The organism is Aeribacillus composti (assembly GCF_007827555.1).
Lineage (GTDB): Bacteria > Bacillota > Bacilli > Bacillales > Aeribacillaceae > Aeribacillus > Aeribacillus composti.
The window spans coordinates 1-57,671 of record NZ_VISS01000006.1; the positions used below are offsets into that span (position 1 = coordinate 1).

Below are 57,671 nucleotides of genomic sequence, written 5' to 3' on the forward strand. Positions count from 1 at the left end.
TTCCATTGTAAAGGATTTTTTTGTTTTGAAATCAATAAAAAATTGAACATTCTTAGTATTTTGAATCATCAGATTTAATTACTGCAATGCTAGTGTCATTGAATATCTTTCGAATTTGATAAGAAGGGTCATTTTATAACGATGAATGAAAATTTAAGGAAGAAAGGGTGATGATATGAATAATGAATGGTTGATGAAAACTGGAAGCACTCTGAAAGACAGCGGAAAATTAACGCATTCTTCGAAAATAAAAGTGAAACCGTTGACGAAGCAGGCAATTGCCATCCGGCTGACATTGACAGCATTATTCGTTATTACTGTTTATGGCTTTACAATGTTTGATTATGGCGATACAAATTTCATGTCTGGATTAAAAGAAACATTTGCGAATTTTAAAACAATGTTTTTCGAAGCAAGCTTTTCGCGTTTAACTATAACAGAATCAATCTATCAAGTGTTGATAACCTTGGGGCTTGCTTTTTTGACGACAGTGTTCGGAGCTGTTATTGCACTTTTTCTAGGGCTGTTGGCAGCGCAAAATTTATCAAATAAAGTTGTTTCCAATACCATTAAAGCCTTTGTTGCATTTATTCGCGCCGTTCCTACTGTTTTGTGGGTGCTGATTTTTTCCGTCGCTGCTGGTCTAGGAAGTGTTGCAGCTGTTATTGGCATGACGTTTCACTCCATTGGCTATTTGATTAAAGCATATTCTGAATCGTTCGAAGAGTTGGATGAAGGTGTGATCGAAGCATTAAAGGGCTGCGGGGCCAATTGGTGGCAAATTGTGTTTCAGACGGTAATCCCCTCATCAATGACGTATTTAATTTCTTGGACGTTTATGAGATTTGAGATTAACTTTTCCGTTGCTGTTGCGATGGGGGCTGCCGCAGGAGCAGGCGGGATCGGATTTGATTTGTTTATGGCGAGCGGATTTTATTTTGATTTAAGGGAAATCGGAATGATTACTTACTTCATTCTTGTTTTAGCGATCATTTTCGAATTTGTTTCGACAAGAATGAAGGTAAATTTGCGTGAAACTCATTAATTATTTTATAAAAACAGTGAAAGCAGGTGTTGACCGTAATGATTGATTTACATTGTCATTCAAATATATCAGATGGCTCAATGAGTCTATTTGAAGTAATTTCTCTTGCGAAAGAAAAAGGAATCACCCATTTGGCAATTACGGACCATGATACGACAAAAGGATTAAAGGAAGCGAAATATATAGGAGAGCAGCTTGGAGTAACCATTATTCCAGGGATCGAGATTTCGGCTTATGACTATAAAAGACAACGGAGAGCCCATATTTTAGGCTTTTTTGTGGAACCGCATCACGAAGCGATTGAAAACCTGTGCAGCCCGCTGTTAAAGATGAGACACCTGGCATCGTATGAAATGACGAAAAGAATTATGAAAGCAGGTTTTAACATTTCATGGGAAGAAGTAGAACAATTCGCCAAAGACGGCACAGGGGTATACAAACAGCATATTATGCATGCTTTAATAAACAAAGGATACGCTGACAAAATCTATGGCGATCTATATGATAAGCTTTTTTCAAAAGGCGGGGAAGGAAAGCCGCAAGGATTAGCGCACATACCTATACAGTATGTCGATGTGGAAGATGCGATTATTGCCATCCGCGAGGCGGGCGGTCTGCCGGTACTTGCCCATCCAAAACAATTTAACAATTTTGATGCAATCCCCGAGTGGGTTGAGATTGGCTTAGAAGGCGTCGAAGCAGTTCACCCTTTGCATGGACCTAAGGACGAAGAACTTGTCAAATATTATGCGGACCAATTCGAGCTGATCGAAACAGGAGGATCTGATTTTCACGGCTTTTATGGAAATTTTGAACTAGGCAGCAAAGATGCCGGAATGGTTCGATATGAAAAACTTCTCGAACGCTATCAAAAGCTATGTGAAAGCAAGAAAACATTATCGTAAATGTAAGAAGCTCTCAACTTTTATTTTTTTGGAGCCAAGTTAGGAATATAATTCGGGCAAGAAACGCTTCTCTTTTCAATAGTTGTAGTGTGTAAAAAATATGTTCCGTCATTAACAGTGGGAAACAGATGAATATTAAATTGATTCTTTACTTCGGCGATTATTTTAACAACAATTTACAGCCTTTTGTCTTCCGATTATTATCGTTTTGAACGAATAAAGGACTTACATATAAAAAAGTCCTTTATTCAATTTCTTTTCTCCCTTTTCATTTTTCCTGCCAAATTGCAGCGTGCAAGAGATCCCTCAGCAATGAGAACAATAACTGCGGCTTTTTTGACAATTTTTACTCTTTTCCCTATCATTAGGCTTTCGGCTTTTCGGTTTGGAAGATAGAATACAGAAACTGACAACTTATTAAAAATTCCGTTTTGCGCTCATCCTTCAATTATGATTTTCTGTAAGGGCTTCAACAAAATTGCTGGTAAAAGAATCTCATGTTAAAGAAAAGCTCTGTCAATCTATTCCCTCTCATCTTTCAGCACTTGAAGCTACTTCAACGGCAAAAGGCAACCTGCTCAAGTTCACTTTTTGTAACTCTCTCATGTAATCGTCAAATCATCTCTGTAAAATGGACGCTTATTAAAAAAGCGCAAGCATTTCCCTTAAAATAAAATTTATCAGAATATGGAATTTTTTCTATTATTTATGATATATTCAATCTAGATAAAGAATGGGCTCGAAATGGTAAATTAAAAAAATCGAGTGATGGCGAAATAATTTTTGCCATCGCCCTAGATTGTAAACTCAGGAGGCAGTATGTTAAAGTCTAATCTATTTTATTCGAATTTCAAGTTAAATTTTAGACGCTATGTCAATAGATTTCTTTTTTTCTTTCCGTTTGGGGAAAATTTATTGAATCAAAAAATATTACTAGTTTTATTTGTTTTCATTTTTGGAGTATACAATTTTATCCTATATCATTTAGTAGAACTAATCATTCCTTATTTTTCTCAAGCAGCTGTTTTGTTAGTCAATTTGCTAGTATTATGGAATTTAATCAGCAATCTTCGTTCTTCTCATGATATTTTGCAAAGGTTTGTCTATCCGGAAGATTTTCTCTTACTATACTCCGTGAAAACAGATCCAAAAGATATATTATTGGTAAGATTTTTTACGCAAATCATTTTCAAGTCACTGTTTTCGACTCTTTTCTTTTTATATCCAATCCTGTTCTACGTTTTAAATTTTGTAGAAGAATCAATAACTTCTAGGCTATTGTTATTTGTATCTTTTCCATTTTATGTTCTTTTTTTAATTGGGGTCGTCAGTTTTTATTCTTCAGGATTATACATAATATATTCAAAGGTTTTGCATGTTGTTTTTCAGTCAGCTGTGAAGAGTGTACTTTCTTTTGTTTTTGTTATGCTGCTATCATTTCTGTCTACGACTGTATTTGGCTGGTTAGGCTTTAGCTACTTTTATGAGGAAAACTTTATAGAATCAATCGTTCATTCTATTTCTAGATTCAATCTTGATGTGATTTTGACTGGTTATGTGCTGCCTACTAATTGGTTATTTAATACACTAATGGAAGTAGAATACTTTCTCTATTATCAACCGTTGTTGTTAATTATTGGAATCATTCTAATTTATATTTCGTTTCTTATTGTAAATAAATATTTAGACGTAAAAGATATGTCGCAGCTTTCCAATGAAAAAACAAATGTCAAAATAATAAAAAACAGATCTTTTCATAACTTTATTGATAGAAAACTAAAAAAGCTTTTATCAAGGAAAGTTTTGGCGATTATGAAAAAGGATTTCATCGCTTTCACTCGAGCGAACTTTTTAATAAAAAAGAGGTTTTATTTATCTATCTATATGCTGGCTTCCGAAATCGGTTTATTGCTCGGATTAGGAATGATGCAAAATTGGTTTGAATTCCCGGCTTTTTTCGTAATATATCCGATCATCTTTGCAGTTTCATTAAATGTCTCGTTTTTAGGAGACGGATTATTAGGGATTACATCAGCTGATGCTGAAAGGGAGAACTTGTTTTTATATAAAGGGTCAGGCTCTTCTTTGAACCAGTTAATCGTAAGCAAGGCGATTTTACATGTTATTCCTATTTTGATCGTCATGAACGTTTTATTTATATGTGTTGTCTCGTTTTTTCATCTGAAACTAAGTACTGTCATTATGATATTTGTCCTTGTAAATACTACCGCTATTATCATCAGCAGTGCTCAAATTATCGGAACGTTTTTGTATCCACGCCTCGATTGGGAACATATTGAAGATATTGGCTCTTCCGTTAAAGCTTCTGTTTTTGAACACACGATTCTTGGAATTGTTTTAATATTAAATTTAGAAATATATGGGCTGTTGGGGGTTCTTTACTGGAAAAACTACATTAGCAGCATTCTTTTTAATATGTTGGCAATCTTAGGTTCTTCCTTGCTATTCATAAGCTTTTTTATATTCTTTTACTTTTGGATAAAACGAGTCGGTACTTCTCATTGGGAGATGAGCAGATGATTATTAAAAATGTTTCAAAAAGGTATAAGGAGTATGATGTATTAAAATCAATTAATATTACATTAAAAAGAGGAGAAATATATGGATTATTAGGGCCAAACGGTGCTGGGAAGTCCACTTTGCTTAAATGTATAATCGGATTGGTCACTCCAGACTCTGGAAAAATATTTATTGACGGTAAGACAATTGATGATGATCGATCCGAATTTTTACAATATATAGGTTATGTGCCGGACACACCTTTTATTTACAATTATCTTACTCCAAAGGAATATTTAGATTTTATAGCTGATCTGCAGCAAGTACCCGATTCGCAAAAAACTGACCGTATTCAAATGTTGTTAAAAAATTTTTCACTAAAAGATAAGGAAAATGAAATGATTTCAACTCTTTCCTTTGGTATGAAGCATAAGCTGTCTGTTGCCGGTGCTATCATTCATGAACCGGATGTGCTTTTACTAGATGAGCCACTAAGCTCATTTGATCCTCCGACAACAATGTTTATGAAAAAGTTTTTAAGGGAATACGCAGATAGTGGAAAAATTATTTTCATGTCTACTCATTTAGTGCATGTTGCTCAAAATCTATGCGATCGTGTAGGAGTTTTAATCAATGGGGAAATATTAAAGGAATACACGAACATGAAAAACATAATAAATTTCGAAAATATGATTATTAACGATATGGAAGAGATTGGTTAAATGAAAAACGTTCTACTGCGAAATAAACGGGTTTTATCAGTAGCGTTTATAATATACGTGATTGAATTATCATGGGTACTTTTTTTAGCAATATCTTACCTTTAGAAAGACAGGAACCAAATGTTGGGCGTACTATATTTGATTATTTTATACATAACGTACTTGCGGATGTTTTCATAAGCTTTACTATATTTACGTTTGGAATTTTTACTGCTGCTTTATTACTAGTCAATGGTTTTTTAGTTGGTGTATCTATCATGCACAGTCTTCAACATGGGAACGATCTAATTTATATTGTAACAGCGCTAGTTCTACATGGTATATTTGAGATTCCTGCTATGATTATTGCGGGTTCTATTGGGTTTAAACTGATTGATGCAGTCATTGCCAAAATTAGGGGAGAATCAAATTCCGTTTTTTTAAAGGACATCTTTACATTCTTTTTTCTAATGATCATTTTGACATTTATCGCTGCAGTTGTAGAGGCTAAGATCACTCCATATTTAATGGCCCAACTTTCATGAGGAGGTGTAAAGCATATGCTATGGGAAAAACTAAACTTAGAAAAATTACTGAATGATTCGAATAATGGGACAGATGATGAAGAAAATGAAAAAAGCACATGGTTTATACCCGTTTTTTACGTTTCCATATTATTAGCTTTATGTATAGCATTTATTGAGATAAAACTCATTTTAATCACTTTGTTTGCTCCTGCCATTATCGTCATAATGTGGAAGCCGCCGTTTAAAAATAAAAAAAGGCTCTTCCGAATTATATCATTCATATATCTTTTATTTCTAACTATTGTTACGATATGGTGGTTCCAAGGTTGAATTTCTAACGAAAGTTGTAAAGACTGTATCTTTTGACGCTCACGAATTTTCATTTCATCTAATATATTGAAGTCTAATTCGTGTTTTTGATAGAAATATTCATTTTTGACAGATTTCGCCGCAGCCATAATGTAAAAGACAATAAAGGCTGCTCGAAGCACAAACAGGGGCTGTCCAGCAAGTCAAAATCCACTGAAAACGAAACATCATAAGCATTGATATATCAACGTTTCTAAAACATTAAAGGGGCGTCTATAAGCCGGAAAATCGATTTATTAGATACCCCCTTAAAAATTTGTTTCAGTTTGCTGGATAGGCAAAAAGATTGGTCCGGAAAATCTCCGATATTCAATGATTGATATTGATAAATGCAGTACAATAAAGGATTCTTAAAGAAAGCGCTATCGAATATATTTCTAACAAACTCTTAAGCTATGGCTTCCGCCGCTGAAGTGTATGTTAGAAAGAAAATACTTTAGATGATCATCCATCCGCACTTTGTGACATGATACGGAGTAAGCGGGGGAGTCATCTGTATAGTCTCCATTCCCTGGATCAAGTAGTAATCTGACCGAACCGTTTCAGCGTACTATAGACTGCTGACTCGAATTCGAGGAAGCCCAAGTATGAACCCACATCTTGGAACGGAAATATTTGCGTAGCCCAATATCCGCCAATCCCGTTTTTGCGATCAATCCAGTAAAACAGGTTAGCCAATCCCGACCACATCAATTGGCCTGCTGGACGACCTGTAGGGGTAGGTTCATCGTTTACCTGGAATGTATAAGACCACGACTTTTGTACGCCGGGGTAGAACTCGCCGTCATTAGCCAGCGTTGGATCGGACGAAATCCATCCGCCGCTCTTCAATTCCCCAAGTCCGTTTTGAGACATTTGCGCGACTGTTTCTGGTTTGAGTACACCCGCACCGTCATTCAAAATCATTCGGATAAACTTCGTGTATTCGCCAATGCTCGCATACAAACCATGTCCTCCCATATCCATTTCTGGAGATTGCGGGAGAATAAGCTCAGGTTTTGGTGTGAGTTGACCATCCTGACTGCGGCTGTGGATGGTTGCGCGGCGTTCCATCATCGACGGTGATAACGTGAAACCGATGTCGGACATGTCGAGTGGGGCAAAAATACGCTCTGCCATCACTTCGCCCAGTCGTTTACTGGATACGGCTTCAACAACTTTACCAACCCAGTCGATGTTGACGCCATAGTTCCAGCGTTCACCTGGCTCGAATAGAAGCACGCTCTTTACAGAGTCAAATGTACTAGTGAGAATGGAAGGTACTCCCTTTGCTTCACGGTATTTTCGATCTTCATGACTGAAGAACTCGTAGCCGAAGCCGGCAGTGTGAAGCATCAACATGTTGATCGTAACGTCGGTTTTTGCTTCCCTTAGTTTTGGCTGCCCGTCTTTGTCAAACCCTTCGAGAACTGGAATCTCGGCAATCTCAGGTACATACTTCTTGACCGGATCGTCGAGACTGACTTTTCCTTCCTCGACCAATTTCATCAATGCCGTACCGGTGATGGCCTTCGTGGTCGAAAAAAGAGCGAACACTGTATCGGTGGTCATCGGTGTTTTCTTTCCGAGATCGCGTACACCGGCTGCACCCTCATAGATGTTTCCGTCCCGGTCAGTTACCATTGCAACTACACCAGGGGCTCCTCCAGCCCTGCCTACAGCGGTATCCAACACCTTGTCAAGAGTTTCCTTGAGAGCGTCCTTTACTGCTTGTCTTGTCATATCTTTACCCCCTTTAAGCGCTTACAATTTTAATTATTTAAATAATTTTCTGTATTTTCAAAACAAACTATATCACGCTCAAACAGAGCCTGTCAAATTTTATTGTGTTGAGCGCTTTTTCATTGTCTTTTTTGAAGCTGTATCAGCAGTGAATTCAGCATTGAAGGCTAAGTTCAAGTAATACAACCGAAGAGGCAGAGAATTTTTAGATTCCACTGTCGGCAAGGATTTTCGCATTGAACGAAATGTCCTTTAGCGTCCTCAAAAGGGGGCATATAAAATATTTTGCGATTATTTCCGGGATCAATCTCATTTGGAAAAACAAACTGAATTTTTTCATCTGTGTGGGAAACTGCTAGTAAACTCGGAAAATATCACGTCCGCAATGATTTTTATAATATGACAACACATGTGATATCTAAACAAAAAAGAGTGTATTTAGCAAAGAATATGAATAAATCGTAAAAAATTTACAAACAATTTACATTCTAAGTTGGGAATGATGCATAATTGCGATTTGAAGCCGCTTTTTCATTTCTTATTTTTATTTTTTCATTTACAGAATGTTTACAAAAGTTCAAACCGCCTTTAAGTGTTCCTTAACAAATCTTTTCTAAACTTAAGATAGATGAAAAGGAAGTGGACATACATATTCCAATTGCTTGTCAGAATCAATTGTTGATTCAGGAGGAAGTGATTTTCATGGACTTAACTCACGAAATCTTTCTCTAATCGGCAATGTAAAAATGAATCTCTCCATTTCATTAAAAAATAAGAAAGGAGGAAATCAGTTCGATGAATATACGCTTTGCTTCTACACTTGCATGGGCATTTCCGGTTGAGGAAGTGATTAGGCTGGCAAAAGAGTTAAAATTTGTCGGTGTTGAGGTTTGGGCAGAGCATGTGTGGAAATATGAAAGCATGCCTAAACGAATCCGGCAGGTCAAAGAAGAAACAAACATGCAACTGACGATGCACGCAGCAAGCTGGGATTTAAACTTAAGCTCTCTAAATAATGGCATTCGCAAGCAGTCCGTTCATGAAATTATTCGATCTATTGAGCTGGCTTCACAAATTGGGGCTGATAATATTACATTTCATCCAGGAAAGCTGACTCTTGCGGATTCAGACGTTTCTATCCATGAAGAGCTTTTGTTCGAATCAATGGAAGAACTTGATCGAAAAGCTAGACAAGAAGGACTCACGTTATCGTTAGAAATGATGGAATGGAAGGCGAAAGAGTTTATTATTAAACCAGCCGCCGTAAAAAAAGTGATTGTACCTTTTTTCCCGCAAATTCAAACGACATTTGATGTCGCCCACATTCCATTACACGCAGACATTTTTTCTATCTGGAATGAAATGCCGGAGGTAAACAAAATTCATATTAGTGATGCAACAAAAGAAATTCTTCATTTACCGTTAGGTGACGGTGATATCGGAGAAGAAATATTAAACAAATTTTTAACTATCGAGAATATTCCAGTAATTATTGAAGGGTTTGATGCTTCAAAAGATTTGATGGTGTTAAAGAAAAATGTACTGTATATAAAACGGAACGGAAATCGATTGAAGGAGGTCGTCCGTTGAGAATTTTAGTTACAAACGATGACGGAATTTTTGCGCCAGGAGTCGAAGCACTTGTAGAAGTTCTTCAGCATTTTGGTGAAGTTTATGTCGTTTGTCCTGACCAAGAACGAAGCGCAGTCGGCCATTCCATTACTCTCAGAACACCATTAAAAGTGAAACCTGTGGAAATATTCTCTGGAACGAAAGGGGCATGGGCCGTAAACGGTACTCCGGCCGATTGCGTCAAACTTGGGATGGAAGTACTGTTAAAGACTCCGCCTGATATTTTGTTTTCAGGTATTAATCTTGGTCCGAATTTAGGAAGGGATTTATATTACTCTGGTACATTGGCAGGTGCGGTTGAGGCTTCTCTTTACAACGTTCCAGCCGTATCAGTATCGTTGAACGAATTTGATGAAGCGAAGGTAAATTATTTAAAAACAAAACAGCTTTTGTATAAAGCGGTTGAAATTATTTTACAAAACCGAATTCCTAAAGGAGTTTTCTTAAACATTAATTTACCGAATATTCCGATTTATCTTTGTAAAGGTGTTGAGGTAGTTCCTTTAGATTTGACAGTTTCCCGTTATCGATACGTAGGGCTAAACGATCCGCACGGTCAAGTATATTTTTGGTTAAAGGATGAATTAAACCAATTAGTAAACCTTAACGAAAACAGTGATTATTTAAAGCTAAAGGAAGGTTATATCACCGTTTCACCTGTGGAGTTTCCCGTTCATCACAAACGGAAAATGGAACAGATTGAACGCTGGTTTCGAAAATGCTCTTTAAATTTCTTAAAAGAGGGTAAGGAGGAACATTCCAATGCGTAAATGGTTGTCCGCTTTCACTATATTCACATTACTTTTTGTATTAGCTGCCTGTGGCAGCAGCAATAATGCCTCATCAAGCCATGATGTAGAAACGCAGTCAGAACAAAAGAAGGAAGTCTCAGGGGAACTTAATTTCTATACTTCACAGCCTGATGAAGATGCTCAAAGATTAGTGACAGCTTTTAATGAAAAATATCCTGATGTAAAAGTCAATACTTTCCGGTCAGGAACGGAAGAAGTGATTGCAAAATTACAAGCTGAAAAAGAAGCTGGAAACATTCAAGCAGATGTTTTGCTTGTTGCAGACGCTGTAACGTTTGAAAGTTTAAAAAATGACGATCTTTTACTTTCTTACAAATCAAAAGAAGCAGAACAAATTCCGGGTCAGTTTATTGACAGCGACGACATGTACACAGGCACAAAAGTGATGGCAACTGTTCTTGCAGTGAACACAAATAGTGTGCAAAACATACCTGATAGCTGGAATGTATTGACGGAAAGCGACGCAAAAGGAAAAGCAATTATGCCAAGCCCGTTTTATTCAGGAGCAGCTGCATACAATCTTGGAGTGTTTACAAGACAAAACGATTTAGGATGGGATTTCTTCAAGCGTTTAAAAGAAAACGGAATGGCTGTTACGAAAGGGAATGGCGGTGTGTTAAAATCGGTTGCTTCAGGGGAAAAGCCATACGGAATCGTTGTTGATTATCTCGCTGCGCGCGCCAAAAAAGAAGGTTCCCCTGTAGAATTCATCTATCCGAAAGAAGGCGTTCCTGTCATTACTGAACCGATCGGTATTATGAAGGATACAAAAAATGAAGAAGCAGCTAAAGCTTTCGTAGATTTCGTTTTATCAGAAGAAGGACAAAAATTAGCAGCTGAACTTGGATATACACCGATTCGCCAAGACGTTAATGCTCCAGAGGGATTAAAAACGATTGATGAGTTGAACGTACTGAATGCAGACATATCTGAGCTTTATCAATCTCGTGAAGAAGATAAAGCAAAATTTGGTGAAATATTTGGTCAACAATAATTAAAGGAGAGAGGACGATGTTTCCTGGTAAAGAGCAAACAAAAGGGATGACGAGGAGCATGTCCTCGTTTTCTCGTTTCTTCCCATTGAAAAACTTGTGGATGGGTTTCGGGTTTTTACTGATTATTTTATTTTTTATAGTTCCCGTTTTTCGCCTTATCTTATTAAGTTTAACAGAAGAGGGTGCCGTCTCACTTTCGAATTACTCAGAAGTGCTGAAAGAAGAACAAACATGGATCACTGTGAAAAATACGCTTTATATCGTCATCGGTTCTACTTTGGTTTCACTTATTTTAGGGATTGCGATGGCATGGGTTATCGCCTATTTAAACATTAGCGGGAAAAAATGGATGCAGCTGTTTATCTTTCTTCCGTTTATTATTCCTTCATACATTACAACACTTGCATGGGTTCAGTTTTTTAGCGGCAATGGACCAATTGCAGCTGTTCTTCATATGCTTCCAGGAGATTGGAAGCTGCCAAACTTGTATAGCATAGGTGGAATCATTTTTATTTTAGGTTTGTCTCATTATCCGCTTGTATATTTACTAACGGTGGAAGTGTTTAGAAAAATTCCTCTGGAGCTTGAGCAAGCGGCACAAACATGCGGTGCTAAAAGAGGAACTATTATTCGTAAGGTCATCCTTCCGCTAGCATTGCCCGGGATTTGCAGCGGCGGAATGCTCGCTTTTTTATCAAATCTTGATAACTTTGGGATCCCTGCTTTTTTAGGTATCCCGGCAAACATTCGTGTGCTAAGTACGTATATTTACGAAGAAGTCGTCGGATTTGGACCGGCTGCCTTTGCAAGAGCGGCCGTTCTATCGATTTTGTTGGGAGCAATTGCTTTAATCGGACTGTCTATTCAATGGCTTCTTTTAAGGCGAAGCCGTGTAATTGAAACGGTCAAACGGGATAAAGAACCTCGCATTCATTTATCGTTGACGTGGAAGCGTTTGATCGAAATAGCCGTTTGGGCACTTTTGTTGTTCACGAGTTTCGTTCCGTTCGTTTCAATGGGTACGACATCATTAATAAAAGCTTACGGGCTCCCTTTTCAATTAGAAAATTTATCACTGGAAAACTATCGATACATTCTATTCTCTGATCCAAAAACAATGTCAGCGATCAGCAACAGCATGAAGCTTGCGATCTTAACGACAATTGTCTCATTGATTGTCGGAACGGCCATTGCGTATCTTCGCTATAAATCACCAAATAGATGGACAAAGTTAGTGGAGCTGTTTGTAACGATACCTTACGCACTGCCGGGGACTGTCTTTGCTCTCAGTATGATCTTTTCATGGATGCAGCCGTTGCCAGGATGGAACCCGGGTATCTACGGCTCCATTTGGATTTTAATTATTGCCTACATTACAAGATTTATCATTTTACAGGTTAGGGGAAGCTACACGGCGCTGACACAGGTAGAGCCTTCCATTGAAGAAGCTGCTCGTACGTCAGGGGCTAAACCTTTGGTCAAATGGCGGCGAATTCTCATGCCGCTTCTTTTGCCGGGTATCATTGGCGGAGCCTTGTTGGTCTTTTTAACCTCTTTGACCGAACTGACGGTTTCCAGCCTTCTATGGTCTACAGGAGCCGAAACGGTGGGAGTTGTTATTTTTAACTACGAACAGGCTGGATATACCACTTATTCCACAGCATTTTCAAGTTTAATTGTTTTAGGAATTTTGTTCGGCAGTTTTTTGTTTATCAGCCTTGAAAAAGTTTGGAGACGAAAGGTGTTGAAACAAAATGATTCGGCTTGATGGGATTTCAAAAGCATATGGGGATGTCACAGCTTTGCATTCCATTGATTTAACAATCAAGGATGGAGAATTTATCGCCATTTTGGGACCTTCTGGTTGTGGAAAGACTACATTATTAAAATTACTGGCCGGTTTTATGAAACCGACAAGCGGAACCATTACGATAAATGATACTGTTGTTGCTTCAGCGGAAGCCGTCCTCCCGCCGGAAAAAAGGAACATAGGGATGGTTTTTCAATCGTTTGCCTTATGGCCGCATATGACAGTATATGAGCATGTTCAATTTCCTTTAATGCATCATTCGTTTGCTCCAAAGGCTGATAAGGAGCAGCGGGAGGAGAGAGTGAAAAATGTTTTACGAATGGTTGGGTTAGAGTCGCTAGCCCAACGATATCCTCATGAACTTTCCGGTGGACAAAAACAGCGGGTGTCTTTAGCACGTGCAATTGCGCCAGAACCAGGTCTTTTATTAATGGATGAGCCTCTCAGTGCTTTAGATGCTGAACTTCGAATGGAAATGAGAAAGGAGATTCAACACATTCATCGTCACACAAATGCTTCCATTGTATATGTTACCCATGATCAAAGCGAAGCATTTGCGATGGCAGATCGAATTGTCGTAATGAATCATGGGAAAATTGAACAAATTGACCGGCCGGAAATGATTTTTACAAGGCCGGAGACAGAATTTGTTGCAACTTTTGTAGGTAAATGCAATTTAATTCAAGGTAAATGGGAGGAAGGAATGTTTATTCCGAAGCCATTTCCTAATGAAAAATGGCCGGATATAGGAGTATCTATTAATTTGAAAAAAAAGGGTCTATATCCTGTCCGTCCGGATCAATGGGCGCTGTCTAAAGCAAAAGAAGGTTCTTCGCATGGGGTGGTAAAATTTGTTCAATATCAAGGAAAAGAAATGTATTACATCGTACAAGTAGGTGAAGAAGAATGGACGGTACATGAATTGATTCAACATACTTCTCGCTTTCAAGTTGGAGATCCGGTCAATCTCGTTCTTCAAAATACTGTAATAAAAAAAGAAGCAGTTCTTGTATAACATAAATGATTCAAAGGTTCTGTGTAAACTTGATTGTATTGATGGAGATTGAGTTTGGTCTAATCTGCTTGAAAGTACCCTCTCAAATGAGATGGGTGCTTTTTTGTCATTTTTATAGATTTAAAATTTTATATATTTAGAATAGATCATAAAAATGGAATAGGATGGAAGACATGAAGTCAAAAAAAGTAGTAGTGTTATCGTTGTGCGGTTTATTTCTGCTTGTCAGTCTATTTTTAAACAGTGAAGAAAATGTCAGGCAAAAAGATCAAGAGTCAACTAATGAAGCTAGTAATGGGAAGAGTAATGAAGCGAATCTTTCTTCAACGAATACAGGACAACAAAATGAAGAAACAGCTGAAAACAATGAAGATGAATTATCTCTCTTTATTTCTCGTTATCATGATGTATTTAACCAACTAACGAATCGTGTTCAGTATCAAAATATCGATTGAGAAAAATTTCAGGAGCTAGGAAATGATTTGATCGGAGAAATAAATAACATCTTATCCAAAGATGTTTCTTCAGAATATGAAATCTCTAGAAAAAGGAAGAATATCTCTTAAATTGTGGAAAATTTGTTTTTGTATAAGTTGTTAAGACGAAATTTGAATGAATTTACTTTAGAGTCTGTCTATTAAAGAATCGGCTCTACTTTTGTCTTAATAAAGTTATATAGAGGCATTTTTTGATCTATAATGCAAAGACATATAATAAATAAAAAAGATTTTTGTCCTTCATTATTTCCTATCAGATATAATGCTGCCTCGTAAGCGGAATGATACCCTTCCATGACTACAAAATCATCTGCGATAGTAATAAGATCCCTAACAAGCCAAGCAGGATAGAAGTTCATACTTGCCTGATCTGTTGGGTTAGAGTGTTGTAAAAAATTTAAAAACTTGAGTGAAAGTTTTGTGAATAAAATTTACAAAGATGTATTGATAGTGGTCTGAATATATCTTAAACTTAGATGGTAATAAAAAGTATTTTAGTAAGTAATTTACTGTTAATAGCTAAAAGAAATAAAACAAGCTGTCTTTTCTTTTAGTGCTTTAGCAGTCGGCAATTTAACGTTTGCACTGTGCTCACTCTCTTCAGCGTTTCCAGCTGCAGATCGTGAAAGTGTAGCGGCGGTTGTCTTAAATGTTGTTGAAGCTGGCGGAGCTATTACTGCACTCGTTTCTATTCCAACAGCAGTTGGTTCAGACGGACGTTCATTGAGCGCTGCAGCAGGTTAAGAAGCAATTCGTTAATATCTAAAGAAGGAAATCAAGAAAAGTGATTATCGGCTTGAAAGTCAAACTATTTTTCGATGAAGAATTTTCATACTTTGAAATACAGGTGAGAGAATGTTAATAAAGCTATTATCACTTATGCTATCGGTTAGAATGCAGCAGCAATATTCTGCTGTCATCGAATTCATTATTAAAAAAGCGCCCTTTTTAAGAAAACTTAGTTCAAAACAGTATATGATGTTTTCTTTTATTCTTGATATTTTGCTTGCCTTCGTCATCGTATCCGTTTTGTACAAATGGCTATACTCCCAGCAATATCGCCAGCAATGGGAGAGTGGTTTCATTGTCTTTTTTCTTCTTTATTCAATTTTTAAGGGAGCCGGAGCTTATCGAAGAACTCATATTCCACCGTTTATGGATCTTATTCAGGCTGCTCCAGTCTCGTTCAAATCAATACATATCACATTTATTGCTTTAGAGCTGGTATGGAGCATTTTTACAAATTCCAGCCTATTTTTTGTTTATATTTTATTTCAATCACGAATTGCGGAATCATTAGATGCTTTATTCTGGATGAAGCAGTTGAATATTTTGCTGCTGGGCGCTCTGTTGTTTATGACGAGCAATAAACTTGCAGGTGCCTATATTCATAACATTGTAGTAAAAAAAATAGGGTGGGTCCGTTTTGTATTTTTCGCCGCTGTCTCAACTGCTTTTTTTATGCTGGGGCGCGTTCTTGTGTCAGGTCTTCTAGTCCCTATTTTCAAAACATTTAAGGATAATTTTCCATCCTTTTTGGCTGCAGCTGAAGATGCAGCTTGGGTCAATCTATCTCAGCAGCTGATCAATCTATATGGGAATAAAATAAACTCCTTTCAAAAGAGTTTATTTTCAGACGGCTCTTTATATTTGCAGATTGAACATTTTATTGGGACTCCATGGATGTTAGGGCCTCTGATTTTCCTTCTAGTTGGCGTACTTTCCTTGCCTGTTAAAATGATTCCAACTGAAGATCATGGAGAGATTAAGAGATTTCGTGACTTTTTTCACTTCTATCTACAGCTGCTGCATTGGGTACGTTCTATTTTTTTGCCGAAGAATGCACTGATTTATAAAGATCTACAAATCATACGTGAAAAAAGATGGCTGCTCTCAAAAGAATTTTTTAATTATATGCTCTTATCTTACGAAGCATTTTTTTATATAGGTTTCTTTACTGCATGTATGTCAGCGACAGGGAACACGGCTCTCCAAATACAGCTATTATTTACATTGAACTTGATGGTTTTGGCTAACCAAGCAATGGAAATGAGAATGTTGACTCCTTCTTTCTTTTCTTTTAGCACCGAAAAAAGAAACATATGGATGTATCAACTATCATTTTTTTCGTTAACTGAATTCTTTTGGGCAAAATTGAAATTGTTTTATTGCCTATATTTAATTCCATCTTTCTTTTTGACGATAGGGAATATAATGATTCTTACGTATTTCCAAATAGCTGATCTCAGGATGATCATTCCTTTTATTGGAATAACTATCTCTTTTTTCATTTTTCCATTTATTCAATTATACTTGTTTCCATTTATCACCAAGTTCCATTTTATTCATGAATACGAGATTGGAACAACTGAAGAAGAGGAAAGCATAGTAAATAACGGCCAAGCTTTTATGAGGAACTTTCTCGTCATGCCTTTTATTTATTACTTGCTCGCATCACTATTTATTGGTGTATTGAGGGAAGCGGCAGGTGCTGTCAACTACATATCTGTTCTATATTTTATGATAGTTTCAGCCATTTGCCTAATTGTTTGTAAGAACACAATGAAGAAAGGAATTGACCATGTTGAAAAAGTTAAAATCCTTTCTATTACTGAATAAGTGATTGCCTCGCTGGGACTGATTTATTTCTTGTTTTTGAACTCGCTGCCATATACTCGCAATGAGCGCATTCCAAATTTACAACTAGGAAACAATTTTTCTTTCGCAGTTATTTTTATGTTAGAGAGCTATCAATGTTTGGAATTGGTTCGTTGACTTGATGGAAGATGACCGCAGTCACTTTGTTTTACAACAATTCTCATAGGGAAATCACGACTTATATGACCGCTGTCATGTAGGACTTACCTTTTTCTCACACAGTGCTTGAAAATACCGGAACTATTAATTTTTTCAATCATAAGTACTTATCTCTTTATCTTGATATTTCTGCTTTATTACGGAATAGTTTCTTACGCTAAAAGGAAGCAGAATAGGGACTGTGGCGTATTGTCTCGCTTTATTGGATTATAAACTGTTTGTTGATTATTGGAGGATTTCTAATGGTTAAGCTTCAAGTTTCACAACTGGCTTTTCAGTATGAACAAACTGCAGAAAAAGGAGTATTGCTGGAAAATGTTTCTTTTCAATTACATGCAGGAGACCGAGCATGTATCATCGGAAAAAATGGCAGCGGCAAATCAACTTTGCTAAGGCTAATAGCGGGATTAATCCAACCGGATTCAGGCAACATTTTATTTAATGAACAGTATAAGCCTGGAACAGATCGTTTTAAAGAAGCAATGGCCTATATTCCTGATAAACCACTTGTTTATGATGCATTAACTGGATTTGAAAATAAGGAGCTTATTCTTTCACTTTGGAGGATCAAAAAAGAAAAAAGAGCTGCATATGAAGAAAGATTCCAAGAGCTTTGTGAACAGTTTGATCTGACACATGCTTTGCAAAAGCCGGTCAAACATTACTCTCTAGGCATGAAATATAAACTATTCCTTATTAGTATGTTAGCAAGATCACCTGAGTTGATTATTTTGGATGAACCTTTTACTTCATTAGACGAGGCCTCACAAAAGCAGTCGATCATGATGCTGAAAGAAGCGTTCAAGGAACAATGCATTTTATTTACAAGTCACCAGCGATATATTTATGCCGAATTAGGCAGCCGATTTTTTCTGCTTGAAAACAGACAGCTAAAGGAGATGAACCTCATATGAAAACTTATTCTCACATTATGATCGCAATCAGTTTAGTCATGATTTTGGCAGTATTTGTGCTGAAAATAACAGCATTGCTTGTCGGAAAAATTCTTCTAGCCGTTGCTGCTGCTTTTTTGGTCTCCTCACTGATTCGTTTAATAAGTCTCAAAAAATAAAACCTGCCGACAGACAGCATTTCGGAAATTCGTACAGAAACAGGTGAAGTTTTTTGAAGGCACTGTGGATTGCCTCCCGGATTCAACAGTGAAATCTTACAGAACTAAAGCAGATGGCAGAATCGAGGAAAAGAAATTGTTCGTTAAATAATCAAACAGAGGGGAAGACAGAAAAACATTTTTGTTTTAAAATATTAAAACCAAGTATATAATGAAGAAAAGATGTTAAAGGGGCGTGAATACATGAAAAAAATCGTTGCCCTGACAATTTTTATTTTTATAAGTATTACCTGTTTATACATTTCTAGTGATCGTTCCAGTCAAACTATAAATGCTGTACACGAAATTAGCACCACCGATCATTTGGCAGAAAATTTTGCTCCGATTGATGGACCAGATATAGGAAAAGACTCTTGGGTTGATATTGCCAGTTACATTTTTATAGCGTTAAGCACCACTTATTTCTGCTATTGCTTTGTGCAATCTGTCAAAAGACGGTTTTTGCTGAATCCCGTCTTTTACGAATCGAATTATGTGGTCTCGCCTGCTTGAATGAATCATAAACAAATCATTCAAAGGAGGATGAGTACCATGATTTGGTTACGTATGTTATTGACAGCATTTTTTTCAATTACAGCTCTCTCTTTATTGTCTTATCAAGGATTTGAAATTTTCAACGCGTTTACTGACTTTTTTAGAAAAAATTAATGGATTGAAGAGGGTTAAAAAGAACTCTCCTTTCCTATCAGCTTGCGGAGAAAGAAGTATTTTTTCTCTGCAAGCTTTTTTATTGTTGAAAATAGTCCACTTTACACATAGATAAGTCGTCGTTCTTTCATTTGCCGCAACGTGGCCGATCTGAAAAAAATCAAGTAATGGGTAAATTTAAAACATATTAAGAGAGCTGTGCAAAAGAATCCGGCCAGCTTGTCCTCTGAATGAGAGAGGCAAGCTGGCCTCATTTTTTTAAATCGCTATGGATGAAATGGCACACTGAAAATTTTTGTCGCAGGGATTTAACGGCTTTTTTTGAAATATTCCAGAGTTTTCAATCAAAATTTTTTGAAGCGGTCCTGTGAAACAGCGCTCCCTTTTTCCAATACTCATAAAAAGTTGATCGATTAGTTAAAAATACACCAAATAAAATCAAGAAGGCGCCGATCAGCGTAATGGGTTTCATGATTTCATTTAATATTATGTAGCCGGCGATTAGCGCGACAAGAGGCGAAATGTAAAGCCAAGTTGACGGAAAAACCGGATTTGTTTTTGAAACAAGCCAATAATACAGCCCGTGGCCGACGATGGAGCCGATGATGATTAAATAGAGCAGTGATAACACCGTTTCATAGCTTGCCAGCAGCAGCCATTTGCCTTGTTCGCCCGTTAAAAAGGATACAGCCAATAAGAAAATGCCGCCGTAAAACATTTGTACGGCATTTGAAAGAAACGGCGAGATATCCGGATGTTTGCTTGTAAACATTTTTGCCCGAACTGTCCCAAGTCCATAAAACCACTCGCTTAATATAATCATAAAGCAAGCCAAAACCCACATGCCGGAGACAGGCAAAGAGAATCCCGGTGAAGAGATCAAAAAGACGCCTATTAAAGCAGCTGCCATCCCTGCTAATTGTTCTTTTTTGATCGGTTGTTTATTCTCTCTTGCCTGATGGAGCAGCACCATCATCGGGCCTGTTGCAGATAATACAGCAGCTAGTCCGGACGGGATGAATTGCTCAGCCCAATATAATGAAGCAAAAGTGATAAAAGTTAAGCAAAAACCGTTAAACACGAGCGAAGAGGAAAATAAAACGGTTTTCAATCGATAGTTCCGCATTTTAAAGACGGCCATCATAATCACCCCAGCTGCCAAAAATCGCATTCCCGCTGAAAAAAACGGCGGTGCCCCTGCTTCAATTCCGATTTTGATAGCTAAAAAAGTTGTTCCAAAAATTAAGCATATAAAACAGTAATTCAAAATAACCACGACGAATAACTCCTTTTTGTTAAGTTTTTTGATATTATAACGACAACGGTATATAACAGTACAATGCACTGTATAACAGTTATGCGCTTTTATCTTTTGTCTTTTATGTAATGGGAGGGGAGACAATGCAATTATCGATTAATAAAAAATTAGGCACCCCATATTATGAACAAATCAGCAGGCAAATCGAAGAACGGATTCAATCGGGCATGCTTCTTCACGGTGAAAGGCTTCCTTCTTTAAGATCGTTAGCAAATGAACTTAATGTAAGCTTTCTGACGGTGCAAAAAGCCTACAAACTGCTGGAATTGAAAGGATATATACAGATTCAGCAAGGTAAAGGTGTTTTTGTTGCAGCGGGAAAGAAAAAATCATATGAAAAGCACTCTGAATCTTTCGGCTGGCAGCATCAGATGAAGATGAATGGAACAAGATCACAATATCTCGCCTATCGTGAAAAAGAGATTTATGACTTTTCCCAAGCAGTCGTTTATCCAAGGCTGCTTCCATCTCACTTCCTTGTTCAAGAAATGAAAAAAATATTGGAGCAGCATCCCCTTGTGTTGTCGACATATGGTCCTATTGAAGGAGATGAAGAATTAAGGTATGAAATTGCCAATTACTTATTTAACTTCCATCACTTATCTGTTAAACACGACAAAATGATCATTACAAGCGGTGCACAGCAAGGAATTGACTTAGTGGCGCAAACTTTGTTAAGTCCAGGGGATGTTGTGATGGTTGAAAGCCCTTGTTATGGTGCGGCCATTGATGTGTTTGTCAATAAAGGATTTCAAGTCGTATCGATTGGAGTAGATGAAGAGGGACTGAAAGTAGATGAATTGGAGGATAAATTGCAGGTGCATCAACCAAAACTATTATATGTAAACCCAACCTTTCAAAATCCTACTGGAACATGCATGCCGGAAAAGAGCCGCAAGCAATTGGTAGAACTAGCAGAAATGTACCATTTTTTAATTTTAGAAGACGATTCATTCAGCGAAGTTTCATTTGACAATATTACGGTGCCAAAGCCAATAAAATTCTTTGATAAAAACGGTCATGTCATTTACCTTAAAGGATTTAGCAAAACAACTGCGCCAGGCATTCGCATTGCGGCTGTCATTGTGGATGGGGTTTTATTCGACTGGCTGTACGGCACGAAAGCAACGATGGATATCGGAAGCCCGCTCTTACCGCAAAAAGCGCTGCTTCCCATTTTGCGAACGGAGCGGATGAAAAATCATATGGAAAAACTAAAAATTGCGCTTGAATTAAGAAGAAATACGGTTCTTGACGCATTCAAAAATTTAGAGGAAGTAATGATTTATAAACCAAAAGGCGGATTGAATGCCTGGATTAAACTTCCATCCGTGATTCAGCCAATAAAATTGCAAGAAGCAGCTCGGAAAAATAAGATTTCTTATTTGCCCGGAAGCGCCTGTTTTCTTCATGAACCGAAACAACATTATATTCGCATCAGCTATTCTTATTTGAGCGAGCATGATTTGCAAGTCGGTATCGAAAAGCTGGTGGACATTTTGCAAAATATGATGGCAAATTATAAAAAAGAGATGTGACACATTTGACGCATTTGAGCTGCCGTTCATGTAATGCTGCTCGCTCGTTTCTTTTTTAAGAGAGCAGCGCAAGCAAGAGCGGCACTGTAGCAATGCTGGCCAGCGTCGTGGTTAATGTGCTGAATGAAACTAAATCTGGTTCTGTTTGAAATTGAACAGCAAACATTGTCGTGTTGGCTGCAGTAGGCATAGATGCAAGAATGATTAAAATTTTTGCAAGCAAGTCTTCAAGCGGAAGACAAAGAATAATACCAATTGAAATAATAGGCGATATGATCATGCGAATGATAAAGATGGAAGCGACGTCGCCAGCTTTTACACTTTTTAGCTGGATGTTGGCGAGCTGCATTCCGAGAATGACCATAATGGTCGGAATCGTTGCATCGGCAATCAAACCGACAGGCTGCATGATGAAATCAGGCACCGGAACATGCAGGATTTGAAGCAAAATGCCGGCAGCTGAACCGTATAAAACGGGCATTTTCACTATTTTCATAAGGGCGCTTTTTATGCTGCTGTCTTCTTTGCTGCCAATGGCAGCGTAGTAAAGACCGATCGTATTCATTAAAAAGGACTGGATAACCATCATGATGACTGCATAATCAAAAGCAGTTTGTCCAAAAACAAACAATATAATTGGGGCCCCATAGTTGCCGCTATTCATGAAAACAGCTGATAACATCATGGCAGACTCTATCGATTGTGGCAATTTTTTTAATTTACTTACAATTTTCACGATAACCATTAATATGAAACATAAAAGCAAGCAAAATATAAGAATATAAAAATAATCAAGTGTAATTTTGTTTGTATAAAATGTCCGGAAGACAAGAAACGGATACATTAAGTATGTCGTCATGACCGAAATAGATTTAATGTCAAAGCCAATTGTTTTTTGCCCTACATATCCGACTGCAAAAATGATAAAAGCCGGCAATACAATCAGAACAAATTCCATAACCTTTTCACCACTCTGCGTAAAATGAACAAACAATAGAGCATTGAGCAGATGCCCAATGCTTTATCACGTAAAGTTAAAGCTGAAATATGAAAGCACGCCAATTCTTTTTTAGATAGTTGCAAAGTTCAAATCGGCTGCCACCTTGCCTGTTCCGTCCATATTCTTCTTACACAAAAGGATAAAATACCATTCTTCCAAAAATACCCAAAAAAATTTGAAAGCCCAATTGTTGAGACCACTGTATTAAATTGGTATAAGCAACATCTATTTCAAATAATAAAGCAAAAGCCCAGTTATTAGCAACAAATTTAATAAATTTAAAGATTCACAGAAGAAATCCGAATAAAATGTAAAAGTTATATTGTTAAGGAAAATGAGAAAACAACTTTATTTTTTTAACGGAACTTTATCATACTCTTATTATTTTATGTCCTTGAAAAGTGGATGGGGAAAATTTCTAGAACAAACTGCATGATATTTTCCATCTCTAAGAATTTTGTCTTATCACCATATTCTATTTGATCCTGCACAATTTGACGTACTCATCTCTCCTAATGGTTGGTTGCCTGAACTAAGCAAGAAATTTAATAATAGTAACTTCATTTAGAATTTATAGAAAATAATAAAAATTATATTGACATAAAAAAAGGTCTTTTTTATTATTAAAATTGAAACAACGTTCCAAATTTGATTTGTGAGCGGTATCATAGGAGGAGAAACATTCATGGTCAATCCTAAGCCCTCAGATAGACAGATCAATTCAACAGTTATAAAAGCACTCACTGTTCTTGAGAAGGTTGCTTTTGCAAATGGCGGTATTTCATTAGCTGATTTAGTGAAAGAGTTGGATATGCCGAAAACTACCATTTATCGGCTGATCGAAACGTTAAAGCATTGTGATTATATTCATTTAGATGCAAATACTGAAAGATACTATGTTGGCTGGAAAACGGTACAAATCGGTGTTTCGGGATTGAATAATATTGAAGTTGTCGATATCGCTGCCCCCTATTTGACAAAATTGGCGGAGAAAACGGGAGAAACTGCATTTTTGGCTGGCTACTACAACGGAGAAATTGTTTATCTTTACAAAAAAGAGGGGACGCAGTCCATTCGAACGACAGCTCAGCTAGGGATGAGAAGACCTGTTCATTGCACAGCGGTCGGAAAAGCGATTCTTTCCACTTTCACATGGGAGGAAGTCGAAAAAATTTTAGAGGAAAAAGGGATGAAAAAATATACAGAGAACACCATTACAGATGCTCATAAACTTCGGAAAGAATTACTTGAGATTAAAAGAAACGGTTATGCGATTGACAGGGAAGAAATTGAAATAGGATTAACTTGCTATGCCGTACCTATCTTTAATTTTACTGGAAATATGGCTGGCTCAATCGGATTAGGCGGTCCAACTACGAGAATGAGAGAAAATCAAAATGATTTTACATCGCAATTAAAAGAAGCAGCATTTCAAGTTTCCAGAATGCTAGGATACGTTCCGAAAATAGGGGGAGAGACAGTTGAACGATAACAAAAGTATTGTAGACCAAATTTTGGAGAATGGAAATAAAATGAATAAAGCGGCGATAGCGACAGTCGTTCGTGTAAAAGGATCGGCCTATAAACGAGAAGGGGCCAAAATGCTAATTGATGAAAGCGGTAACACAACCGGCTTAATTTCTGGCGGCTGCCTTGAACCCGATGTTGCCGAAGCTGCTAAGCAGGTTATAGAGAATGGAAAACCTGTGCTAAGGCGTTATGATATGGATGAAGATCTCGTCTGGGGGCTGGGGCTAGGATGTCCTGGTACTGTTGATATCTATATTGAAAAAATCAATTTTGATGAATTAACATTAGATCGCTCGATTGAAGATTTTTCAAAGAATCCATTGACAGCTTGGCTTTCTTGTGTAAAAGAAGAAAAAATGGGTGTTTTAGCAACCACTTTAGACTTACCCCGTTCACATTCCGGACAGAAGCAAATTTTTGTTTCTGAAAACTATCAAACGGTAGGTAAGCTGGACAATAATGAATTACATCAATTCGTCTGTGATTTTTCGAAAAATCTATTACAAAGTACAAATCCAAAATCGGAAACAAAAACATTCACCTTATCAAACGGAGAAAAAGTCGATGTATTTTTTGATGTAAATATTCCTCCGATTGAATTAATCATTTTTGGTGCGGGTCATGATGCCATTCCTTTAGCAGAGTTTAGTGTTAGATTAGGATTTAATACAACCATAGTCGATCCAAGATCAGCCTATCTAACAGAAGCTCGATTTCCAGGTGCGAAAAGAATTTTAGCAGATGCAAGCTCAATTCCCGAAAAGGTAAAAGTCAGTTCCAAATCGTATGTGGTCATTATGAACCATCATTTGGAACGAGATATAAATGTTCTGAAACATATACTTCATACGGATGCAAGGTATATTGGGATTTTAGGTCCGCGTTCTAGATGCCAAAAAATATTTAAAGCTCTTCAAATAGACGACATTGACCAATATGATCACATATTTAATCCTGTTGGATTAGATATTGGTTCGGAGTCTCCTCAGGAAATAGCGTTAAGTATTCTTGCTGAGATCATTGCTTTTCGAAACAAGCGTGCGGGCGGATTTTTGCGTAAGAAAAAAGACCGTCAGTTAGTATCATGAGCAGCTCATGATCATTTTAATATTCCTAATATTCCCAATATTCAAAATAGTTATCCCTCTTTAAGGAGGTGATTACAAGGATTACAAGGACAAATGATCCTAATCAAAAAATAATTAAGAAACCCGTGGTGCTAGTTGAACTTTAACGCTCAACTAGCCTAAGAATCACGAGTGAATAAGCGAGTAAAATGCCATCCAAAGCTGATTCAAATCCAGAAACAGAGTTGACTCGAATCTCTGTGATCCGGTACTGATCAATAAGAACTGAAAACACGGTTTCAATGACTTTGCGCTTTCGTTTCATCCACCGTTTCCATGCTTTCGATTGGTGGATCTTCTGGTTTTTCCGAACGGGCGTCCAAAAAGCGATCTTGTATTCATCATACAGCTTCTTTTGCAAGTCTTGGCTCACATATCCTTTATCACCAAGTGCGTACGGATGAGGAAGTTGGGTCATCACGGTTTCTGCAGCTGTCCGGTCGTGGCAGGATGCTTCGGTGACGACATATCCCATCGGAAGCGCTTGGTCGGTGATCTGAAGATGAAGCTTCAACTCATAGTAAGCCATCTTTTTGGATGCACAATACCCAATATCGGCGATTCCTTGAAACCGTTTGACACGATACATTCGTGCGTGGTGGCAGAGTTCAATGGGTAAGCTGTCCACTACTGCATAAGCGTAATGTTGTCCGCGTTTGGCTAGTTGATATCGGATCCATTTGACGGCAAAGCCAAGATTTCAACAACGACGGTTATATCGAGAGCGTTCAGGAAATAAATCTTTCGAAAATAAGTTTCCGATCACCAATCGGTGCCAAGCTCGTTCGGAAGTAAAGTCAAACAGCTTTCCCAAAATGTGAATCGCAATGATCTCGTCATCTTCTTGTTTTACCAAATGACGGTTGCGGCGTTGAAGATGCACAGTTGAGCGGAGACAAAAAAGAAAATGGCGGCATATTGCTTTTGACTGTAGTAAAATGAAAGTGCTCTTGCACGAGAACTTCTCCTATTGATGTTTCGTTGCCCTTTCATTTTAAGGAGATCCTCATGCAAGGGCTTTTTTTTGCTTGTCTGATTTTATATAGCACCAAGGGTGAAAAAACTGTGTCGCAAAAACACGCGCACCCTCGGACGGAGTATCGAAGAACGCCCGCAGGAATGGGAAGAACGCAAGGAATTCGGCCATTGGGAGATGGACACGGTCATCAGAAAAGTGCAATGATAAAACCCTGATGACCGTAACCGGGCGAAAGATGTGCCGAGAAATGATCGTTAAGATAAACGGAAAGAACAGTGAAGCTATAGTCGCTACCATCGCTGACTTACAAAAATGGTATGGTTCTCTTTTCCACAAGGTGTTCAAAACAATTACAGCAGATGTGTAAATCTATCCCTTTTGGGCTTAGCCAAAAGCGAAGCATGCCGTCCAGCAACTTGACATGGATCCTCTGTGGGCATAACTTGCCAGCTAGGAACCAGCAATAAGGTAAGCTGGCTCTCCATTTAGACTATCATGCCCGCCACCCATATAAAGTTGCTCGATAATCTCAGGAAGCATCCAGCATTCGATCTGTTTATTTAAACAGCGGTTGGGTCTTGGTTTTTTTTTTAAATCGTTAAATTTATTATTTCCAATTTAAGGTTCCTTTTTTGTTTTAATTTTCTGTGATTTTGATTTTTTGTAAACGTTTTCTTTTTCTCGCATCCTGTTTGTAGGTGCGATTTTCGCCTTTTTGTCTTCAACGCTTGGTATTAGGAAGGATCAAGTACTAATCATTTGCTTCTCTACGCCATTTATCATATAGATTTATAAGTTTAACAACAGAATCATCTAAACTATCTATAATTTCCTTCATATCAAGAAAGTCCTCTTCGCTCAAACCTTTAGGTATTTTCTTGTTACTGATTTGGTCGGCAACAACTTTATTTTTCATTTCTTCCCTGCCCATAAGCAACGTATTAAACTCATGCTCCTCTAAATATCTTTTTTCCCGCAACTCAGTCTCGTGCATCTTTTCTTTGAGGAGCTGCTTCCTGTACTCTGAAGGCGTTTTTCCAAAGTTTTTCTTAAATGCAATATTAAAAGCCTTGACATCAGAAAAACCGTGTGACAAAGCGATATCAGAAATTTTTCTTTTTAAATCCGTTAAGTCATACGTAGCTTCACGAAGTCTAATTCTTGTGAGATATTCGTAATAATTAATACCGAGCTGTTGCTTTACAATTTGAGAAATATAACTTTCATGATATCCTGAAAATGATGAAAGTTCTTCAAGACTAATTTTATTTTTATAGTTTTTTTCAATATACGCAACAATATTGTCTACATCTTCTTTTCTCTTTTTATTTCTAACTAACTCTTTTGAGGACATCATTTTCGGAGGAAAATCTCTGATCAAATTGGCTATTAGCTGATTAAGAAGGCTCTCGAAGTAAATTTTTTCTTCAGGATGTTCACCTTTTATATATTTAACCATTTCGAGCGCTATATTTCTTAATCGGCTAAAACTCTCATTATTTCTAGTTTTAAAGTTAGATCTACATGAAAACTGAAGTAAATGATAGTCTTTGTAATAAGAGCGAAAATATATCGGATTAAGATGAATAACCATAGCTATTGAATTTATCTTTTTCGCAAGAGTAGCATGCCCAACATTAGAGTTAACGAGCATAATATCGTCTTCTTGCAAAATATATATATTCCCGTTTACGCTCATTTCAACCTCGCCTTGAAGAACGATGATGAACTCTAATGATTCATGCCAGTTGTAATGATAATGCTTGATATAATACACGTACTGCTTTACATCTATATCTTTTTTATCATTCTTCCATTCATAGTATACGATACTCATTAAATCCCCCCGACTTTTTTTATATTTGTAAACAGCCCGACAACATTCTTTTACTTTTTTCGACACAAGCCCTATCATCCCCTCTCTCAGAGTGAACTTTTTCACGTCCTTCTATAGGATAGTGAGTCCTAATCTCCCTTCTTCCACATTTTCTCAAACCGTATCCGGGATTGGAAATAATCCGCACAAACAATCAAAATACCCGTGGTGCTAGTTAAGTGTTAACGCTCAACTAGCACCACGGGTAAAGACTAATTGCTTTTACTTCACATAATTACAAAGCTTACCCATACCTTCTACTTCGACGACTACAGTATCTCCTCGCTTCATCGCACAACTGCCGGAAGGAGATCCTGTAGCTAAAACATCGCCGGGCTCTAACGTCATAATTCTCGAAACCCAACTTATGAGATAAGGGATCGAAAATAACATCTGATTCGTATTACCTTCTTGCACAACTTTCCCATTTAAAGTCGTAACGATTCGTAAATTAGTTGGATCAATACCCGTTACAATATACGGACCAATAGGACCAAAAGTATCAAATCCTTTACCTCTAGTAAATTGCGGATCCGTTTTTGTAAGATCCCTCGCGGTCACATCATTAAATATCGTACAGCCGAAAATATAATCTAATGCATGTTCTTCTTTTATATTTTTTCCTTGTTTTCCAACAATAAGCGCTACTTCTCCTTCCATCTCCACCTGGTTAGTTAAATCACTTGGCGGAATGATAATATCCCCTTGATCCGGAATCAAGCAAGACGGCGGCTTTAAAAACAAAAATGGTTCTTGGAGACCAACCTTCCCTCCCGTTTCAACAGCATGTTCAGAATATGTCCAGCCGAAATTAATAATCTTTGATGGTACTATCGGTTCTAAAATCTGCACATCACTATATTTTACTTTTTCACCATCGTATTTTAATTCATTGTGGACAATGTCCTTAAAATCACTAGACAGTTGTAAAATTTCATCTCCTTCTAAAACGCCATAGAAAATATTGCCTTCATATCGTTGATACCGAATTATCGTTTGGGTCTTGGTCATTATTCGCATGATTCACAAAACTCCCTCGACTACTTAATAAATCCTACCTGCTTGCTAATGTACTCATATTGCTCTTCTTTTTTTCTATTAAACTCCGCTTTATTTTGTTCGAATAGATTGTTACCTTCTGCATCAATGGAAACAATTAAAGGACCAAATTCATTCACTTCACATACCCAAAGTGACTCCGGCATTCCTAAGTCTGTCCAATAAACGTCCTTAATCCGTTCAACTTTTGTTGCAGCATAAACTGCATTACCAGCGGGAAAGACGAGATGAAGAGCTTTATAAGTTTTACACCCTTCTTCTGTCCTTTTCCCCATTCCACCTTTTCCGATAATCAGTTTAACGCCAGTTTTTTCAATAAATTGTTTTTCGAATTTTTCCATTCTCATACTTGTAGTAGGGCCGATAGAAACAATCTCATACTTTTTATCTTCAGTTTCTCTCACGATGGGACCCGCATGGAAAATCGCTTTTCCTTTAAGGTCAATCGGTAACGGAATTCCTCCTTCAACCACTCTTCTATGAGCGACATCTCTGCAAGTAACTAACGTTCCGTTTAAGTAAATAATATCTCCTATTCTTATATTCTTTAGATCTTCATCTGTTATTGGAGTAGTTAATATTTTCTTATTCACAACTTTACCCCCTTGTGTGTGTGAATTTCATAGTTCAAATTTCTATCAAAAGTGATTTTGCCTCTTCTATGCGACCAACAGCCTGTATTAACAGCTACTCCGATAGTAGAAGGATGTCTTGCTGAGTTCACGACGTTAACTCCCATGACAGACTTCGAACCTTTTAATCCTTGAGGACCAAGACCGATCGCATTTATTCCATCTTCGAGAAGTTTCTCTAATTTAGCAGCGTTTTCATTTTCATTTCGACTACCGACAGGCCTCATAAGTGCCAGCTTTGAATTTAAAGCTGCTGTTTCAACTGATGTACCGATACCTACTCCGACGAGAAGAGGAGGACATGCATTAATTCCGTAGCTTGTCATACGATCAAGCACAAACTTGACAACCCCTTCATATCCCTCACTCGGCATTAGAACCGTTGCCACTCCCGGAAGTGTACACCCCCCGCCTGCCATATAAGTATAAATTTCTGCTTTGTCACTACCTTCTACTACCTCCCAAAAAATGCTCGGTGTACCGCTGCCGATATTCTTTCCAGTATTAAATTCATCAAATGTTTCAACCGAATTATGACGTAATGGAGTTTCTTTTGTTGCTTTATAGGTACTCTCTCTTAAAATACTTTCTAACTGTCCAATTAAAGGAAAGTCTTCGCCGCATTTCACAAAAAACTGTAGTACACCCGTATCTTGACAGGAAGGTCTCTTTAACTTATAAGCTATCTTTTGATTTTCAAACATCGTTTTGTATATGGTTTTAGCAAGCTGGTTGCTTTCCTCTTCACTCAGTTCTCTCAATTTACTTTCCACATCATCTGGAAGCTTATAGCTAACGAGTGAAATAAAATTCGACATCAGTTCAATCATTTTTTCTTTTTGCTGTTTTTTATCCATCAAAATCTCAACCTCACTTTCTAATAAGATAATTTTTAAGTCGATTCAACTTTTAAGTATGAGTTTGAACAATGGTACTTTTGTTTATAAGCTAAAATAAAGCGCTTAACCACCATTTTACCTATAGAAAGGAAAGAAAATCGGTAACAAAATCATCGATACAATAATTGAAATAATAATTAACGGTGCGCCAGCTTTTACATAATCTTTAAACTTATACCCTCCTATACCATAGACCATTGTGTTTGCCGGCATTCCAATAGGTGTCGCATAAGCCATGGAACCACCAATTACTGTCGCCATTAAAACGGCCCTTGGATCTGCATCCATAGCACTAGCAATGGAAAGACTTATAGGAACGAGCAATGCAGTTGTCGCCGTATTCGACATAAAGTTTGTCATCATCGCCGAAAGTATTAAAATAACGAACAACAGAACGTAAGGAGATGGAGTGTTTCCTACAGCACCAATAATTGAATCGGCTATGACCGCCCCTGTTCCAGTTACATCTATAGCTTTAGCTAGTGCGAAAGAACCGACAAATAACATGATCGTATCCATATCTATTGACTTCATCGCATTACTTTTAGAAATAATCCGCATCGCTACTAATATTAATGCTCCTATCCACGCTGACACATAAAGCTTTATTCCAATTTGTTTTTCAAATACCATCGCCAAAATAGTTAATACGAGCACAATGAAGGACATATGCTGTTTCCATTTCGGTATGCTTGAATAATCGATTTGTTTATTGTAAATGGAATCTGAATCTAAAAGAGTATCTTCACCCTTTGGTAAAAGCTTATGACCAAATAAACTGAAGTACAAAATACCTACAATTAGAATTGGTAAACCTGCTTTGGCATACTCAAAAAAGCCGAATTCTAATCCAATATCTTGAAGCGCTGACTGAGCAATCATATTTCCAGGCGCACCAATTAAACTTAAGTTCCCTCCCATTGCAGCAGCCAACACAAGAGGTAACAATAATCTGGAACGCGAAAAACCGGATTTCGCTGCAATACCTATGACACACGGTATTAAAACTGCTGCTGTTCCAGTATTAGAAAGAAATCCAGACATTAATCCAGTAACTATCATCACAGCTATGATTAACTGTTTTTCTGTTTTAGCAAATTTAGTAACAACCTCTCCGACTTTTTGTGCCATACCCGTTTCAAAAAAAGCAGCACCAACGATAAACATCGCCATGAAAAGAAGAACATTTTCATTAACGAACCCAGCAAAAGCATCAGCAGGCTCAAGAACCCCGGAAACCGTAAGACCAACTGCAACGATCATTGCCGTGATAGATAAAGGGATTATTTCCCATACAAACATAACAATAGCAAATACTAGAAAAAATAAAGTGATAAACACCTCGCTCATCCAACATCCCCTTTCTCATTCTTTATTTTGAATATAGAAGACGTCTTCTTGATGCATATAGTAATCATTTGCAAGCGCTTAATCTATCCAATTTTTTAAATCTTTATTTTCTCGTTTGAATTAGCACTTTTTGATATCGCCAAATAATAAAGTAAGCACTAACTAAAAATAACCTAAATATTCAAATAATAAAATTAACCTTATAAGGCATAAACGCACAATATCCACAAAATTTCATTATCTTCAACAATATAAAAAAATACTTAGTAAAAACTTTATATTAATTAAGAAATAAAAAAACAGAGGAGGCGAAAAAATGGTTACTGTAAAAAAAGGTTTAGGTGTAAGTTTGAAGCGTAAAGAAGACATAAGACTTTTGACTGGTAATGGACAATTTACCGATGATATTGAAAAACCAGGCATGTTACATTTGGCCATTGTACGGAGTCCTCATGCTCATGCACGTATTGTAAATATTGATGCAAGCAAAGCGAAAAAACTGCCTGGAGTAGTAGCTGTTCTAACGGGAGAAGAGGCACTTCAATATTCAGGACCACTTGTACCGACGATCAATATATTTAACAAAGTACCAGAAGTGTATGCGATTGCCTATAAAAAGGTTCGCTATGTCGGTGAGCCAGTGGCCGTTATTGCTGCCGAAGACCGATATATTGCTGAAGATGCAGTCGATCTTATTGAAGTAGAATATGAGGTTTTACCAGCTGTTGTGACGATTGAGGATGCACTGGAGCCAAAGGCGCTTCTTTATGAAGAATGGGGAGATAATAAACAGTTAGAATCGAGAACCACTATCGGCGATATAGACGATGCATTTGCCAATTCGGAATATGTCTTTGAAGAAACCATTACACACAACCGCTACACCGGAACTCCGATGGAGTCTCGTGTATGTATTGCCGAATATAATCCTGGATCTAAAAAGATGACAGTTACATGCTCGACACAGGCACCTTCTCAAGTACGCACGCTGATTGCCCAGACATTGCAAATGCCTGAGCATAATATACGAGTTATTGCCCCGGATGTTGGCGGCGGTTATGGCACAAAATTGCAGGCAAATGCAGAAATCATTGCTTGTATCATGGCGCGCATGCTTGGCAAGCCGGTTAAATGGACGGAAGACAGAGTAGAGAATATTCTAACTGGAGTTCATTCTAGAGACTATACTTGCACGGTGAAAATTGGGTTCGACAAAGATTTTCGCATCACAGGACTTCAAGCGAAGCTGATTGGAAATATTGGGGTTGATGGAACTTGCCATGCACCGGGAACCCCTGCTTTATCGGTTGCAGGTGCTTATTTTCCAGGTCCATATAAAGTGCCTGTTTATGACGTAGAAATCATTGGGGTCGTTTCAAATAAAGCGCCTTATGGTGCGCACCGCGGATATGGAAAGGATATTGCCAATTATCCTATTGAGCGGATGATGGATATAGCAGCTCGAAAACTTGGTATATCACCAGAAGAATTAAGACGTCGCAACTTTATAAAGAAAGACGAATTTCCTTATCAACAAATTTCTGGGCCGCTTTATGATAGCGGAGATTTTGATAAACTTATGGATCTCGTAATGGATAAAATCGATTATCAAAACTTTAAAAAGAAACAATTAGAGCTTCGTAAACAAGGCAAGTACATTGGACTTGGAATCGCCGCTATGCTTGAGCCGTCTGGCGCTGCTGTCTTTAATGGCATATTTAATGGTTATCAGGCAGCAACTGTACGAATGACGCCTGAGGGACATTTCCAAGTATTAACCAGCCATCAGAACATAGGTCAAGGGGTTGAAACAACGATTCCACAAGTTGTTTCACAAGTTATGGATGTAGATATAGACGATATTCGATTTGTTTATGGAGATACGGATATTACGCCGTACGGATTAGGTCCATTTTCTTCCAGAGGTGCAACGTATACTGTTTCTGCCGTATATGAAGCTGCCAAGATGTTAAAGGAGAAGCTTTTAAAAATTGCCGGTTATCTGCTTAAGGAAGATCCGGAAAATCTTGAAATGGCAAATGGAACAGTAAGGGTTAAAGGGACGACAAATCCGGAAGCAGCCATCAGTTTAAAAGAAATCGGCAATAAAGTTTATCTATGGCCGGGACCTTATGCGACAGTGCCGGAAGGAATAGATTGCAATCTAGAAGCAACCTATACATGGACGAGTAAAGTAGTGAAGTGGGAGCCTGATGAACACGGGCGAGTCAATCTTTATACGACACATCCGACAGGAGTCTTTGTTGCTCTAGTAGAGGTTGACATTAAAACCGGGCTTGTGAAAGTAGACAAATTCGTTGTTTCCCATGATTGCGGCACAATTATCAATCCTATGATTGCAGATGGACAAATTGCCGGCGGCATCGCACATGGAATTGGTGGCGTGCTGTTAGAAGACCTTGCATATGACAGCAACGGATTAATGACAAACCCTGATTTTCAGCATTACTTATGTCCAACTGCAATGGATGTATCAGACATCGAAACCATTCACATGCAATCCCCATCACCTTTTACACCGCTTGGTACAAAAGGAATGGGAGAAGGCGGAACGATTCCGTCTCCAGCAGCAGTAGCGAATGCGGTAGAAGACGCTTTATCACCTTTTGGTGTAATTGTAAAAGATTTACCAATTACTCCTGAACGAGTTTTAGAATGGATTAAGCAAGGGGAAATGCAAAATGTCAAATCATAATTGGGAAATATACCCTTTGGTGCTTGGAGAAGCAGATGTATCAAAGGTATTAGATACATTTTGGTCGCTGAGCGGCGACAAATCGATGGTAACGGTGCCGATTTTAGCTTGGCTTTTAGTTCCGACATTTAATGAAGAGCCAATTTTAGTGGACACCGGTTTTCGAGATGCTGAACGCTGCCAGACCGTTCATGGCTTAGGTCCTCATCGGACAAAACCTGAATGGAGCCTTCGCACCCAATTGAAGAACCATGGCTTTACAGCTGAAGAGATAAAAAAGGTAATTCTAACTCATCTCCATTATGATCATGCAGGAGGATGCGCCGAATTTCCGAATGCAAAATTCATCGTCCAACGCACTGAATTGCAGGCTGCTGCGGCACCAATGGTATCTTCGCAGCTGAAAATCGGGGGAGGGGCGTTATTTTATGACAGAAAAGACATTGCAGAATTAATTGACCCATTGTGGCCTCAAGTTCATTTGATCGAAGGGGATACAGAAATAGCTCCTGGGGTGAAATGTGTCTTATTCCAAAACACTCATACGCCAGGCAGCCAAGCAGTATATGTCCAAACTGAATTTGGCACCGCAGTTATTCTTGGAGACATTGCCAGAAATGTTGAATTAAATATTAATCAAGAAATTCCACCTGGATTAATTTACGATTTAGAGGCTACCTATCGAGCGATGATTCGAATTAAGAATGAGGCTGATATTGTTCTTCCTAGTCATGATTATGAAGTAGTAAAAAAATATAGGAACGGACTAAAAGAAGGGACGTCAGTTCATGAAAATTAAAGGAATTGAACGAGTGGCATTGCAGGTAAAAGACATCGATCAATCGATCACATTTTTTTCGAGGCTCTTCGGAACAACTTTTCAGCGGCAAAATGTGCAAATAAACGATTCCGTGATAAAAGTGGCTTTTTCTCCGCTAGGAATTGAACTTTTAGAAGAGACAGATTTAGAGAAAGAATCATTGAGAAGCTTTCACCTTCGTGTGGAGAACATAGAAGACGTTCATCCTGCTGTTTTGGAAGCTGGAGGTGAGATTCTCGCGCACTTTACAGTGGGAGAAATGGAACATATGATTGCGAAAATTGGAGATTTTCGAATTGTATTTGTATCTTACGAAGGTAATGATTCTTTGAAAGCGTTATCTTCCGAAAAATGATAGGTTAGGGGGAAGAATGAATGAAACCAGTTCCATTTGAATATGTGGCTGTTAAAAGTGTAAATGAAGCGATAACCGCACTCGAAAAGTACGGAGACAATACAGTCATCATCGCTGGAGGACAAAGTTTGATGCAGGAAATGAATTTAAGGCAGGCTCGTCCTTCATGTCTGGTTGATATAAATGGGATCACAGATCTTGATTATATTGAAGAAACGGGTGATGCCATTAAAATCGGAGCATTAACAAGACACCGCACCGTTGAAAAGTCTGAAATTGTAAAACGAAATTGTCCTTTGCTTCAGGAAGCCGTTACCCATATTGCGCATTTCCAGATCCGCAATCGAGGTACGATAGGAGGAAGCCTGAGACAAAATCCGCCAGGCGCTGAATACGGAGTCGTTGCTCGTGTGTTAAATGCTCAGTTTGTCATTGCCGGTCCTGATGGCAAACGCGTACTTTCCGGAGAAGAGTTTTTCGTCAGCCACTTTAAAACAGCAGTGAAGCAAAATGAAATCATTGTCGAAATCATATTCCCAAAATTAACAAAAGATACGGGATATGGATTTTTGGAAGTAACAAGAAGACATGGACATATTCCCATTGTTTCAGCAGCGGCGACTCTTCAGTTAAATGAAGATGACACGGTGAAAGATGCGCAGGTAGCTTTAGGGAATGTCAGCCCTCAAGGTGTCCCTTACAAAGTGCAATCTGTTTCACAATTGATTGGGAAACCATTTACTCAGGAAATTCTTGATCAACTAGCAAACGATATAAAGAATGAAGTCAATCCAGATCCTGAAGCAGATGCAAAAGCTGGCTATACATTGCAGCTTTCGAGAATTATGGGACGCCGTGTTTCTGAAATTTCCAGTGCTGAGTATCGAAAAGAAGCGTCATCCGTATTGAGTATTCGGGCTTTACAAAAGGCATACCAACAAATTAAAGGAACATTTCAGTAATGAAGAAAAATAAAAAGTCCCCTTGGTTTTGATAAGGGTTTGAGGCCGTTTCCCTAACGAAAAAACCAAAGAGGACTCACTTGTATTATAACTCGATGAAAAAATTAAGCAAATGATACTAGTAACAGTCATTACCTGCATTCATCTTTTCCGAAAAGAGCTCGATATAATCGCTGCTCGTTTCATTTTCGAAAATTCAATCATTGACTTTGAACCATTGAAGAAAGGTCATTTGTAGGTGTTGAATCAGACAAAATGACCGCTATAAAAGGCTTGATCATACCGAGAGCCGGCGGTCTTCTTTTTACGAATGCTGTCACCACCGATCGCTGCGGCTTTAATTCGGAATACAGACGAATTTTTGTAAGTGTACGGAGAACATGTTCGCCTTCACTCGCGGTTACACCGAATGGTCCCAATAGAAGCGACCATGAGACAAATGTAAATTCAAGGGGGTTATAACGGGATGTTTCACTTCCTCATAGATAAGAAAACATCCCTTTACCCATATTTCTTCAATATATAGCATTTGTGCGGGGTTTGAAAAGTTTTAAAGAAAATGTGAGGAAACAATAAATAAATAATGAAAAGTAGGGGGAGGAATTTACATGATAGATAAAACTACTCGCAAAAAAATCACGGTCACTGTCAATGGAACGGTATATGAGCGTGAAGTGAATGTTCGGACATTACTAAGTGACTTTCTCCGGAGAGAATTAGGTTTAACGGGAACACATGTTGGTTGTGAACAGGGGGTATGCGGCGCTTGTACGATATTGGTGGACGGTCAGGCAGTCCGTTCCTGTTTGCTGTTAGCGGTTCAAGCAGATAATCGCTCCATTACCACCATTGAAGGAATAGGAACGCCTGATCACCTTCATCCGATTCAGGAGGCTTTTTGGGAAAATCATGGTTTGCAGTGCGGGTTCTGTACTCCAGGATTTGTGATATCTGTTTACGAATTTTTAAAAGAAAATCCTGATCCATCCGATGAAGAAATTCGTGAAGCGTTGTCCGGTAATTTGTGCCGTTGTACAGGATATCAAGGAATTATTAAATCGGTAAAAGCAGCTGCAGAAAAATTAAAACAATCGGAATTGGCTGGTTAAATAAAAAATCAGGGGCTGTTCTGATGAGTTCCTAAAATGAAGGATTTGGGAGAAATACTACTGTGAAGGACAAAAATAATGGAATCAAATTTGTACATGTTCTCATAGAGGCAATGAAGTCCAACAAGAAGCAATTGTATGTGCTGAATGTCCGTTATAAAACTTTTGAAGAACTTAATTCAGAAAGAGAGCATAAGAAAAGTCCTTCATAAGCCTTCTGAAGGATTTAAACAAGATAGGAAAAATGGTTCTGATAAGTTCCTAAAATGAAGGGGCTCCAAAAAGTCAGTTAACCCTGACCTTTTGGACAGCCCCGTAGTTTTTCAAACGACTAGGAAAATCGCCTCTGCTTTAGATGAGATTGTGACTCATTCTTAAAGCCTATCTATGTTCGTAATTGACTTTAACCATAATAAAATCAAGATTCTAGCAAAAGCATATCTGTATGGTGATGGAATACAAGGAGGTTTATGGAAATGCAAGAGCTGCTTCAAACATACCACTTAAATGAAAACAATTTCAATTGGGATAAAAACTGGTTCATACAAGCATGGCGGATTATGAACACGATACGTGTATTTGAAGAAAAAAGCATTCAAATTTACAAAAAAGGACTCATGGGTGGATCACTTCACTCATCTATTGGCCAAGAAGCTGTAGCAGCTGGAGTTTGTATGAATTTGAAAAAAGACGATTATATTTCCATTACGTATCGGGGGCGTGGTCAAGCATTAGCAAAAGGGGCCGATCCTTTTCAATTATTTTCCGAAATTTTAGGGAAGAAGACAGGCTATTGCAAAGGAAAAGGGGGCCCTATGCATATTACATCTCAAGAGCTTGGGATATTAGTAGCGAATGGCATCGTCGGTGCAGGTATTCCAATTGCTGTCGGAGCAGGTTTATCCATCAAAACGTTGAAAAAGAATCAAGTTTCTGTTGCGTTTTTCGGAGATGGGGCGACAAACCAAGGAGCATTTCATGAAGCTCTAAATTTGGCTGCGATCTATAAACTGCCGGTCGTTTTCGTTTGCGAAAACAATCTATATTCAGAAATGACGCCAATTAAAAATGCTGTATTAAATGAGCATTTAGCAGAAAGAGGACTGGCCTATCGCATTCCGTCGATCATCGTGAATGGAAATGATGTGCGAGCTGTATATGAGGTTGCAAAACAAGCTGTGGAACGGGCGCGTTCAGGTGAAGGGCCTACCTTTATAGAAGCCAAAACTTATAGATTGTTAGGACATATGATCGGTGATGCGGAGACGTACCGAACAAAAGAAGAAGTGGAGGAATGGAGACAAAAAGAACCGATCAGATATTTTCGGGATGTATGCTTAAAACAAAATGTATTGAACGAAAAAGAATTAGATGAAATACAACAACAAGTTATACAAGAAATTGACATTGCATATGAACGTGCGATGAAATCTGAAGAACCTGAAATGGAGGAGATCTTTAATGATGTCTACTAATAGAATCATCAGTTATGCCCAAGCAATCAATGAAGCTCTTAAAGAAGAAATGGCATTAGATGATAGAGTAATCCTTTTAGGGGAAGATATTGGTTCATATGGCGGCGTTTTTAAGGTGACAAAAGGTTTGTTTGATGAATTCGGAAAAGAACGAGTCATCGATACACCTATCTCTGAAACCGGATTTATCGGTGCAGGAGTTGGGGCAGCGATGACGGGGTTAAAGCCGGTCATTGAGATTATGTGGATTGATTTTTCGCTAGTAGCGATGGATCAAATTATTAATCAGGCAGCGAAAATGGCCTATATGTCTGGAGGACAAACGAGCGTTCCGATGGTAATACGTACACAAGGCGGCGGGGGAAGAGGAAATGGCGCCCAGCATTCGCAAAGCCTTGAAACATTATTTGCACATATTCCGGGGCTCAAAGTCGTTGCACCTTCTACCCCTTATGATGCGAAAGGATTATTGAAATCATCCATCCGGGAAGGAAGTCCGGTCATATTTATTGAACATAAAATGCTTTACTCTCAAAAAGGAGAAGTTCCGGAAGAGGAATATACGATTCCTTTAGGAAAGGCGGATATTAAAAGGTCTGGAAAGGATGTTACGATTGTTACGCTGTCAAGAATGGTACAGTTTTCGCTTGAAGCTGCAAAAGAATTAGAAAAAGAAGGAATCGATGCTGAAGTAATTGATTTGCGTACTCTTGTTCCTCTAGATATAGAAACAGTTAAGGAGTCAGTAAAAAAGACGAACCGAGTAGTTGTTGTGCATGAAGCGACTCGTTCTTACGGCTGGGGAGCTGAAATTGCTGCCAGAATTCAAGAGGAGGCTTTTGATGATCTGGATGCACCGGTACAACGAGTGGGGGCGGAAGATGTTCCTGTTCCATATAACTTAAATTTAGAAAAAGAAATGCTCCCACAAACGAAAGATATCATTCAAGGAGTAAAAAAATCTTTGTATTTACAAATGGAAACAGTGTAATGGCACAGTACAACAATTATTTGAAAGCATTTTGATAAATAATTGCAATTTATATACACAAAAAGATGCTATCTATGTGTTATGACGAAGGAGGAAAAAAGGTGCGGCAGGAAATTGTACTTCCTAAATTGGATTCATCAATGGAAGAGGCTCGTATAGTTTCATGGGAGGTCAAAATTGGTGATACTATTAAAATAGATGACCCAATTTTAATTGTAGAAACTGAAAAATCCAGTCTTGAGGTTGAATCAGAAGTAGAGGGAACGTTAGAAGAAATTGTTGTGGATGAAGGTGAAACTGTACCAGTAGGAACTGTTCTTGCATATGTATCGAGTGGTAAACATTCCACCGAACAAAAAGGCAGCTCCGATCATAATCCTGTAAAAGAAGAGAACATCTCACTAGGAAAGACTGAAAGAATCCGAGTTTCTCCAGCAGCTAGAAGACTTGCAAAGCAGCGCGGAGTAGATCTAACCAAAATTAAAGGCTCGGGACCAAGGGGAAGAGTGATTCTGAAAGATGTGGCGGAAGCAGCTGCAAATGTAGTGAATCAAAGTGTTAAAACAGAAAATAAAGTCATAGCATCGATACATGCTAAAGGGAAAAGGGTTAACCTTACAAGTATGAGAAAAACGATTGCGCAGCGAATGACCGCAAGCTTTATGAATGTTCCTCAATTCCAAATCAAGAAAAGAGTCGATGTATCATCCATTGTGCAATTGCGGCAGGCAGTAGTTTCAAGCATTGAACATTCGGCAGGCGTTCGTTTATCATTTAATGATTTTCTCATACAGGCGGTGGCTTTAACATTGAAGAAATTCCCGAGGGTAAATGCCTCATTCATAGATTCTGAAGGAGATCCTTATATTTTGGAGCATGAAGATATTAATATTGGTCTAGCGGTTGCTATTGATGACGGTTTAGTTGTTCCCGTCATCCATCAGGCAGATCAATTGTCCTTAATCGAGATTGCAGAAAAAAGAACAGAATTGGTTGAAAAAGCGAGAAAAGGCTTATTGAAGCCTGAAGAAATGCGTGGAGGAACTTTCACAATTTCCAATCTTGGCTCAGTTGGAGTTGACGAGTTTGTGGCAATTGTAAATCCTCCTGAAACCGGCATCTTAGCAGTTGGAAATATAATAGAACAGCCTGTTTTAACGAATCGTCATGAAACTTTGATAAAGCCGATGATCACATTAAATGCTTCATTTGATCATCGTACAATTGATGGCGCCTACGGTGGAAGATTTCTCGCTCAATTATGTGATCAGTTGCAATCAGGTCAATGGAATATCTTTTCAACAGTAAAATAATGAAATCATTAGGAAGAAAAGGACTTATTCGTTGCCATGATGAGCATTCGAACATTAAAACAATTTTTCTGAGAAGGACATTAAGCAAAGCTTTTAATCAAGCTATCTTTGACTCTGATCTGAGGAGCAGGAGCTGGTGCACACCGAAAATATTATCTGAAGATTTAGAATGACTAGACATAATTTTCAACTTGATAGAAACATATAATAGGATTTCCGGCCATCTCCTTTTTATAAACCAAGGTCAGCAGGTTTTATAAGCAGTACCGGAGGCAGTACCAGAGTATCACTCGTTTTTGAAAATAAGCTTGCTTGAAAAATTGAAACAAATGACGGAGTTTTAGATGGAGTCTTCTCCATCCTCCGCCATTTATATTTTTAGGCGGTAACTAAAAAACGAGTGAGAACTGATTCATCAACGCCTGCATCAAAAAGTTTCAAAAATTCGGAACAACTTGAAATTTTCATGAGAAGCTTTTTCTCCAAAATAATGTTAGCATGATAGGAGAGTGTAAAAATGGGCAATATGAACAAAATAACCGATACCCTTCAGCGTCCTCTCCGTGATTTGCGCATTTCAGTTACTGATCGGTGTAATTTTCGCTGCCGCTATTGTATGCCAGCGGAGATTTTTGGTCCTTATTTTCAATTTCTCAAAAATGATCAGTTGCTCAGTTTTGAGGAAATAACTCGACTGGCTCGCATTTTTGCCTCACTTGGCGTCGAGAAAATTCGCCTATCAGGGGGAGAGCCGTTGCTGCGCAAAGAGCTGCCGAAGTTAATTGAAATGCTCGGTTCTATAGAGGGTATTTCTGACATTGCTTTGACTACGAACGGTTCTCTTCTTGCCAAACATGCGAAAGCGTTAAAGGACGCTGGTCTTCACCGTGTCAACGTTAGTTTGGACAGCTTAGATGATAAAGTTTTTCGCCAAATGAACGGCGGCCGCTGTGACGTAAAAACAGTTCTTGAAGGGATTGAAGCGGCCGCAAAGGCAGGTATGAAGGTGAAAGTGAATATGGTTGTACAAAAGGGGATCAATGATCAGGACATTGTGCCCATGGCGCGTTACTTCCGCGGGACCGGACATGTTTTACGCTTTATTGAATTTATGGATGTAGGAAATAGCAACGGCTGGAATCTTACACAAGTGGTATCTAAGCAAGAAATTTTCGAACGTGTGAACGCTGAAATGCCGTTAGAACCAATCCCGTCCAATTATTTTGGAGAAGTAGCCTCTCGTTATCGCTATCGCGGCACAAATGAGGAAATAGGCATTATTTCTTCCGTAACGGACTCTTTTTGTTCCACGTGCACAAGAGCTCGACTCTCAGCGGACGGCAATCTTTACACCTGTCTATTTGCCTCGCAAGGGACAGATTTGCGGGCGCAGCTCCGCAGCGGGGCAAAGGATGAAGAAATTAGGAATCTCATTCAGGATGTTTGGAGCCGTCGAGCTGATCGTTACTCTGAAGAAAGATTTAACAATACAACGATGCCGAACAAAAAGAAGATAGAGATGTACTATATTGGAGGATAAAACAGAGCGGGGGGAGAAAAGAACATATATTTCAGCTAATCGCTATGATAACAACGAAATTGTCGGTCGATTGAAGGGACAAAAGAACGTATTTTTCAACTAATGAAAGGCGCAGGATCATTTCAAAATATACAGGTGGTGATTGCATGTTATATATCCCGAATTCTTCCCCTATCCCATTTGAAGAAGCACAACGTCTTATTCTCTCTGTGATACGTCCCCTTCCGGTTATTACCATACCTCTGTCTAAAGCTCTTGGGTACTATCTAGCGGAAACGGTAAGGGCTGATCACGATGTCCCTATGTTTGACCGTTCCACTGTAGACGGTTACGCTCTGCGTGCGGAGGATGTGATCAATGCCAGCGCTTCTGACCCGGTAAAGCTGAAGGTTTTGGAAGAGATTCCCGCTGGATATTTACCTCAACAAAAAATTACCCAAGGTACGGCCAGCCGCATTATGACGGGAGCACCTATCCCCGAAGGTGCAAACGCAGTCGTTATGGTAGAGAAAACTGAGAATGCAATGGAAGATAGCGAAAGCGTTTTGGTTTATCAATCGGTTAAAATTGGCGATGCTATTGCCAAAAAGGGACAAGATGTTGAAGAAGGGAAGGACGTCCTCACACAAGGGACGCTTTTAGGACCAATTGAACTGGGTCTGCTCGCTACATTCGGGATTGCATCTGTTGCGGTTTATGCGAAGCCTAAGGTTGGTATTCTTTCAACGGGAAGTGAATTATTAAACGTAGATGAGCCGATCGTCCCTGGAAAGCTTCGTGACAGTAACGGCGTAATGCTGGCCGGTCAAGTGAGTCAAGCAGGAGGTGAACCGGTTTATTTCGGGATTGCCCCGGACAAAGTAGAAGAGCTAGAAAAAAAGATGCTAGAGATTCTACAGCAGGTGGACATTTTAGTAACAAGCGGAGGCGTGTCCATGGGCGAATATGACTTCCTTGGAAAGGTATTTGAAAAAATTAATGCGAAAGTGATATTCTGGAAAACATTAGCTCGCCCTGGAATGCCAGTTTTGTGCGGAGTATGGCAGGATAAGCCGATTTTTGCTTTGGCAGGAAATCCAGCTTCGTCTTACGTCAATGCACATCTTTATGTGCTGCCTGCTATACGCTATATGAGCGGTTCTAAGGATCCGCTGCCGAAACGGGTAACGGTTGTATGTGACGAGGCAATTGAAGGGAAGCAAATGCTTCACACCCGGTTTTTACGAGGATTAACGTACGTTTCCCCAACCGGTGAACTAAGAGTGAAAATATCAAAGAAACAAGCTTCTAATGTTCTGTCCAGCTTTCTGGAAAGCAATTGTCTCGTTAAAGTGCCTGGGGGAAAAGGATTTAATGCAGGTGAGAAAGCGGAAGTGTATTTGCTGGGTGCGGTTGAGGAATTGAGACAGTGACAATGAGTCTGGGGGAGAGATGGTTTGAAAAAGGTTGGAGCAATTATTTTAGCAGCCGGAATGTCAAAACGGATGGGAAAACCTAAGCTGTTATTATCTCTAGGTGGGAAGCCATTATTTCGCTACTCTGTGAACACCGCTACCGCAGCTGGCTTAAAACCAATTGTATTGGTCGGCGGCAAACATATCGAAGAGCTGCGCAAACACACATCTGATTTAACAGAAATAGAAATCATTGAGAATCGGGATTATGAATCCGGCATGGCTTCCTCTCTTAAAGCAGGGATTCAGGCTTTAAAGGGACGAACGGATGCAGTCTTCGTATTTTTGGCAGACCAGCCCTTTGTACCTCCAATAGTTATAACTAAATTACTAGAATCTTATGATCAATATCGAAAAGAAGGTGTCCGCATTTTCCGCCCTAAGTATAATAATGTGCTTGGACACCCTGTATTGTTTGATACTGAATTATTTGATGAATTTGAGCAAATTCAAGGTGATGAGGGAGGAAAATCAATTGTCCAAAAACATTATTCCAGCTTAATGGCTGTACCGTTTGAAAATTCAGAATGGGGATTTGACATTGACACCACAGAGGATCTGCTCAAACTAAAAAGGATTGCGCCAAAATATATTAAACAAAAATAGGGATAACAATAGATTCATTGTTGTCCCTTTTTAAATTTGTGTAACGGTCGTTGTACTTGAAGAAGTGCGTGGTCTTTTTCAATCAAGAATTTCCCGGTTCAACAAGATTGACCGAGACTTTAGAAAATTTATTGCAGGAGTCCCATATTGAAATCGATAAACAAACAGCTCTGATGGGATCTATATATAATTCGTATCTTAATAAGGCTCTTTATGATTGTTGAGAAAATTGTATCTTAGTTATCCGGTATTAGAAATAACAAGCAAATCCTTCCTTGATCATCATTCATTAGGACACTTGTGCGAGTGTTCCTCATCTCTTTGCACCGCTGAGTACGAATGCGGTTCTTCCATTTCGTTTTAATTTCTCCCGTTTATTCAGATAGTTTATACTTGACAGTTTCTCAAAAATGGTATTAAATTTGCATTAAGGAAAAATATATGCAATAACAACAAAATTTAAACTCAATAAAATAAATATGTGTGAAGGAATTTTTTTTAACATAAAGTTTGCCCTTAGGCAATATTTATAACTATGGTAAAAAAGTAGGTGAAGGAATGGAAAAAATTCCTATTTGTGCAACATGAAGCCGGCAACTTTCTGTAAAGTATTAAGCCAAACGGTAAGCTGAATGGCGAAGCTGAAACAAATCAACTAGCGAAATGAAATTCATGTCTGTAAGTGTTTTGGCATTTATTCATTGATTGCGTTTTTTCAGTTTTGTTTCTTCTCAGGAATAAAAACAAATTGAGGTTACATATAGGAGTTTTCTATAAAAAACGGACAATGTTTGATTCCTGAATTCACAATTTGCCAGAATGGTTGTCGATATTTAATAGAAATCGTTCGCCAATAAACTAGAGAGATGGGCTGACTTAAAAATCAAATCAATTCATAAAAATAAAAGGAGAGTGCGAAAAAATGAAAAATGTTATGAAAAAAATGGGGTGCTTATTCTTAATTAGTGCCTTGCTGGTGTTAAGCGCGTGTAGTTCTGGACAAGAAGCATCCAAACGATCAAAAGATGGAAAAATTAATGTCGTCACAACGATTGCACAAATTGGCGAGCCGTTGTCTGAAATCGGCGGAGATCGCTTAAATGTCAAAAGTTTAATGGGGCCGTCTGTAGACCCTCATTTGTATAAGGCTACTCAAAGTGATATGGAAACTCTTGAAGAAGCAGATATCATTTTTTACAACGGATTGCATTTGGAAGCGAACATGGTTGAAATATTTGAAAAGATCTCTGAATCAAAACCTGTTCTTGCAGTCGGTGAAACCATTCCTGAAGAATCTCTTTTAAAGGATGAAAAAGGAGTAGTTGATCCTCATATTTGGTTTGATCTGGACCTTTGGCAGCAGGCATTGGATGCTGCGGTTGAACAATTAAAAGAATTCTCTCCGGAAGACGCAGATTATTTTGAAGAAAATAAAAAGAAATATTTTGCTAGATTAGCTGATTTGAAAAAAGAAGCCGAAAAGCTTGCGGACATTCCAGAAAGTCAAAGAGTTCTTGTCACAGCGCATGATGCTTTCGGATATTTCGGACGAATGCACGGCATTAAAGTAGTTGGTCTTCAAGGACTTAGCACTGATTCCGAAATCGGTATTACAGATATTCAAGATACGATTGACATTATTAAAAAGTACAAAGTTCCTGCCGTATTTATCGAATCAAGTATTAATGAAAAATCGATCAAGGCTGTCATAGAAGGAGCGAAAAGTGAAGGAATTAACGTTACATTAGGCGGGGAGCTTTACTCTGATGCAATGGGTGAGGAAGGAACAGAAGAAGGAACTTATATAGGAATGTATCGCCATAATATCAATACGATTTATGAAGCATTAAGCGAAGGAGGAAAATAGCATGGCTGAAGCAGTGCTTCAAGTAGAGAATCTGTCCGCTTCCTATCGAAAAAATACAGTGCTCTTCGATGTGAATTTTGTAGTGCAGGCTGGTTCGTTAGTGGGAATCGTCGGTCCGAACGGTGCTGGAAAGTCGACGCTTTTAAAAACAATATTAAATCTTCACCCTTCCTTAACGGGATCAGTGAAATTTTTCGGATTGCCATTCAACAAGGTCCAAAAAAGGATCGGTTATGTACCACAGCGAGGTTCGGTTGATTGGGACTTTCCAACAAACGCATTGGATGTTGTCACTATGGGACTATATGGGCAAATCGGATGGCTGAAGCGGCCATCCCGATTGCATAAACAAAAAGCATTCGAGGCCTTGGAAAAATTAGGGATGGCTGATTACGCTGACCGTCAGATAAGCCAGCTTTCTGGCGGTCAACAGCAGCGTGTGTTTTTAGCACGCGCATTAGTGCAAAATGCCGACTTGTATTTTATGGACGAACCGCTGGCTGGTGTTGATGCAGCAACAGAACGCGCTATTATGACATTGCTGAAAGAATTAAAAGCTTTAGGAAAAACGGTCATGGTCGTGCACCATGATTTGCAAACAGTAGAAGATTATTTTGACCATGTTCTTTTATTAAATCGCACCGTCATTCAGTACGGAAAAACGAAGCAAATTTTTACTAGAGAAAATATTTCGCGAACTTATGGAGGAGACTTGCGCTGGTTGAGAGAGGAGAGTCTTCATGTTCACAATCCTATTAAATAGCAACACACAATGGGTGTTATTTAGCACGATGATTTTTGGGATTGCTGCTGGAACAATGGGCTGTTTAGCCTATTGGAAGCGGCAAAGCTTAATGAGTGATGCCTTAGCTCATGCAGCATTGCCCGGTGTTGTGATCGCCTTTCTTCTACTTGGAGAAAAAAACTTATTTGTCATGATCATTGGAGCATCCATCAGCGCTTTAATTGGAGCATCATTTATCCAATGGATACGTTCATCAACTAGAATTTCGGCAGATACGGCGATGGGAATGGTGCTGTCTATTTTTTTTGGCTTAGGAATCATGCTCCTGACAGTTGTGAATCGGACGTCAGGCGGAAATCAGAGCGGTTTGGACAGTTTTATTTTCGGTCAGGCCGCCTCGATGGTCAGATCAGATGTCACTACAATGTTAATCCTAGCTTTGGCGGTTATTTTGATTGTATTCGTTGCATTTAAAGAATGGAAAATATATCTTTTCGATCCGGAATTTGCAAAAGGATTAGGACTGTCACTTAAATGGATGAACGGATTATATACAACGATTCTTGTCACAACGATTGTCATCGGGATTCAAGCTGTAGGAGTTATTTTAATTGCCGCCCTGCTGATTATCCCGTCAGTAAGTGCCCGCTATTGGACACAGTCTTTTCAACGGATGATTATCATATCAGCTCTGTTTGGGGGAGCGGCTGGAGCATTAGGAACATTCATCAGTGCATTGGGAAGAGGATGGCCTACAGGACCTTTTATCGTCATTGTGGCGTCTGCGCTGTTTTTCTTATCGCTTTTCTTTGGCAAAGAGAAAGGGATTCTGGTCAAGTATTTACAATTGAAAATGCAAAAAAGATTAGTGAATATTCATACCAGTAAGGCCTTAAGAACAAAAGGGGTAGAATAACCATGACTTATCATGCTATGTGGATTATCGTAACTGCTTCTTTAGTAGGGCTGTCCTGCGGCTTAATAGGTGTATTTCTGATACTCAGGAAAATGGCGATGATGGCTGATGCAATTAGTCATACGGTTCTGTTAGGAATTGTCATCGCTTTTATTATTACGCGTGAATTAAGCGGAACTCATATGCTCATTGGTGCTATATTTGCAGGACTATTGACAGCTTTTTTAGTGCAGTGGCTTCATTCTTTAGACGTTCAGCAAGATGCAGCAATAGGAATTGTGTTTACGACGATGTTTGCTATCGGCGTTATTTTAATAGCGACTTCTGTAGGAAATGCACATTTAGATGTTCAACATGCTTTAATGGGGGAAATCACCTTTATACCTTGGAATAAAATGTCACTTCCTCTAATTGGCGAGGTTCCGAAGGCTACAGCATTGCTGGCTCTCGTTTTGTTTGTTGTTTTATTTGTTCTTGTCGCTTTTTATAAAGAATGGAAAATCACTTCATTTGATCCTGCGCTTGCTGCCAGCTTAGGGATTCCTGTTTTACTCATGCATTATGTATTCTTATGCTTAGTATCGATCACAACAGTTGCTTCTTTTGATGCGGTCGGCGCAATTATGGTCGTTGCGATGTTAATTACTCCAGCTGCCTCGGCTTATCTTTGGACAGATAGACTTTCTATTATGCTAGTATTAAGCGGATTATTTGGCGTAATATCTGCTGTAGCGGGCTATTATATAGCAGCTTGGGTCGACACTTCTATTTCTGGCTCAATGGCATTTGCCACAGGATTAGTGTTTTTCATAAGCTTTTTGTTTTCTCCGAAACATGGATGGATTGCGAGATATTTGCGATTGCATAAAACTGTAAAAAAGACAGGATGAAAATCGGCTATTAAATTGTCTTTCATAACGGTTGATCTCCTCCATACGCTTGTCTTATGGTGCTTTTATATAGTAAACTTTGTATGATGAAGATATTAATGGAGGATAACCAATGCCAACCCCGAGTATGGAAGACTATATTGAACAAATATATTTGCTAATTGAAAATAAAGGCTATGCGAGAGTGTCGGATATAGCAGAAGCGTTATCTGTACACCCTTCTTCCGTTACAAAAATGGTGCAGAAGCTCGACAAGGATGACTACTTAGTTTACGAAAAATATAGAGGGTTCGTCTTAACGCCGAAAGGAAAAAAAATCGGAAAACGCCTCGTCTACCGGCATGATCTGTTAGAGCAATTTTTGCGGATTATTGGCGTCAAAGAAGAAAACATCTATCGCGACGTGGAAGGAATTGAGCACCATTTGAGCTGGGATGCTATTGACCGAATAGGGGATCTGATTCAATTTTTTGAAAAAGATAAAAGTCGAATCATAGAATTGCAGCAATTGCAAAATTTGAATGAAGAAAATGAAGAAAACGACTTCTAACATTAAACGACTTCTAATTTAGAAGTCGCTTTTTTTGTGCATGTAAAAATTTTTGTAAAAATTGTAAAAATTTTGTTGATTGATTCGTTATTCCTATTTATAATTTTCTCAAGAGATATAAAAAAAGAGGAAAAGAGGATTATGATGAAAAAATGGGGATTCATATTACTAGCTTTTATTTTGTGGATAGGAGTGATGCCAAAGCCGTCATCAGCTGCACAACAAGCATCTTTTGAGAAAGAACTGAATCAATATTTAGAGGAAGTAAGTAAACAAAGAGGTTTCAAAGTTACAAGAGAACATATCGAATTTTCGTTAGCTCAATATGAAGAAAAGATCGAAAATTTTGATTCTGTTGAAGAACTTCGTGATTTTTTAGGAGAGGTCATTCAAAAAGATTTAAGCAATTTAACCGAAATATATGACGAATTTAATTTAAATGAAGCCAGTTTGCGCCAGCTGCTTCAAGAACACGGTGAAGATCTAGATGAGTATGTGTTTGTAGAAAATTTGTATGATGCCGTCATGCTTTACATAGAGCGTGATCCAAATTTTGATAAAAATTTGCAAGACTATTTGGCGAAAATTAGTAGTATTAGAGGATTTCCTGTGACGATTGACCATATTAATAGATCTTTGAGTTTATATGAGAGAAAACTGGAAGACTTTAAAACCGTTAAAAGTTTAGAAAGATTTTTAGGAGAAGTTATTAAAAAGGATTTAAGCAATTTATCCTATATTTATGATGAATATGATTTAAATGAAAAGGAGTTGCGCCAGCTGCTTCAAGAACACGGAAAAAAATTGGAGGATTACGTTTTTCTAGATGATTTGGAAGAGGATGTTATAACATTTTTAAGTGAAGAATGGGATGCTGGTGTAGAAGACGAGCTCCTTTACGATTTATTAACGGTTTTTGAGCAGGAATACGGATTGACAAAAGAAGAAATCGAGCGGTTAAAGAACCATTTGCGATCAATTGAAGAGCATCTTATGAAAGAAGAGACAATTATAGCTTTGTTGGACTTGGCGGATCGGATGATGGCTTTTGAAGGGTTTGATGAAGCGACAGAGCTTACAAAGAGCCAAATCGAGGAGTTAATTTCGATTTTTAAAGATTTTCAACGTATTTTTAAAATTAAAGTTACATTTTCCCTTGTAAAAGATGGGTCTGAAAAGGAGCTTTCGCTGTTTGATCTATTTAACTTGAAAGAATTGATCAATGCAAAATTGAAAATCAACATATACAGTGAAAGTGGAGAATTTTTGGCTGATCTCCTCATTACCGGAGAAATCGTTGATTCAGATACGTTACATCGAACTGGGCAAACGATTCGTCACGGCGCTCAAGAAGCCAAAAGTGTGAAACAAGAGAAAAACGTTTCGCAAAAAATAGAAAAAAAGCTAAAAGCTGTAAAGGACAATGAGCATAAAACAGTAAAAGGTGCAAAATTGCCGAAAACAGATTCCGGCTATGGCATGAATGCTATGGTAGGATTGTTCATTGTTTTAGCGGGATTTTTAATTTTTAGGCAAGCAAGGAAGGTTTAATATGCTGGAAACTACAAAAAGAAGCAGCCGAAACAAGCGGTTGTTTCTTCTTTTCTTTGCATCAATGATTATATTAGCCGGCCTATGGTTTTCAGCCGCAAATAGCTATAAACTTTTCAAAGGAATGCTACTGCCTGAGACCCATTCTGAAACGAAACAGAAGGCGGAAGCTGCACAGCCGGCCCCAGAAAAAAATATGAAGGCAGAAAAGGTTTTATATCCGACACGACCTAAAATTGGGGAGCAAATAGGAGAGCTGTTTATTCCAAAACTAAATGCAGTACTTCCGATATACCATGGAACGAACGAAGAAGAGCTTGAAAAAGGGGTCGGTCATTTTGCAGGAAGCGTATTGCCAGGAGAGGCAGACAATTCGGTTCTTTCCGGTCATCGCGACACCGTGTTTCGTAGGCTAGGGGAAGTAGGAAAAGGAGACGAGTTAATCGTCACAACTTCAGCTGGAGAATTTACTTATAAAATCTATAAGGTTCGGATCGTTGATAAAGACGACCGGACCGTGATCGTTCCGAAACCGAGGGCTACGTTAACTGTCAGTACATGTTATCCGTTTCATTTTATCGGCTCCGCGCCGGAACGATACGTGCTCGTAGCATATCTTGTTTCCGAGAAGTTGAAAAAATAATCTGTTATCTTGACCTATCATAATGTTTCCAATTCCCGTCTTCCGGTGGGAAAACTATCATAAAAACGGCTTTAGCCCTGTGTTCTAAAGGGCTAAAGCCGTTTATAATCGACTGTCTGACAGGGGAAGGTTTCCCCCCTAAAATTTGTTATCATGTGCATTTTTCAAGACACTGCATTTTTTTGACAGAGTTACGAATGAGTCTTTTAATGTCCTTATTTTACGGACTTTCTACCATATCCTTGTTATTTTTATCGCTTTTTTCTTTTCTGTTTTTATTCATAAAAGAAAATATGATGAGCAGTGCTAAGATGACAAGGCAAACAGTAGAACCGATCATATTTTTTTTATTAAAGATAAAAGAGAAAAAGATGACCAATAATGAAACGGTGGCTACTATCGTTGTGTATGGGAACCATTTTACTTGGAAATATGGTTTCTCCTTATACTGAGAACGAAGCTTTAGCTGAGCCAGACAAATGCTTGTCCATAATAAAATAATCGTAAAACCAGGTATCGTCATTAAATAGCTGATGACTCGATCTGGAGTCATATAAGCTAAAAATACCCCAAATAAAATACAGATAGCCGTAACGGTAATACAGTTGATCGGTATTCCTTGTTTGGAAATCTTTAAAAATCTTTTTGGCGCTTCACCGCTTTGAGCCATGGAATATAATGTTCTGGAAGTTGCGTAAATCCCTGAGTTCGCCGCTGATAAAACAGCAGTAATAAGGACAAAATTCATAATATGAGCGGCTCCAGGAAGCCCTGTGATGCTCAATACTTGGACAAATGGACTGTTTTCCCCTGTCACTTGATTCCACGGCATTAAACCACAAATAATAAGAATAGGAAGCATATAAAAGAGAATAACTCTCCACATCGTTCCTTTAATGACTTTTGGCAAAACCTTTTCTGCATCTTTTGTTTCTGTGACCGCAACACCGATTAACTCAGCCCCGCCGTATGAAAACATGACGACTAAAAAGGCGCTTAACATTCCTCCAATTCCATAAGGAAAGAACCCGCCGTGTGCCGTGTAGTTAGAAAAAGGATCATCAATATTGCTCGGAATAATTCCAAACAAAATGCCAAAACCTAATAAAATGAAAGCGATTAATGCGAAAATTTTAATTCCTGCAAACCAAAACTCAATTTCACCATAGTACTTTACTTGAAACAAATTCATTCCAACGATTAAAACCATACAAAGGAGACTTAAAAGCCATAACGGTACGGTTGGAAACCAATATTTCAGAAAGCTTCCTGCTGCTAAAATTTCAACAACGGTGACAACAATCCAATTGATCCAATAAAGCCATCCTACAATAAAGGATATATGGAAGCCAAAAGCTTTATAAACAAGATGCTGAACGTTTAAGTTAGGATAAACAATCGCCATCTCAGCCAGTGCCGTCATGACAATAAATAATAAAAGGCCTCCTAATAAGTAAGCTATTACAACACTTGGGCCGGCAATATTTAATGTATCTGAGCTCCCTTTAAAAATTCCTGTTCCAATCATGCCTGCTAGCGCAATAAACTGAACATGTCGAGGTAATAACCCTTTTTTTAATGTTTGATCTTTTTCCATGGTGTTCATGCCTTTCTGTCCATTATGAAAAATATACTAGAATAACTGGCAGCATACTTTTTTACTTAATCGCTTTTCAGGTTTTACGCTTTTCTGCGTTTAAGTAAAAAAATAAATATGTTTCTAGTATATAATATTCTTTCGATTCATCAAAGAATAATGAAAAAACTCATTGCTATAAAACTGTTACAATTTATGGTAAATAGCAATACTCTTGAACTTCGAAGATATTTACGGAGCAAAGATAAGGTCGATTCTTCCTCTATTTAGTAGGAACTTATTACGATCTGTTCGATAAAACACTTCCTAAATGAAGAGGAATGTTATGAAGGTCCGCAAATCTTTTTCAAAACAGGGGTACTATTCTAAAAAGTGTTTTATTTTAAGAGTAGTTCAAATAAGTGTTATAATTTTTTTGTAAAAAAAATTGTCTGTTGCCGACAAATTCCACCACAAAAATCTTCTCGTTATCCGTATAATCTTAATCGTGTATTATTTATAGATTACCTTCTATACAGGTTAGGAGGAGACGGAAATGGGAGATCAATATCAGACGCGTATGGAGAAACGTCAAAAAAAGAAATCAGCTTCTAAAAAATCTCCGCTCATAAAAATCATGACAGCCTTTATTCTTGCGATTATCGTAATGATGACTGCGGGCGGTATCGTGGTATTGTCTTACATTATAAGCGCCCCTGCACTAGACCCGAAATTACTGAAAGATCCGTTATCCTCAACCGTTTATGATATGTATAATGAAAAAGTGCGAGATATTTCAGGAAGCGAACATCGGAAAATCATCAAAATCGAAAATATACCGAAAAATGTACAAAATGCGTTTATCGCAACAGAAGATGTGCGGTTTTTTGAGCATAATGGAATCGATTTTAAACGAATCGCAGGTGCAACCGTTGCGAATGTAAAAGAAGGATTCGGCGCTGAAGGCGGAAGTACGATTACCCAGCAGGTAGTCAAAAATTCATTCTTAACGCCTGAAAAAACGCTCAAGCGAAAAATACAAGAAGCTTACTTGGCTGTTCAGTTGGAACGACGCTACTCAAAAGAAGACATTCTTGAAATGTATTTAAATAAAGTGTATTTCGGTCAAGGAGCATACGGGGTTGCGACAGCGGCAGAAACATATTTTAACAAATCTGTGAAAAAGCTGACGATTAGTGAAGCGGCGCTGTTGGCGGGGCTGCCGCAAAGACCGAGCGAATACGATCCGTTTAAAAATCCGGATTTAGCTGAAAAAAGAAGAAATATAGTATTGTCGTTAATGAGGAAGTATGGCTTTATTACCGAAAAAGAAGAGCAAGATGCGAAAGCGATCCCGGTTGAGAAATTATTAAAGAAGAAAAAAGAAGGGCCGAAATATCAAGCGTTTATCGATCAAGTCATCAAAGATATTGTTGATGCCGGAATATCGGAAAAGGATATCTATACGGGCGGTTTAAAAATTTATACAACCCTTGATCCGGATGCTCAAAAATTTACAGAAAAAGTGCTGACAACTGATCAATACATTTATTATCCAGACGATCAGTTCCGGGCAGGAGTCGTGCTACTTGATACACAGACTGGCGCCGTCAGGGCAATTGGCGGAAACCGCAACTCAGATCAAGAAATACAAAGAGGTTTTAACTACGCAACACAAACGAAAAGACAGCCAGGTTCGACGATTAAGCCGATCTTGGATTACGGCCCGGGAATCGAACATTTCAAATGGTCTACATATAAACAGTTCATTGACGAGCCGCTCACCATCCATGGCAAAGAAATCAAAAACTGGGACGGTCAATATCGCGGCAGTATATCGATGCGAAAAGCGTTACAATGGTCTTACAATATACCGGCTGTAAAAGCATTTTTGGAGGTAGGGGAAGACCGGGCAAAAGAATTTGCGGAAAAACTCGGAATCCCGCTCGATCAGATCTATCCTTCATATGCGATCGGAGGCTTTAATAAAGGTGTGTCCCCGCTTCAATTGGCTGGGGCGTATGCCGCTTTTGGAAATGAGGGCGTTTATCATAAGCCTTTTACGGTAAGGAAAGTCGTGTATCCAAACGGTAAAGAAATCGATCTTTCTTCCAAACCGGTGAAGGCGATGAGCGACTATACCGCCTACATGATGACCGATATGTTGAAAACCGTCGTGAAAGAAGGAACAGGGCGACTGGCGAACATCCCAGGACTTCCGCTAGCAGGAAAAACAGGAACAACCAACTTGCCGGAAAATATACGAGGAGATGGAACATCTGATGCCTGGTTTGTCGGCTACACGACTCGTTATGCGGCTGCGGTTTGGACGGGATACGACCAGACGACTCAGGAAACGTATGTGACAAACGAGAAGGCGAAGATTTCAAGACTTATTTTTAAAGAAATCATGTCTCACGTTTCTGAAAAAATAGAAACACCTGATTTTGAAAAACCGGACAGCGTCGTCGAAAGAGTGGTTGGCGGCCGAACTGAATTATTTGTAAGGGGAACTCCAATCCCAGCAATTCCAAAACAAAAAGAAAAGGATAAAAAAGAGGATCAAAAACAGGATCAAGTAAAAGATAATGAACAGGAGCAAAAACAAGAAGAGGAAAATCAGGAGCAAAATCAGGAGCCAAAAGAAGAGAACAATCAAAATGACATGGATAAAGAGCAGCAAGAAAATTCTGAGGACAACAAAGAGCAGCCTGAAGATAATAAAGAAATAGAGCAGCCAAATCAGCCTCCTGCCAATGAACAGCCGCAGCCACAACCGCCAGCTAACAACGGCAGCGACCAAGGAAACGGCCAAAAACCACCAGGAGGAAATAACGGAACTGACGGATCAAATAATAGTGGAAACGGCGGCTCGAATAGCAACGGGAATGGCAGCGGATCAAGCAGTAATAATGGTCCAGGAAAAGGAGCCGGCACAACCAATCCGAACGGAAAATCACAATCTGAAAAGCAATCAACGGATAACGGCAGTCCATAAACAAAAGGGCTGAAAAAACATACTAACAATAGTAGTGCAGACCACGGCCATGGTTTGTGCTACTATTTTTTTTTTATAGATTCTTGTAAATTAGCACACTATTTTAGAACCACTTTTTTCAAATTATAGTAAATAACCT

At 38.4% G+C, this 57,671-nt stretch carries 47 protein-coding genes and 1 pseudogene; 38 read left to right on the plus strand and 10 right to left on the minus strand.

All coding sequences use genetic code 11. From position 1 onward, the window contains the following. The first annotated feature begins 193 nt into the window (after positions 1–193). The 6 genes from FB379_RS04530 to FB379_RS04555 all read left to right on the plus strand — a co-directional run bounded on the left by FB379_RS04530 (position 194) and on the right by FB379_RS04555 (position 6,028). Entirely contained in the window at positions 194–1,045 is an 852-nt protein-coding gene (locus tag FB379_RS04530; protein WP_144597269.1) for a PhnE/PtxC family ABC transporter permease, read from the plus strand. Between the two features lie 38 nt (positions 1,046–1,083). Next, on the plus strand, positions 1,084–1,950 hold the full coding sequence (locus tag FB379_RS04535; RefSeq protein WP_144597141.1) for a PHP domain-containing protein: 867 nt from the start codon (positions 1,084–1,086) through the stop codon (positions 1,948–1,950). Positions 1,951–2,865: 915 nt separating this feature from the next. Next, complete coding sequence (locus tag FB379_RS04540) at positions 2,866–4,491, plus strand: hypothetical protein (RefSeq protein ID WP_144597143.1); 1,626 nt, start codon at positions 2,866–2,868, stop codon at positions 4,489–4,491. Beyond that, positions 4,488–5,192, plus strand: coding sequence for an ABC transporter ATP-binding protein (locus tag FB379_RS04545; protein WP_094245049.1), 705 nt, complete (start codon positions 4,488–4,490; stop codon positions 5,190–5,192). Before FB379_RS04540 ends, FB379_RS04545 begins: the two co-directional genes overlap by 4 nt. Before the next feature lie 71 nt (positions 5,193–5,263). Then, a complete protein-coding gene (locus tag FB379_RS04550; RefSeq protein WP_144597145.1) occupies positions 5,264–5,716 on the plus strand; it encodes a stage II sporulation protein M in 453 nt (150 codons plus the stop codon). A gap of 15 nt (positions 5,717–5,731) precedes the next feature. Then, positions 5,732–6,028, plus strand: a complete 297-nt coding sequence (locus FB379_RS04555) for a hypothetical protein (protein WP_144597147.1) — start codon at positions 5,732–5,734, stop codon at positions 6,026–6,028. Positions 6,029–6,583: 555 nt separating this feature from the next. On the opposite strand, the gene FB379_RS04560 is transcribed toward FB379_RS04555, so the two are convergent. Then, positions 6,584–7,789: a serine hydrolase domain-containing protein gene (locus FB379_RS04560; RefSeq protein ID WP_144597149.1), complete on the minus strand. Its 1,206-nt coding sequence runs from the start codon at positions 7,787–7,789 to the stop codon at positions 6,584–6,586. Positions 7,790–8,584: 795 nt separating this feature from the next. Here FB379_RS04560 and FB379_RS04565 point away from each other — a divergent pair. From FB379_RS04565 to FB379_RS04610, 10 genes are all read left to right on the plus strand, one after another. Next, positions 8,585–9,379 carry a sugar phosphate isomerase/epimerase family protein gene (locus FB379_RS04565; protein ID WP_066248178.1) on the plus strand — a complete coding sequence of 265 codons (795 nt, stop codon included), beginning with the start codon at positions 8,585–8,587 and terminating at the stop codon, positions 9,377–9,379. Further along, a complete protein-coding gene (gene surE / locus FB379_RS04570; protein WP_066248180.1) occupies positions 9,376–10,191 on the plus strand; it encodes a 5'/3'-nucleotidase SurE in 816 nt (271 codons plus the stop codon). The genes FB379_RS04565 and surE overlap by 4 nt, the downstream gene beginning before the upstream one ends. Beyond that, entirely contained in the window at positions 10,184–11,227 is a 1,044-nt protein-coding gene (locus tag FB379_RS04575) for an ABC transporter substrate-binding protein (RefSeq protein ID WP_144597151.1), read from the plus strand. Before surE ends, FB379_RS04575 begins: the two co-directional genes overlap by 8 nt. Positions 11,228–11,244: 17 nt before the next feature. Beyond that, the gene (locus FB379_RS04580) at positions 11,245–12,996 is read left to right on the plus strand and encodes an ABC transporter permease (protein ID WP_144597153.1); all 1,752 of its coding nucleotides are present in this window, start codon (positions 11,245–11,247) and stop codon (positions 12,994–12,996) included. Continuing rightward, entirely contained in the window at positions 12,983–14,053 is a 1,071-nt protein-coding gene (locus FB379_RS04585; RefSeq protein WP_144597155.1) for an ABC transporter ATP-binding protein, read from the plus strand. Before FB379_RS04580 ends, FB379_RS04585 begins: the two co-directional genes overlap by 14 nt. 173 nt (positions 14,054–14,226) lie before the next feature. After that, positions 14,227–14,508, plus strand: coding sequence for a hypothetical protein (locus FB379_RS04590; protein ID WP_144597158.1), 282 nt, complete (start codon positions 14,227–14,229; stop codon positions 14,506–14,508). Positions 14,509–15,405: 897 nt separating this feature from the next. Continuing rightward, positions 15,406–17,169: a hypothetical protein gene (locus FB379_RS04600; protein WP_144597160.1), complete on the plus strand. Its 1,764-nt coding sequence runs from the start codon at positions 15,406–15,408 to the stop codon at positions 17,167–17,169. A gap of 440 nt (positions 17,170–17,609) precedes the next feature. Further along, positions 17,610–18,281, plus strand: a complete 672-nt coding sequence (locus tag FB379_RS04605; protein ID WP_130158420.1) for an ABC transporter ATP-binding protein — start codon at positions 17,610–17,612, stop codon at positions 18,279–18,281. Then, positions 18,278–18,439: a hypothetical protein gene (locus tag FB379_RS18555; RefSeq protein ID WP_165381964.1), complete on the plus strand. Its 162-nt coding sequence runs from the start codon at positions 18,278–18,280 to the stop codon at positions 18,437–18,439. The genes FB379_RS04605 and FB379_RS18555 overlap by 4 nt, the downstream gene beginning before the upstream one ends. Positions 18,440–18,682: 243 nt before the next feature. Beyond that, positions 18,683–18,991 (plus strand): hypothetical protein, encoded by a 309-nt coding sequence (locus FB379_RS04610; RefSeq protein WP_144597162.1) that lies wholly within the window; start codon positions 18,683–18,685, stop codon positions 18,989–18,991. Positions 18,992–19,487: 496 nt separating this feature from the next. Here the strand turns inward: FB379_RS04610 and FB379_RS04615 are convergent, their stop codons facing one another. Next, complete coding sequence (locus tag FB379_RS04615; RefSeq protein WP_144597164.1) at positions 19,488–20,423, minus strand: DMT family transporter; 936 nt, start codon at positions 20,421–20,423, stop codon at positions 19,488–19,490. A 125-nt stretch (positions 20,424–20,548) separates the two neighbouring features. Between FB379_RS04615 and pdxR the strand changes: the two genes are divergently transcribed. Further along, complete coding sequence (pdxR, locus tag FB379_RS04620; RefSeq protein ID WP_144597166.1) at positions 20,549–22,003, plus strand: MocR-like pyridoxine biosynthesis transcription factor PdxR; 1,455 nt, start codon at positions 20,549–20,551, stop codon at positions 22,001–22,003. A 55-nt stretch (positions 22,004–22,058) separates the two neighbouring features. Here pdxR and FB379_RS04625 read toward each other — a convergent pair whose 3' ends face one another. Further along, entirely contained in the window at positions 22,059–22,961 is a 903-nt protein-coding gene (locus tag FB379_RS04625; RefSeq protein WP_063387889.1) for an AEC family transporter, read from the minus strand. 727 nt (positions 22,962–23,688) lie between these two features. On the opposite strand from FB379_RS04625, the gene FB379_RS04630 reads away from it, so the two are divergent. Further along, positions 23,689–24,495, plus strand: a complete 807-nt coding sequence (locus FB379_RS04630) for an IclR family transcriptional regulator (RefSeq protein ID WP_063386360.1) — start codon at positions 23,689–23,691, stop codon at positions 24,493–24,495. Between the two features lie 40 nt (positions 24,496–24,535). Then, positions 24,536–25,621 (plus strand): XdhC family protein, encoded by a 1,086-nt coding sequence (locus FB379_RS04635; RefSeq protein WP_242009290.1) that lies wholly within the window; start codon positions 24,536–24,538, stop codon positions 25,619–25,621. A gap of 142 nt (positions 25,622–25,763) precedes the next feature. Here the strand turns inward: FB379_RS04635 and FB379_RS04640 are convergent. From FB379_RS04640 to FB379_RS04665, 6 genes and pseudogenes are all read right to left on the minus strand, one after another. After that, positions 25,764–26,616, minus strand: a pseudogene (locus FB379_RS04640) (IS982 family transposase). 774 nt (positions 26,617–27,390) lie between these two features. After that, on the minus strand, positions 27,391–28,476 hold the full coding sequence (locus FB379_RS04645; RefSeq protein WP_044748621.1) for an AraC family transcriptional regulator: 1,086 nt from the start codon (positions 28,474–28,476) through the stop codon (positions 27,391–27,393). Positions 28,477–28,737: 261 nt separating this feature from the next. Continuing rightward, entirely contained in the window at positions 28,738–29,535 is a 798-nt protein-coding gene (locus FB379_RS04650; RefSeq protein ID WP_144597172.1) for a fumarylacetoacetate hydrolase family protein, read from the minus strand. 20 nt (positions 29,536–29,555) lie between these two features. Beyond that, positions 29,556–30,167 (minus strand): L(+)-tartrate dehydratase subunit beta, encoded by a 612-nt coding sequence (gene ttdB / locus FB379_RS04655; RefSeq protein ID WP_144597174.1) that lies wholly within the window; start codon positions 30,165–30,167, stop codon positions 29,556–29,558. Further along, entirely contained in the window at positions 30,164–31,063 is a 900-nt protein-coding gene (gene ttdA, locus FB379_RS04660) for a L(+)-tartrate dehydratase subunit alpha (RefSeq protein ID WP_044748618.1), read from the minus strand. The genes ttdB and ttdA overlap by 4 nt, the downstream gene beginning before the upstream one ends. A gap of 117 nt (positions 31,064–31,180) precedes the next feature. Next, positions 31,181–32,455 (minus strand): SLC13 family permease, encoded by a 1,275-nt coding sequence (locus FB379_RS04665; RefSeq protein ID WP_144597176.1) that lies wholly within the window; start codon positions 32,453–32,455, stop codon positions 31,181–31,183. Between the two features lie 316 nt (positions 32,456–32,771). Here FB379_RS04665 and FB379_RS04670 point away from each other — a divergent pair, with 316 nt between their 5' ends. From FB379_RS04670 to FB379_RS04760, 18 genes are all read left to right on the plus strand, one after another. Then, on the plus strand, positions 32,772–35,171 hold the full coding sequence (locus FB379_RS04670) for a xanthine dehydrogenase family protein molybdopterin-binding subunit (protein WP_066246963.1): 2,400 nt from the start codon (positions 32,772–32,774) through the stop codon (positions 35,169–35,171). Next, entirely contained in the window at positions 35,158–35,970 is an 813-nt protein-coding gene (locus tag FB379_RS04675; RefSeq protein ID WP_144597178.1) for an N-acyl homoserine lactonase family protein, read from the plus strand. The genes FB379_RS04670 and FB379_RS04675 overlap by 14 nt, the downstream gene beginning before the upstream one ends. Further along, positions 35,960–36,346, plus strand: coding sequence for a VOC family protein (locus FB379_RS04680; protein ID WP_144597180.1), 387 nt, complete (start codon positions 35,960–35,962; stop codon positions 36,344–36,346). Before FB379_RS04675 ends, FB379_RS04680 begins: the two co-directional genes overlap by 11 nt. Before the next feature lie 20 nt (positions 36,347–36,366). Continuing rightward, entirely contained in the window at positions 36,367–37,308 is a 942-nt protein-coding gene (locus FB379_RS04685) for an FAD binding domain-containing protein (RefSeq protein ID WP_063386355.1), read from the plus strand. Between the two features lie 608 nt (positions 37,309–37,916). Further along, positions 37,917–38,417 (plus strand): (2Fe-2S)-binding protein, encoded by a 501-nt coding sequence (locus tag FB379_RS04695; protein WP_063386354.1) that lies wholly within the window; start codon positions 37,917–37,919, stop codon positions 38,415–38,417. Positions 38,418–38,893: 476 nt separating this feature from the next. Then, positions 38,894–39,892: a thiamine pyrophosphate-dependent dehydrogenase E1 component subunit alpha gene (locus FB379_RS04700; protein WP_144597185.1), complete on the plus strand. Its 999-nt coding sequence runs from the start codon at positions 38,894–38,896 to the stop codon at positions 39,890–39,892. Next, positions 39,882–40,883 carry an alpha-ketoacid dehydrogenase subunit beta gene (locus FB379_RS04705; protein ID WP_066247046.1) on the plus strand — a complete coding sequence of 334 codons (1,002 nt, stop codon included), beginning with the start codon at positions 39,882–39,884 and terminating at the stop codon, positions 40,881–40,883. The genes FB379_RS04700 and FB379_RS04705 overlap by 11 nt, the downstream gene beginning before the upstream one ends. Before the next feature lie 101 nt (positions 40,884–40,984). After that, complete coding sequence (locus FB379_RS04710; protein WP_066246951.1) at positions 40,985–42,196, plus strand: dihydrolipoamide acetyltransferase family protein; 1,212 nt, start codon at positions 40,985–40,987, stop codon at positions 42,194–42,196. Positions 42,197–42,713: 517 nt separating this feature from the next. Then, positions 42,714–43,736, plus strand: coding sequence for a GTP 3',8-cyclase MoaA (gene moaA, locus FB379_RS04715; protein WP_412675455.1), 1,023 nt, complete (start codon positions 42,714–42,716; stop codon positions 43,734–43,736). Positions 43,737–43,882: 146 nt separating this feature from the next. After that, positions 43,883–45,148, plus strand: coding sequence for a molybdopterin molybdotransferase MoeA (locus FB379_RS04720; protein ID WP_066246947.1), 1,266 nt, complete (start codon positions 43,883–43,885; stop codon positions 45,146–45,148). Positions 45,149–45,172: 24 nt separating this feature from the next. After that, complete coding sequence (locus FB379_RS04725; RefSeq protein WP_082829357.1) at positions 45,173–45,796, plus strand: nucleotidyltransferase family protein; 624 nt, start codon at positions 45,173–45,175, stop codon at positions 45,794–45,796. Positions 45,797–46,718: 922 nt separating this feature from the next. Then, complete coding sequence (locus FB379_RS04730) at positions 46,719–47,663, plus strand: metal ABC transporter solute-binding protein, Zn/Mn family (protein WP_144597187.1); 945 nt, start codon at positions 46,719–46,721, stop codon at positions 47,661–47,663. 1 nt (position 47,664) lies between these two features. Next, positions 47,665–48,426 carry a metal ABC transporter ATP-binding protein gene (locus tag FB379_RS04735; protein WP_063386349.1) on the plus strand — a complete coding sequence of 254 codons (762 nt, stop codon included), beginning with the start codon at positions 47,665–47,667 and terminating at the stop codon, positions 48,424–48,426. Next, on the plus strand, positions 48,404–49,324 hold the full coding sequence (locus FB379_RS04740) for a metal ABC transporter permease (RefSeq protein ID WP_144597189.1): 921 nt from the start codon (positions 48,404–48,406) through the stop codon (positions 49,322–49,324). The genes FB379_RS04735 and FB379_RS04740 overlap by 23 nt, the downstream gene beginning before the upstream one ends. 2 nt (positions 49,325–49,326) lie before the next feature. After that, entirely contained in the window at positions 49,327–50,214 is an 888-nt protein-coding gene (locus tag FB379_RS04745; protein WP_063386347.1) for a metal ABC transporter permease, read from the plus strand. A gap of 112 nt (positions 50,215–50,326) precedes the next feature. After that, on the plus strand, positions 50,327–50,764 hold the full coding sequence (gene mntR / locus FB379_RS04750; protein WP_063386346.1) for a transcriptional regulator MntR: 438 nt from the start codon (positions 50,327–50,329) through the stop codon (positions 50,762–50,764). A 144-nt stretch (positions 50,765–50,908) separates the two neighbouring features. Continuing rightward, the gene (locus tag FB379_RS04755) at positions 50,909–52,315 is read left to right on the plus strand and encodes a processed acidic surface protein (RefSeq protein WP_063386372.1); all 1,407 of its coding nucleotides are present in this window, start codon (positions 50,909–50,911) and stop codon (positions 52,313–52,315) included. Position 52,316: 1 nt separating this feature from the next. Further along, the gene (locus FB379_RS04760; RefSeq protein ID WP_240326764.1) at positions 52,317–52,958 is read left to right on the plus strand and encodes a class D sortase; all 642 of its coding nucleotides are present in this window, start codon (positions 52,317–52,319) and stop codon (positions 52,956–52,958) included. A gap of 220 nt (positions 52,959–53,178) precedes the next feature. On the opposite strand, the gene FB379_RS04765 is transcribed toward FB379_RS04760, so the two are convergent. Further along, positions 53,179–54,555, minus strand: coding sequence for an amino acid permease (locus FB379_RS04765; RefSeq protein ID WP_144597193.1), 1,377 nt, complete (start codon positions 54,553–54,555; stop codon positions 53,179–53,181). A gap of 535 nt (positions 54,556–55,090) precedes the next feature. Between FB379_RS04765 and FB379_RS04770 the strand changes: the two genes are divergently transcribed. Next, positions 55,091–57,532, plus strand: a complete 2,442-nt coding sequence (locus FB379_RS04770; protein WP_144597195.1) for a PBP1A family penicillin-binding protein — start codon at positions 55,091–55,093, stop codon at positions 57,530–57,532. Positions 57,533–57,671 lie beyond the last annotated feature (139 nt).

Bases quoted from the DNA above. Each gene is read 5' to 3' on its own strand.
- FB379_RS04530 (WP_144597269.1), top strand. From the start codon at position 194: ATGAAAACTGGAAGCACTCTGAAAGACAGCGGAAAATTAACGCATTCT.
- FB379_RS04535 (WP_144597141.1), top strand. From the start codon at position 1,084: ATGATTGATTTACATTGTCATTCAAATATATCAGATGGCTCAATGAGT.
- FB379_RS04545 (WP_094245049.1), top strand. From the start codon at position 4,488: ATGATTATTAAAAATGTTTCAAAAAGGTATAAGGAGTATGATGTATTA.
- FB379_RS04550 (WP_144597145.1), top strand. From the start codon at position 5,264: ATGGGTACTTTTTTTAGCAATATCTTACCTTTAGAAAGACAGGAACCA.
- FB379_RS04555 (WP_144597147.1), top strand. From the start codon at position 5,732: ATGCTATGGGAAAAACTAAACTTAGAAAAATTACTGAATGATTCGAAT.
- FB379_RS04560 (WP_144597149.1), bottom strand. From the start codon at position 7,789: ATGACAAGACAAGCAGTAAAGGACGCTCTCAAGGAAACTCTTGACAAG.
- FB379_RS04565 (WP_066248178.1), top strand. From the start codon at position 8,585: ATGAATATACGCTTTGCTTCTACACTTGCATGGGCATTTCCGGTTGAG.
- FB379_RS04575 (WP_144597151.1), top strand. From the start codon at position 10,184: ATGCGTAAATGGTTGTCCGCTTTCACTATATTCACATTACTTTTTGTA.
- FB379_RS04580 (WP_144597153.1), top strand. From the start codon at position 11,245: ATGTTTCCTGGTAAAGAGCAAACAAAAGGGATGACGAGGAGCATGTCC.
- FB379_RS04585 (WP_144597155.1), top strand. From the start codon at position 12,983: ATGATTCGGCTTGATGGGATTTCAAAAGCATATGGGGATGTCACAGCT.
- FB379_RS04590 (WP_144597158.1), top strand. From the start codon at position 14,227: ATGAAGTCAAAAAAAGTAGTAGTGTTATCGTTGTGCGGTTTATTTCTG.
- FB379_RS04600 (WP_144597160.1), top strand. From the start codon at position 15,406: ATGTTAATAAAGCTATTATCACTTATGCTATCGGTTAGAATGCAGCAG.
- FB379_RS04605 (WP_130158420.1), top strand. From the start codon at position 17,610: ATGGTTAAGCTTCAAGTTTCACAACTGGCTTTTCAGTATGAACAAACT.
- FB379_RS18555 (WP_165381964.1), top strand. From the start codon at position 18,278: ATGAAAACTTATTCTCACATTATGATCGCAATCAGTTTAGTCATGATT.
- FB379_RS04610 (WP_144597162.1), top strand. From the start codon at position 18,683: ATGAAAAAAATCGTTGCCCTGACAATTTTTATTTTTATAAGTATTACC.
- pdxR (WP_144597166.1), top strand. From the start codon at position 20,549: ATGCAATTATCGATTAATAAAAAATTAGGCACCCCATATTATGAACAA.
- FB379_RS04625 (WP_063387889.1), bottom strand. From the start codon at position 22,961: ATGGAATTTGTTCTGATTGTATTGCCGGCTTTTATCATTTTTGCAGTC.
- FB379_RS04630 (WP_063386360.1), top strand. From the start codon at position 23,689: ATGGTCAATCCTAAGCCCTCAGATAGACAGATCAATTCAACAGTTATA.
- FB379_RS04635 (WP_242009290.1), top strand. From the start codon at position 24,536: ATGAATAAAGCGGCGATAGCGACAGTCGTTCGTGTAAAAGGATCGGCC.
- FB379_RS04645 (WP_044748621.1), bottom strand. From the start codon at position 28,476: ATGAGTATCGTATACTATGAATGGAAGAATGATAAAAAAGATATAGAT.
- FB379_RS04650 (WP_144597172.1), bottom strand. From the start codon at position 29,535: ATGCGAATAATGACCAAGACCCAAACGATAATTCGGTATCAACGATAT.
- ttdA (WP_044748618.1), bottom strand. From the start codon at position 31,063: ATGGATAAAAAACAGCAAAAAGAAAAAATGATTGAACTGATGTCGAAT.
- FB379_RS04665 (WP_144597176.1), bottom strand. From the start codon at position 32,455: ATGAGCGAGGTGTTTATCACTTTATTTTTTCTAGTATTTGCTATTGTT.
- FB379_RS04670 (WP_066246963.1), top strand. From the start codon at position 32,772: ATGGTTACTGTAAAAAAAGGTTTAGGTGTAAGTTTGAAGCGTAAAGAA.
- FB379_RS04675 (WP_144597178.1), top strand. From the start codon at position 35,158: ATGTCAAATCATAATTGGGAAATATACCCTTTGGTGCTTGGAGAAGCA.
- FB379_RS04680 (WP_144597180.1), top strand. From the start codon at position 35,960: ATGAAAATTAAAGGAATTGAACGAGTGGCATTGCAGGTAAAAGACATC.
- FB379_RS04685 (WP_063386355.1), top strand. From the start codon at position 36,367: ATGAAACCAGTTCCATTTGAATATGTGGCTGTTAAAAGTGTAAATGAA.
- FB379_RS04695 (WP_063386354.1), top strand. From the start codon at position 37,917: ATGATAGATAAAACTACTCGCAAAAAAATCACGGTCACTGTCAATGGA.
- FB379_RS04700 (WP_144597185.1), top strand. From the start codon at position 38,894: ATGCAAGAGCTGCTTCAAACATACCACTTAAATGAAAACAATTTCAAT.
- FB379_RS04705 (WP_066247046.1), top strand. From the start codon at position 39,882: ATGTCTACTAATAGAATCATCAGTTATGCCCAAGCAATCAATGAAGCT.
- moaA (WP_412675455.1), top strand. From the start codon at position 42,714: ATGGGCAATATGAACAAAATAACCGATACCCTTCAGCGTCCTCTCCGT.
- FB379_RS04720 (WP_066246947.1), top strand. From the start codon at position 43,883: ATGTTATATATCCCGAATTCTTCCCCTATCCCATTTGAAGAAGCACAA.
- FB379_RS04730 (WP_144597187.1), top strand. From the start codon at position 46,719: ATGAAAAATGTTATGAAAAAAATGGGGTGCTTATTCTTAATTAGTGCC.
- FB379_RS04735 (WP_063386349.1), top strand. From the start codon at position 47,665: ATGGCTGAAGCAGTGCTTCAAGTAGAGAATCTGTCCGCTTCCTATCGA.
- FB379_RS04740 (WP_144597189.1), top strand. From the start codon at position 48,404: ATGTTCACAATCCTATTAAATAGCAACACACAATGGGTGTTATTTAGC.
- FB379_RS04745 (WP_063386347.1), top strand. From the start codon at position 49,327: ATGACTTATCATGCTATGTGGATTATCGTAACTGCTTCTTTAGTAGGG.
- mntR (WP_063386346.1), top strand. From the start codon at position 50,327: ATGCCAACCCCGAGTATGGAAGACTATATTGAACAAATATATTTGCTA.
- FB379_RS04755 (WP_063386372.1), top strand. From the start codon at position 50,909: ATGAAAAAATGGGGATTCATATTACTAGCTTTTATTTTGTGGATAGGA.
- FB379_RS04760 (WP_240326764.1), top strand. From the start codon at position 52,317: ATGCTGGAAACTACAAAAAGAAGCAGCCGAAACAAGCGGTTGTTTCTT.
- FB379_RS04765 (WP_144597193.1), bottom strand. From the start codon at position 54,555: ATGGAAAAAGATCAAACATTAAAAAAAGGGTTATTACCTCGACATGTT.
- FB379_RS04770 (WP_144597195.1), top strand. From the start codon at position 55,091: ATGGGAGATCAATATCAGACGCGTATGGAGAAACGTCAAAAAAAGAAA.